Annotated in this window: 43 protein-coding genes and 3 pseudogenes (2 of these 46 running past the window's edge); 35 read left to right on the top strand and 11 right to left on the bottom strand. The window is 60.5% G+C overall.

Annotated elements, in window-relative coordinates:
- Nucleotides 1–2,722, bottom strand: the 5' portion of a protein-coding gene (gene glnE, locus KGA98_RS06135) for a bifunctional [glutamate--ammonia ligase]-adenylyl-L-tyrosine phosphorylase/[glutamate--ammonia-ligase] adenylyltransferase (protein WP_223501861.1). Its footprint begins 218 nt before the window's first position; only the first 2,722 of its 2,940 coding nucleotides appear in the window; it begins with the start codon at nt 2,720–2,722; the stop codon falls past the left edge of the window.
- A 383-nt stretch (nt 2,723–3,105) separates the two neighbouring features.
- Here glnE and aceE point away from each other — a divergent pair, with 383 nt between their 5' ends.
- The 5 genes from aceE to msrA all read left to right on the top strand — a co-directional run bounded on the left by aceE (nt 3,106) and on the right by msrA (nt 13,198).
- Nucleotides 3,106–5,751, top strand: a complete 2,646-nt coding sequence (gene aceE, locus KGA98_RS06130; protein ID WP_057712293.1) for a pyruvate dehydrogenase (acetyl-transferring), homodimeric type — start codon at nt 3,106–3,108, stop codon at nt 5,749–5,751.
- Between the two features lie 11 nt (nt 5,752–5,762).
- Nucleotides 5,763–7,730 carry a dihydrolipoyllysine-residue acetyltransferase gene (gene aceF / locus KGA98_RS06125; protein ID WP_223501860.1) on the top strand — a complete coding sequence of 656 codons (1,968 nt, stop codon included), beginning with the start codon at nt 5,763–5,765 and terminating at the stop codon, nt 7,728–7,730.
- A 275-nt stretch (nt 7,731–8,005) separates the two neighbouring features.
- Nucleotides 8,006–9,400, top strand: coding sequence for an alkaline phosphatase D family protein (locus KGA98_RS06120; RefSeq protein WP_223501859.1), 1,395 nt, complete (start codon nt 8,006–8,008; stop codon nt 9,398–9,400).
- 234 nt (nt 9,401–9,634) lie between these two features.
- A complete protein-coding gene (locus KGA98_RS06115) occupies nt 9,635–12,328 on the top strand; it encodes a putative bifunctional diguanylate cyclase/phosphodiesterase (RefSeq protein WP_223501858.1) in 2,694 nt (897 codons plus the stop codon).
- A gap of 219 nt (nt 12,329–12,547) precedes the next feature.
- Nucleotides 12,548–13,198, top strand: coding sequence for a peptide-methionine (S)-S-oxide reductase MsrA (gene msrA / locus KGA98_RS06110; protein WP_090452759.1), 651 nt, complete (start codon nt 12,548–12,550; stop codon nt 13,196–13,198).
- 110 nt (nt 13,199–13,308) lie between these two features.
- On the opposite strand, the gene KGA98_RS06105 is transcribed toward msrA, so the two are convergent.
- Entirely contained in the window at nt 13,309–14,148 is an 840-nt protein-coding gene (locus KGA98_RS06105; protein ID WP_057712298.1) for a 23S rRNA (adenine(2030)-N(6))-methyltransferase RlmJ, read from the bottom strand.
- 179 nt (nt 14,149–14,327) lie between these two features.
- A complete protein-coding gene (gene putP, locus KGA98_RS06100) occupies nt 14,328–15,812 on the bottom strand; it encodes a sodium/proline symporter PutP (RefSeq protein ID WP_057712300.1) in 1,485 nt (494 codons plus the stop codon).
- 461 nt (nt 15,813–16,273) lie between these two features.
- On the opposite strand from putP, the gene putA reads away from it, so the two are divergent.
- Both putA and KGA98_RS06090 read left to right on the top strand, forming a co-directional pair.
- Nucleotides 16,274–20,224 carry a trifunctional transcriptional regulator/proline dehydrogenase/L-glutamate gamma-semialdehyde dehydrogenase gene (gene putA, locus KGA98_RS06095; RefSeq protein WP_223501857.1) on the top strand — a complete coding sequence of 1,317 codons (3,951 nt, stop codon included), beginning with the start codon at nt 16,274–16,276 and terminating at the stop codon, nt 20,222–20,224.
- A gap of 256 nt (nt 20,225–20,480) precedes the next feature.
- Nucleotides 20,481–22,283: an acyl-CoA dehydrogenase gene (locus KGA98_RS06090; RefSeq protein ID WP_223501856.1), complete on the top strand. Its 1,803-nt coding sequence runs from the start codon at nt 20,481–20,483 to the stop codon at nt 22,281–22,283.
- Nucleotides 22,284–22,423: 140 nt separating this feature from the next.
- On the opposite strand, the gene KGA98_RS28645 is transcribed toward KGA98_RS06090, so the two are convergent.
- The 3 genes and pseudogenes from KGA98_RS28645 to zapA all read right to left on the bottom strand — a co-directional run.
- Complete coding sequence (locus KGA98_RS28645; protein ID WP_411736656.1) at nt 22,424–23,155, bottom strand: methyl-accepting chemotaxis protein; 732 nt, start codon at nt 23,153–23,155, stop codon at nt 22,424–22,426.
- A gap of 132 nt (nt 23,156–23,287) precedes the next feature.
- Nucleotides 23,288–24,316: pseudogene (locus KGA98_RS28640) on the bottom strand (cache domain-containing protein); the annotation flags it as partial.
- A 199-nt stretch (nt 24,317–24,515) separates the two neighbouring features.
- Nucleotides 24,516–24,689: pseudogene (gene zapA, locus KGA98_RS06080) on the bottom strand (cell division protein ZapA); the annotation flags it as partial.
- 210 nt (nt 24,690–24,899) lie between these two features.
- On the opposite strand from zapA, the gene KGA98_RS06075 reads away from it, so the two are divergent.
- Nucleotides 24,900–25,685 carry a hypothetical protein gene (locus KGA98_RS06075; RefSeq protein WP_223501854.1) on the top strand — a complete coding sequence of 262 codons (786 nt, stop codon included), beginning with the start codon at nt 24,900–24,902 and terminating at the stop codon, nt 25,683–25,685.
- 124 nt (nt 25,686–25,809) lie between these two features.
- Here KGA98_RS06075 and KGA98_RS06070 read toward each other — a convergent pair whose 3' ends face one another.
- Nucleotides 25,810–26,112, bottom strand: coding sequence for a cell division protein ZapA (locus tag KGA98_RS06070; protein WP_223501853.1), 303 nt, complete (start codon nt 26,110–26,112; stop codon nt 25,810–25,812).
- On the bottom strand, nt 26,109–26,339 hold the full coding sequence (locus KGA98_RS06065; protein ID WP_090452750.1) for a hypothetical protein: 231 nt from the start codon (nt 26,337–26,339) through the stop codon (nt 26,109–26,111). The genes KGA98_RS06070 and KGA98_RS06065 overlap by 4 nt, the downstream gene beginning before the upstream one ends.
- A gap of 369 nt (nt 26,340–26,708) precedes the next feature.
- Here KGA98_RS06065 and KGA98_RS28635 point away from each other — a divergent pair.
- From KGA98_RS28635 to trxC, 6 genes and pseudogenes are all read left to right on the top strand, one after another.
- Nucleotides 26,709–27,479, top strand: a pseudogene (locus tag KGA98_RS28635) (MCP four helix bundle domain-containing protein); the annotation flags it as partial.
- The gene (locus tag KGA98_RS28630) at nt 27,462–28,334 is read left to right on the top strand and encodes a methyl-accepting chemotaxis protein (RefSeq protein ID WP_371319461.1); all 873 of its coding nucleotides are present in this window, start codon (nt 27,462–27,464) and stop codon (nt 28,332–28,334) included. The pseudogene KGA98_RS28635 and the gene KGA98_RS28630, both read left to right, overlap by 18 nt.
- Nucleotides 28,335–28,552: 218 nt before the next feature.
- Nucleotides 28,553–30,295, top strand: coding sequence for a potassium/proton antiporter (locus tag KGA98_RS06055; protein WP_223501851.1), 1,743 nt, complete (start codon nt 28,553–28,555; stop codon nt 30,293–30,295).
- A gap of 34 nt (nt 30,296–30,329) precedes the next feature.
- Nucleotides 30,330–33,698: a mechanosensitive channel MscK gene (gene mscK / locus KGA98_RS06050; protein WP_223501850.1), complete on the top strand. Its 3,369-nt coding sequence runs from the start codon at nt 30,330–30,332 to the stop codon at nt 33,696–33,698.
- A gap of 48 nt (nt 33,699–33,746) precedes the next feature.
- The gene (gene selO / locus KGA98_RS06045; RefSeq protein WP_223501849.1) at nt 33,747–35,210 is read left to right on the top strand and encodes a protein adenylyltransferase SelO; all 1,464 of its coding nucleotides are present in this window, start codon (nt 33,747–33,749) and stop codon (nt 35,208–35,210) included.
- 73 nt (nt 35,211–35,283) lie between these two features.
- Entirely contained in the window at nt 35,284–35,718 is a 435-nt protein-coding gene (trxC, locus tag KGA98_RS06040; protein WP_223501848.1) for a thioredoxin TrxC, read from the top strand.
- A gap of 129 nt (nt 35,719–35,847) precedes the next feature.
- On the opposite strand, the gene KGA98_RS06035 is transcribed toward trxC, so the two are convergent.
- A complete protein-coding gene (locus KGA98_RS06035) occupies nt 35,848–36,618 on the bottom strand; it encodes a ParA family protein (RefSeq protein WP_015093167.1) in 771 nt (256 codons plus the stop codon).
- A gap of 355 nt (nt 36,619–36,973) precedes the next feature.
- Between KGA98_RS06035 and KGA98_RS06030 the strand changes: the two genes are divergently transcribed.
- The 20 genes from KGA98_RS06030 to KGA98_RS05935 all read left to right on the top strand — a co-directional run bounded on the left by KGA98_RS06030 (nt 36,974) and on the right by KGA98_RS05935 (nt 55,340).
- On the top strand, nt 36,974–37,699 hold the full coding sequence (locus KGA98_RS06030) for a beta-ketoacyl synthase chain length factor (protein WP_223501847.1): 726 nt from the start codon (nt 36,974–36,976) through the stop codon (nt 37,697–37,699).
- Complete coding sequence (locus tag KGA98_RS06025; RefSeq protein WP_223501846.1) at nt 37,675–38,487, top strand: lysophospholipid acyltransferase family protein; 813 nt, start codon at nt 37,675–37,677, stop codon at nt 38,485–38,487. Before KGA98_RS06030 ends, KGA98_RS06025 begins: the two co-directional genes overlap by 25 nt.
- The gene (locus KGA98_RS06020; protein ID WP_090452740.1) at nt 38,465–38,740 is read left to right on the top strand and encodes a phosphopantetheine-binding protein; all 276 of its coding nucleotides are present in this window, start codon (nt 38,465–38,467) and stop codon (nt 38,738–38,740) included. Before KGA98_RS06025 ends, KGA98_RS06020 begins: the two co-directional genes overlap by 23 nt.
- Nucleotides 38,741–38,749: 9 nt before the next feature.
- Nucleotides 38,750–39,004 carry an acyl carrier protein gene (locus KGA98_RS06015; RefSeq protein WP_007992314.1) on the top strand — a complete coding sequence of 85 codons (255 nt, stop codon included), beginning with the start codon at nt 38,750–38,752 and terminating at the stop codon, nt 39,002–39,004.
- A complete protein-coding gene (locus KGA98_RS06010) occupies nt 39,001–39,546 on the top strand; it encodes a hypothetical protein (RefSeq protein WP_090452738.1) in 546 nt (181 codons plus the stop codon). The genes KGA98_RS06015 and KGA98_RS06010 overlap by 4 nt, the downstream gene beginning before the upstream one ends.
- Nucleotides 39,543–41,222 carry an acyl-CoA synthetase family protein gene (locus KGA98_RS06005; protein ID WP_223501845.1) on the top strand — a complete coding sequence of 560 codons (1,680 nt, stop codon included), beginning with the start codon at nt 39,543–39,545 and terminating at the stop codon, nt 41,220–41,222. The genes KGA98_RS06010 and KGA98_RS06005 overlap by 4 nt, the downstream gene beginning before the upstream one ends.
- A gap of 146 nt (nt 41,223–41,368) precedes the next feature.
- On the top strand, nt 41,369–42,103 hold the full coding sequence (locus KGA98_RS06000) for a glycosyltransferase family 2 protein (RefSeq protein ID WP_223501844.1): 735 nt from the start codon (nt 41,369–41,371) through the stop codon (nt 42,101–42,103).
- Nucleotides 42,100–43,041, top strand: coding sequence for a glycosyl transferase (locus tag KGA98_RS05995; protein WP_223501843.1), 942 nt, complete (start codon nt 42,100–42,102; stop codon nt 43,039–43,041). Before KGA98_RS06000 ends, KGA98_RS05995 begins: the two co-directional genes overlap by 4 nt.
- Entirely contained in the window at nt 43,022–44,566 is a 1,545-nt protein-coding gene (hutH, locus tag KGA98_RS05990; protein WP_223501842.1) for a histidine ammonia-lyase, read from the top strand. Before KGA98_RS05995 ends, hutH begins: the two co-directional genes overlap by 20 nt.
- Nucleotides 44,559–44,984 carry an acyl-CoA thioesterase gene (locus KGA98_RS05985; RefSeq protein WP_057712319.1) on the top strand — a complete coding sequence of 142 codons (426 nt, stop codon included), beginning with the start codon at nt 44,559–44,561 and terminating at the stop codon, nt 44,982–44,984. The genes hutH and KGA98_RS05985 overlap by 8 nt, the downstream gene beginning before the upstream one ends.
- Nucleotides 44,981–45,685, top strand: coding sequence for an outer membrane lipoprotein carrier protein LolA (locus tag KGA98_RS05980; RefSeq protein WP_223501841.1), 705 nt, complete (start codon nt 44,981–44,983; stop codon nt 45,683–45,685). The genes KGA98_RS05985 and KGA98_RS05980 overlap by 4 nt, the downstream gene beginning before the upstream one ends.
- Complete coding sequence (locus tag KGA98_RS05975) at nt 45,669–48,008, top strand: MMPL family transporter (protein WP_223501840.1); 2,340 nt, start codon at nt 45,669–45,671, stop codon at nt 48,006–48,008. The genes KGA98_RS05980 and KGA98_RS05975 overlap by 17 nt, the downstream gene beginning before the upstream one ends.
- Nucleotides 48,005–49,165 (top strand): sodium:proton antiporter, encoded by a 1,161-nt coding sequence (locus KGA98_RS05970; RefSeq protein ID WP_223501839.1) that lies wholly within the window; start codon nt 48,005–48,007, stop codon nt 49,163–49,165. The genes KGA98_RS05975 and KGA98_RS05970 overlap by 4 nt, the downstream gene beginning before the upstream one ends.
- Nucleotides 49,152–50,399 (top strand): NAD(P)/FAD-dependent oxidoreductase, encoded by a 1,248-nt coding sequence (locus KGA98_RS05965; RefSeq protein WP_223501838.1) that lies wholly within the window; start codon nt 49,152–49,154, stop codon nt 50,397–50,399. The genes KGA98_RS05970 and KGA98_RS05965 overlap by 14 nt, the downstream gene beginning before the upstream one ends.
- Nucleotides 50,396–51,121, top strand: coding sequence for a class I SAM-dependent methyltransferase (locus tag KGA98_RS05960; protein ID WP_090452726.1), 726 nt, complete (start codon nt 50,396–50,398; stop codon nt 51,119–51,121). The genes KGA98_RS05965 and KGA98_RS05960 overlap by 4 nt, the downstream gene beginning before the upstream one ends.
- Nucleotides 51,121–51,738 carry a hypothetical protein gene (locus KGA98_RS05955; RefSeq protein ID WP_223501837.1) on the top strand — a complete coding sequence of 206 codons (618 nt, stop codon included), beginning with the start codon at nt 51,121–51,123 and terminating at the stop codon, nt 51,736–51,738. The genes KGA98_RS05960 and KGA98_RS05955 overlap by 1 nt, the downstream gene beginning before the upstream one ends.
- Nucleotides 51,735–52,931, top strand: a complete 1,197-nt coding sequence (locus KGA98_RS05950) for a beta-ketoacyl-[acyl-carrier-protein] synthase family protein (RefSeq protein WP_223501836.1) — start codon at nt 51,735–51,737, stop codon at nt 52,929–52,931. Before KGA98_RS05955 ends, KGA98_RS05950 begins: the two co-directional genes overlap by 4 nt.
- Nucleotides 52,928–53,386: a hotdog family protein gene (locus KGA98_RS05945; RefSeq protein ID WP_057712326.1), complete on the top strand. Its 459-nt coding sequence runs from the start codon at nt 52,928–52,930 to the stop codon at nt 53,384–53,386. Before KGA98_RS05950 ends, KGA98_RS05945 begins: the two co-directional genes overlap by 4 nt.
- A complete protein-coding gene (gene fabG, locus KGA98_RS05940) occupies nt 53,386–54,114 on the top strand; it encodes a 3-oxoacyl-ACP reductase FabG (protein WP_102671137.1) in 729 nt (242 codons plus the stop codon). Before KGA98_RS05945 ends, fabG begins: the two co-directional genes overlap by 1 nt.
- Nucleotides 54,114–55,340, top strand: coding sequence for a beta-ketoacyl-ACP synthase (locus KGA98_RS05935; RefSeq protein WP_223501835.1), 1,227 nt, complete (start codon nt 54,114–54,116; stop codon nt 55,338–55,340). The genes fabG and KGA98_RS05935 overlap by 1 nt, the downstream gene beginning before the upstream one ends.
- Nucleotides 55,341–55,479: 139 nt before the next feature.
- Here KGA98_RS05935 and KGA98_RS05930 read toward each other — a convergent pair whose 3' ends face one another.
- Together KGA98_RS05930 and KGA98_RS05925 are read right to left on the bottom strand one after the other, a co-directional pair.
- The gene (locus KGA98_RS05930; protein WP_223501834.1) at nt 55,480–55,743 is read right to left on the bottom strand and encodes a DUF6124 family protein; all 264 of its coding nucleotides are present in this window, start codon (nt 55,741–55,743) and stop codon (nt 55,480–55,482) included.
- Between the two features lie 646 nt (nt 55,744–56,389).
- Nucleotides 56,390–56,677: an addiction module antidote protein gene (locus KGA98_RS05925; RefSeq protein WP_007943750.1), complete on the bottom strand. Its 288-nt coding sequence runs from the start codon at nt 56,675–56,677 to the stop codon at nt 56,390–56,392.
- A gap of 607 nt (nt 56,678–57,284) precedes the next feature.
- Between KGA98_RS05925 and KGA98_RS05915 the strand changes: the two genes are divergently transcribed.
- A protein-coding gene (locus tag KGA98_RS05915; protein ID WP_223501833.1) for a lipid II-degrading bacteriocin crosses the window boundary here: on the top strand, nt 57,285–57,671 show its beginning. 555 nt of this gene lie beyond the right edge of the window; the window shows 387 of its 942 coding nt (coding positions 1–387); it begins with the start codon at nt 57,285–57,287; its stop codon lies beyond the right edge, outside the window.

The raw sequence follows: 57,671 nt of genomic DNA, 5'->3' as shown, positions 1-57,671 counted from the left end.
GCAATGGCGGGTGTGTTTCGGACCACGCCAGGGCCGCGTATTGCACCATAAATTCAATATCGACGATACCTCCGGCGTCCTGCTTGATATCGAACGGCGCCGTGGCTTCGAAGGCATTTGCCCCGGTGCCGGCCGCGGTGCTCTTGCTGCCGAGGTTATCGCGCATCTTGGCACGCATCTCGCTGACTTCCTGGCGCAGGGTCGGCAGATCACGTGTTTTGCCCAATATCGTGGCACGGACTTTCTCGAAGGCCTGGCCGACATCCTGACTGCCCACCAACACCCGCGCGCGCACCAATGCCTGATGCTCCCAGGTCCAGGCCTCGTTTTCCTGATAGCGGGCAAACGCACCCAGGGAACTCACCAGCAAGCCCGACACGCCGGACGGTCGCAGACGCATGTCCACTTCATACAACTGCCCGGAGTTGGTCTGCGCCGTCAGCAAGTGAATGATCCGCTGCCCCAGTCGGGTGAAAAATTGCGCGCCATCGATGGGTTTGGCTCCATCGGTTTCAGCCTGTGGATCGCCATCGTGGATGAACACCAGGTCCAGGTCCGAACCATGCCCGAGTTCCAGGCCGCCGACTTTCCCATAACCGACAATGATGAAGCCGGGATCGCACAAGGTGCCATCGGTGCGCAGCGGCGTGCCGTACTTGGCCACGGTTTGCCGCCAGGCCAGTGCCAGCACTTGTTCCAGGATCGCCTCGGCGAGCCAGGTCAGGTAATCGCTGACTTTCATCAGCGGCAGGCTGCCGGCGATTTCCGAGGCGGCCACTCGCAAGCGGTGCGCCAGCTTGAAATGGCGCAGAGCTTCCATTTGCTGTTCGAGGTCGTCCTCGGGAATCCGTGTCAGGCGCTCGCGCAACTCTGCCGCCAGTTCTGGCGCCAGTGGCGGCTTGAACAGCCGGCCTTCGTTGAGCAATTCGTCGAGCAGCAGCGGGAAGCGGGTGATTTGCTCGGCGATCCACGGGCTCGCCGCGCACAGCGTCAGCAAACGCCGCAACGCACTGGGGTTTTCGGTCAACAGCACCAGGTACGCGGAACGACGGGCCACGGCTTCGACCAGCGGCAGCACCCGTTCCAGTACCAGGTCCGGATTGTCATGTTCCACGGCCTGTGCCAGCAAACGCGGAATAAAAGCATCGAGACGTTCGCGACCCAGACGCTGCATCGCCCTCAATTGCGGGCTGCCGCGCAAGCCAGCCAGGGCTTTCAAGGCTTTTGGGGCATCCTTGAAACCACCCTCTTCCAGTTGACGGCAGGCGGCCTCATCGTCCTGGGCCTCTTCCCACAGCGGCAACCACTCACCGCCGACCACTACTTCGCTTTCGGCGCCCTGTTCTTCATCGGGATCGGCGATCACCTGCCCGAAGTGCCAGGCCACACGGCCGCGCCAATACATCAGTTGTTCGTGGAACGCCGTCCAGTTCGCGAAGCCCAGCATAAAGGCAATGCGCGCCTGATCCTGCTCGCCATCGGGCAACATTTGCGTCTGGCGATCGGCAATCGCCTGAATCGCGTGTTCGGTGTAACGCAGGAATTCGTAACCTTCACGCAGCTCGCTGATCACGTTCGGCGGCAGGTACCCCTGACCTTCCAGCGTGCTCAATACCTTTAATAGTGGGCGCTGCTGCAAGCTCAGATCGCGGCCGCCGTGGATCAACTGGAACGCCTGGGCAATAAACTCGACTTCGCGAATACCGCCGGAACCGAGCTTGATGTTGTCGGCCATGCCCTTGCGCCGCACTTCCTGCTGGATCAGCTGCTTCATGGTGCGCAGCGCTTCGATGGCGGAAAAGTCGAGGTAACGCCGGTAAACGAATGGCCGCAGCATCTCTTGCAGTTGCGCGCCGGCTACTTGATCCCCGGCCACCACCCGCGACTTGATCATCGCGTAGCGTTCCCAGTCGCGCCCCTGGTCCTGGTAATACTGCTCCAGCGCGTTGAAGCTCAGCACCAGCGCGCCCGCCGAACCGTAGGGACGCAAACGCATGTCGACGCGAAATACAAAGCCGTCGACGGTCATCGGGTCCAGAGCCTTGATCAGCCGCTGGCCCAGACGGATGAAGAACTCCTGGTTATCCAGCGGGCGTTTGACGCCAACTGTTTCGCCACCCTCGGGATAGGCAAAAATCAGGTCGATGTCCGATGACAGGTTCAGCTCCACGGCACCGAGCTTGCCCATGCCGAGAATGACCATCTGCTGCGGCTCGCCGCTGCGCCGCCCGGTCGGCACGCCGAACTGCTGGCAATGCCGCACGTACAACCATTGATAGGCCTGATCGATGCTGGCATCGGCCATGTCCGAAAGGTCGCGGCAGGTCTGGATCAAATCGGCCTGGCGGGTCAGGTCGCGCCAGATGATCCGCACCTGATGGCGTGCACGCTGGCGGCGCAAGGCGCGGCCAAGCTGATCATCGGTCTCGGCCACGTTCGCGGCGGCCGCGATTTGCCCGCACAACTCACCGGGAGCGAAGCCGCGGTCCAGTTCGCCGGACTGCACCAGCCCCAGCAACATCAAAGGGTCACGAACACACTGTTCAATCACGAAATCGCTGGCGGCGGTGACGCGGGCAAATTGCGCCCAGCGTTCCGGCGTCCAGGCGGACAGCCCGTGGTCATCGTCCAGAGCGGCGACGGCAGCGCGGAACGACTGCTCGGCACGGGTGACAAACGGCAGGAGAATGGCGGGCAGTTCGGCAAGCGAGGGGAGGCTCATGGTCTATCCTTGATCGGCGTGCAACGGGCTGCATGTAGTGGTTTTCGAAAACCCACTACCTGAGGGAGTGTCGAACAAAAGTTAGAAATAGCTGAAATTTCTTTTATTTTGGCAGCCAGCATCAAGCTTTTACCTTTTGTAGTTGGAAAAAGACCAACCTTAACGATTATTCTCACAACGCAGCCGGGGGCCACAAGCCGCTCTTCTGTAGTTTTACTACTCGTATATACATTAGACGGGCTGAAATGCCGGATGATTTGTAGTAAAACTACACGCCGCCGGAACAACCTGTCGGCAATCCAAGAATTCATAACGTCTGCCCACAAGGCCAGTCGCTAACTCAGGCAACCGATTCTGGTAGCCTTTCCGCCCTGGAGCAAGCCATGCAAGACCTCGATCCCGTCGAAACCCAGGAATGGCTGGACGCCCTGGAATCGGTTCTCGACAAAGAAGGCGAAGACCGTGCTCACTATTTGATGACCCGTATGGGTGAACTGGCGACCCGCAGCGGTTCGCAGTTGCCTTACGCCATCACCACGCCTTACCGCAACACCATCCCGGTAACCCACGAAGCACGCATGCCTGGCGACCTGTTCATGGAACGCCGCATTCGCTCGCTGGTACGCTGGAACGCGATGGCCATGGTAATGCGTACGAACCTGAAGGATTCTGACCTCGGCGGTCACATCTCCAGCTTCGCCTCCAGTGCGACCCTGTATGACATCGGCTTCAACTACTTCTTCCAGGCCCCGACCGAAGAACACGGCGGCGACCTGATCTACTTCCAGGGCCACACCTCGCCAGGCGTTTACGCCCGCGCATTCATGGAAGGCCGCATCACCGAAGACCAGATGAACAACTTCCGCCAGGAAGTCGACGGTCAGGGCCTGTCGTCCTACCCGCACCCTTGGCTGATGCCTGACTTCTGGCAGTTCCCGACCGTATCCATGGGTCTGGGCCCGATCCAGGCGATCTACCAGGCACGCTTCATGAAGTACCTGGAACACCGTGGTTTCATCCAGCCAGGCAAACAGAAAGTCTGGTGCTTCCTGGGTGACGGCGAGTGCGACGAGCCGGAATCCCTGGGCGCTATCTCCCTGGCCGGCCGCGAGAAGCTGGACAACCTGATCTTCGTCATCAACTGCAACCTGCAGCGCCTCGACGGCCCGGTTCGCGGCAACGGCAAGATCATCCAGGAACTCGAAGGCGTGTTCCGCGGTGCTCAGTGGAACGTGACCAAAGTCATCTGGGGCCGTTTCTGGGACCCACTGCTGGCCAAGGACGTCGACGGCATCCTGCAACGCCGCATGGACGAAGTCATCGACGGCGAGTACCAGAACTACAAAGCCAAAGACGGCGCGTTCGTACGTGAACACTTCTTCAACACGCCAGAACTCAAGGCGATGGTCGAAGATCTGTCCGACGACGAGATCTGGAAACTCAACCGTGGCGGCCACGACCCGTACAAGGTCTACGCGGCGTACCACGAAGCGGTCAACCACAAAGAACAACCGACCGTCATCCTGGCCAAGACCATCAAGGGTTATGGCACCGGTGCCGGCGAAGCGAAGAACACTGCGCACAACACCAAGAAAGTCGACGTCGACAGCCTGAAGTTGTTCCGCGACCGCTTCGACATCCCGGTCAAGGACGATGAACTGGAAAACCTGCCATTCTTCAAACCGGAAGAAGGCAGCGCCGAAGCCCGTTACCTGAGCGAGCGCCGTACCGCACTGGGCGGCTTCGTACCTCAGCGTCGCGCCAAGAGCTTCAACATCCCGACCCCGCCACTGGAAACCCTCAAGGCGATCCTGGACGGCTCGGGCGACCGCGAAATCTCCACCACCATGGCCTTCGTGCGGATCCTCGCGCAACTGGTCAAGGACAAGGAAATCGGTCCTCGCATCGTACCGATCATCCCGGACGAAGCCCGTACCTTCGGTATGGAAGGCATGTTCCGTCAGTTGGGCATCTACTCCTCCGTCGGCCAGCTCTACGAGCCAGTCGATAAAGACCAGGTGATGTTCTACAAGGAAGACCAGAAGGGCCAGATCCTCGAAGAAGGCATCAACGAAGCGGGCGCCATGAGCTCCTTCATCGCTGCCGGTACTTCGTACTCCAGCCACAACCAGCCGATGCTGCCGTTCTACATCTTCTACTCGATGTTCGGCTTCCAGCGTATCGGCGACCTGGCCTGGGCCGCTGGCGACAGCCGCACCCGTGGCTTCCTGATCGGTGGCACCGCCGGCCGTACCACCCTGAACGGTGAAGGCCTGCAACACGAAGACGGTCACAGCCACCTGCTGGCCGCGACCATCCCGAACTGCCGCACCTACGATCCAACCTACGGCTACGAGCTGGCGGTGATCATTCAGGACGGCATGAAGAAGATGACCGAAGAGCAACAGGACGTCTTCTACTACATCACCGTGATGAACGAGTCGTACCAGCAGCCAGCCATGCCGGCCGGTGCCGAAGAAGGCATCAAGAAAGGCATGTACCTGCTCGAGGAAGACAACCGCGAAGCGGCGCACCACGTTCAGCTGATGGGCTCCGGCACCATCCTGCGTGAAGTCCGTGAAGCGGCGAAGATCCTGCGTGAACAGTTCAACGTCGGCGCCGACGTGTGGAGCGTTACCAGCTTCAACGAACTGCGTCGCGACGGCCTGGCCGTTGAGCGCACCAACCGTCTGCACCCTGGCCAGAAGCCTAAGCTGAGCTATGTGGAAGAGTGCCTGAACGGCCGTCAAGGTCCGGTCATTGCCTCTACCGACTACATGAAACTGTTCGCCGAGCAGATCCGTCAGTGGGTACCGTCCAAGGAATTCAAAGTCCTGGGCACCGACGGTTTCGGCCGCAGCGACAGCCGCAAGAAACTGCGTCATTTCTTCGAAGTCGACCGTCATTTCGTGGTGTTGGCAGCCCTGGAAGCACTGGCTGACCGTGGCGATATCGAACCTAAAGTGGTGGCTGAAGCCATCGCCAAGTTCGGGATCGACCCGGAAAAACGCAACCCACTGGACTGCTGAGGAGAGATTCTGTGAGCGAACTCATTCGCGTACCTGACATCGGCAGCGGTGAAGGTGAAGTAATTGAACTGTTTGTGAAGGTCGGCGACCGTATCGAAGCCGACCAGAGCATCCTGACACTTGAGTCGGACAAGGCGAGCATGGAAGTGCCTGCGCCGAAGGCCGGTATCATCAAGAGCCTGAAAGTGAAGCTGGGCGATCGCCTGAAAGAAGGCGACGAACTGCTGGAGCTGGAAGTCGAAGGTGCCGCTGCTGCGGCTCCTGCGGCTGCCGCACCGGCGGCCAAGGCTGAAGCCAAACCGGCTGCTGCACCTGCCGCCGCTCCTGCTCCTGCTCCTGCTGCGCCGGCTGCTGCCAGCGTTCAGCAAGTGCACGTGCCGGACATCGGTTCGTCGGGCAAGGCCCAGATCATCGAGATCCAGGTCAAGGTCGGCGACACCGTCGCGGCTGATCAGTCGCTGATCACCCTGGAGTCCGACAAGGCGAGCATGGAAATCCCGTCGCCTGCCGCTGGCGTGGTCAAGGCCATCAGCGTCAAGCTCAACGACGAAGTCGGCACCGGCGACCTGATCCTGGATCTGGAAGTGGCGGGTGCTGCTGCACCGGCTGCTGCTCCGGCCCAGGCTGCCGCTCCGGCACCCGCCGCTGCACCTGCTGCTGCCGCAGCCCCGGCCGCTCCAGTGGCCGACAGCGTTCAGGACATCCATGTTCCGGACATCGGTTCGGCGGGCAAGGCCAAGATCATCGAAGTCCTGGTCAAGGCCGGCGACACCGTTGTGGCCGACCAGTCGCTGATCACCCTGGAATCCGACAAGGCGAGCATGGAAATCCCGTCGCCAGCCGCTGGCGTGGTGGAAAGCGTTTCCATCAAGCTCGACGACGAAGTCGGAACCGGCGACCTGATCCTGAAACTGAAAGTCAAAGGCGCCGCTCCTGCTGCACCTGTTGCTGCGACCGCACCTGCCGCTGCTGCTCCGAGCGCTCCGGCTCCAGTCGCTGCTGCTCCGGCTGCCGCTGCTCCTGCTGCTGCCCCGGTTGCTGCTCCAGCCAAGCCAGGCGCCAAAGTTCACGCCGGCCCTGCCGTGCGTCAACTGGCCCGCGAATTCGGCGTCGAGCTGAGCGCCGTTGGCGCCAGCGGCCCGCACGGTCGCATCCTGAAGGAAGACGTGCAGGTTTACGTCAAAGCCATGATGCAGAAGGCCAAGGAAGCACCGGCCGCTGCTGCTGGCGCAACCGGTGGCGCGGGCATCCCGCCGATTCCGGTCGTGGACTTCAGCCGCTTCGGTGAAATCGAAGAAGTGCCGATGACCCGTCTGATGCAGGTCGGCGCCGCCAACCTGCACCGCAGCTGGCTGAACGTACCGCACGTGACGCAATTCGACTCGGCGGATATCACCGAGCTCGAAGCGTTCCGTGTTGCCCAGAAAGCCGTTGCAGAGAAGGCCGGCGTCAAGCTGACCGTCCTGCCGTTGCTGCTCAAGACCTGCGCGCACCTGCTCAAGGAACTGCCGGACTTCAACAGCTCGCTGGCGCCAAGCGGCAAAGCGATCATCCGCAAGAAATACGTGAACATCGGCTTCGCCGTCGACACCCCGGATGGCCTGCTGGTACCGGTCATCAAGAACGTCGACCAGAAGAGCCTGCTGCAATTGGCCGCCGAGGCTGCTTCCCTGGCTGAAAAAGCCCGGACCAAGAAGCTCTCGTCGGACGAGATGCAAGGCGCCTGCTTCACCATTTCCAGCCTCGGCCACATTGGCGGCACCGGCTTCACGCCGATCGTCAACGCGCCGGAAGTGGCGATCCTCGGTGTTTCCAAGGCAACCATCCAGCCAGTCTGGGACGGCAAAGCCTTCCAGCCGAAACTGATGCTGCCGCTGTCGCTGTCCTACGATCACCGTGTGATCAACGGCGCCGCTGCTGCACGCTTCACCAAGCGTCTGAGCGATCTGCTGGGCGACATCCGCACCATGCTCCTGTAACACCGACCGGCCCTCCTTCTCCGGAGGGCCTGTTGCGTTCCACGTTTCCGAGCGCCACGCTCGTACCTCAACCCCGCCAATTTGGCGGGGCTTTTTTTTGCCTGAAGTTATTACTTAAAACGTCTTCCTACATTTGTGGCTGATACCGCCCACAACTCGAGTCCATTTCTGCCAGATATTTTTTCGGGCCAAATAACTAGTCTTGGCTGGAAGACTACTTATTACATCCGAAACAACCATCTGACTAATTCATTAGCAGCCGAATGGACTCAAACATGTTCAAACCCACTGTCGGCCCGATTATTGGCCACACCACAACTAGTCACGCCCGTATTTTCTTACGCGGCGAACACAACAAAGACACCTTGGCATTTGCTGGCATTCGCTATAGACGACAAGGTGAAGATCACTGGTCAAAAGGTAACTTTGCGAAACTCGAACCCGAGCACGACATGTGCGAAGTTATCGTGCTGAACAACCTGTCCGCCGACTCCGACTATGAATATCAGGCCGGGTGGTTCAGCCTGACCAGCCCGTCGCACACCGTCGACACGGTGAAGGAACTGCCGCTGCAATGGTCGCGGCAGGTTTATCACTTGCGTACCCGTTCCAGCCAGGCCAACCAGCCAAGGGCCTACATTGTCGGCTCTTGCCGATACCTGCGCATGACCGCAGGCATAGCATCCGCCCCTCACCTGGGCGACAGAGTCTTTGCTTCGATTTCACGTTTGGTGGAGCAAGCCAGTCCTCCCGTGAGCGCGCTGGTGATGACGGGAGACCAAATCTATGTCGATGACTTGAACATTATCGCCCCTGATCGGGAACTCAAGGAAATCCTCCATAAATATCGCGTGGCGTTTTCGCAGATAAATATCGCCAGATTAATGTCCAATCTGCCCACTTACATGATCCTTGACGACCATGAAATAGAGGACAACTGGCCCGCCAACAAGAGCAAGTCCGATGAGTACTTATATGCAAACGCAATCAGGGCCTATGAGTTGTATCAGGTCAGTCATAGTCCAGCCCACGCACTAACTGATGATGGACTGACAAATAAACGACTGGACAAATACTGGTATCAATTTACTGAAGGTGATATCGAATGGTTTGTTACCGACAGTCGGACCCGACGCAATCTGTCGGCCACTGACCGACGCATTCTCGACGCAGCCCAGGAACAAGCCTTGTGCGACTGGCTGATCCACAGCCCGGCACGGGTCAAATTCGTGGTCACCAGTGTCATGTTCTACCCTGACCGCAAACGCACGGATGATGACGCCTGGCAGGCCTTTCCAGAACAACGGCTACGGTTGCTGGAGACCATTCGCACACACCGCATCAAGAATGTCTTCTTCATTTCCGGCGATGTCCACGGCTCGCTGACCAGTCGACTGAGCCACAGCGAGGATCCGGACTTCGAGGTCCACACCATCGTCTCGTCACCGCTGTGCAACAGCAAAATGCTGCCCTATGCCACGACCGCCACATTCGTCCTCGATCACCCCCTGGTCCGCACCGCCGCAGGCGACTATCGACATGAACTGACCAGCAAGGTGATCAGCCAGGATAATTTTGCACACCTGGTCGTCGATGCCGGGCAGCTTCAGGTGAATTTCCACGACCGGGAGGGCAAGCATTTGCAGTCCATTGGCATCCCGATTCGCTGACCCGGAAACAGATCGCAGTCACTGGCAATACTTGCAAAACTGCGATTTTTCAGCGAATGGCAATACTTTTTGCCACCGACTGAAGAAAACTTGTCGTCTGCCGACATATTCTTATAGCACTTGGCCTTCATCTCTCTTGTCAGTCGGTGTCGCAATGATGCAACCTTGCCGCAGGCAACAGTAAAGAGGGCGAGAGCCCAGCGCGTTCAGCATATTCGAAGCGAGTTTCCCTCCATGAAAAGCCAGCCCGATGCCGCCAGCCGTATGGTGGCCGAGGTAGTGACGCAGTTGCCTGTGCCCTCGCGGCTCGGCATGCTGCGTTTCGAACGGCTTAATGAACCCAGCTGGGCGCTGCTGTTTCTCGATCCCAATTGCGAACGCCAGTTCGGCCTGCCAGCCGTGGAACTGTGTGCGCTGGTGGGCTCGCCCTACGCCAGCCTGATGGAGCCGCTAGCGCGCTATCAACTGCACGATGCAGTCCAGCAACAGCTGACTGAAAGCCCGCACTACCTGATCCGCTATACCCTGCACACCGCCGCTGGCTCCCTGACTCTGCTGGAGCTGGGCGAAGCCTACAAACAACACAATCGACACCTGTTGCGCGGCTACCTGCTGGTCATCGACGGCCTGTTCGAGGATGACCCGCTGCAACCGGCCATGGACCTTGAAACCCAGAACTCGCGCCTGCAAATCGCCCTGGAACTCAATCAGCGCACCCAGCAGGAGCAACTGCTGCATCTGGAGCGGGTGCGAGCCCAGCAGGATCTGATCCTGCTGCTCACCCGTCAACGCTACAGCAGCAACAACTCCTTGCGCGAAGCCGCCGAGCTGATCACCCGCAGCGCCTGCGACATCTACGAAATCGACAGTGCCAGCCTGTGGCACCTTGAAGGCTCGATGCTGGTGCCGATCTCGGCCTATCACCGCACGAATCAGGAATACCTGCTGCCGCAACCGATCGACGTCAGTCTTTTCCCCGATTACCTCGACGCCCTGCACACCGGCCGAGCCATCGACGCCCATAACGCCATGCGCGACCCACGCACCCGGGAGATGGCCGAAAGCCTGCGCCCGCGGGACGTCAACGCAATGCTCGACGCCAGTATCCGCGTCGATGGCCAGGTGGTCGGCGTTTTGTGCCTGGAGCAAACCGGGGCAACCCGCGCTTGGCAGTCGGATGAAATCGCGTTCGCCGGAGAACTGGCGGACCAGTTTGCCCAGGTCATCAGCAACCACAACCGGCGAACCGCCACCAGCGCCCTGCACCTGTTCCAGCGCGCGGTCGAACAAAGTGCCAACGCCTTTTTGCTGGTCAACTGCGATGGCGTGGTGGAATACGTCAACCCGAGCTTCACCGCGATCACCCAATATTCCACCGAAGAAGTGCACGGTCAGCGGCTGTCAGAACTACCGGCCCTGGAGAACCTCAGCGAACTGCTGTTCGATGCACCTTCGGCGCTGGCCAAGAGCAACAGTTGGCAAGGTGAATTCAAGAGCCGCCGGAAAAACCTCGAACCCTACTGGGGCCAATTGTCGATCTCCAAGGTTTACGGCGACAACCGCGAGCTGACCCACTACATCGGCATCTACGAAGACATCACCCAGACCAAGCTCGCCCAACAACGCATCGAGCGCCTGGCCTACACCGACAACCTGACCAATCTCGGCAACCGCCCGGCGTTCATCCGCAACCTCGATGAACGCTTCGCCCGGGACAGCGACGCGCCGATCAGCCTGTTGCTGGTGGACATCGACAACTTCAAGCGGATCAACGACAGCCTCGGCCACCAGACCGGCGACAAACTGCTGATCAGCCTGGCCCGGCGCCTGCGCAACAGCCTGATCCCGAGCGGCAGCCTGGCACGCTTCGCCAGTAACGAATTCGCCGTGTTGCTGGACAACAGCGACCTCACGACGGGCCAGCAAGTGGCCAACCAGTTGCTGGCGACCCTCGACAAACCGATGTTCGTCGACAACCAGTTGATCAGCGTCACCGGCTCCGTGGGCCTGGCCTGCGCGCCACTGCACGGGCGCGACCCGCAAACCCTGATGCGCAATGCCGGGCTGGCGCTGCACAAGGCCAAGGCCAACGGCAAACATCAGGTGCAGGTGTTCACCGAAGCGCTGAACGCCGAGGCCAGCTACAAGCTGTTCGTCGAAAACAACCTGCGCCGCGCCCTGACCCAGAACGAACTCGACGTGTTCTACCAGCCCAAGCTGTGCCTGCGCAGCGGTCGCCTGCTGGGGATGGAAGCCCTGCTGCGCTGGGACCATCCGGAAAAAGGCATGATCCGCCCGGATCAGTTCATCAGCGTCGCCGAGGAAACCGGGCTGATCATTCCGATCGGCAAATGGATCGCCCGCCAGGCCTGCCGCATGAGCAAAGCGCTGACCGCCGTCGGCCTGGGCAACCTGCAAGTGGCGATCAACCTGTCGCCCAAGCAGTTTTCCGACCCGGACCTGGTGGCCTCCATTGCCAACATCCTCAAGGAAGAAGCCCTGCCGGCTCATTTGCTGGAGCTGGAGCTGACCGAAGGCCTGCTGCTGGAGGCTACCGAAGACACCCACTTGCAGCTCGACCAGCTCAAGCGCCTGGGCCTGACCCTGGCCATGGACGACTTCGGCACCGGTTACTCGTCGCTCAGTTACTTGAAAAAATTCCCCATCGACATCATCAAGATCGATCGAAGCTTTATCCACGAAATCCCGGACAACCAGGACGACATGGAAATCACCTCCGCGGTGATCGCCATGGCCCACAACCTGAAACTCAAGGTCGTGGCTGAAGGCATCGAAACCGCCGAGCAGTTGTCGTTCCTGCGCCGTCACCGCTGCGACGTCGGCCAGGGCTACCTGTTCGACCGTCCGATCCCGGGCAATGAGCTGATCGACAAGCTCAAACGCTACCCGCGTGGCCCAATCGCCTGACAGACACAGAACCTGTGGCAGACATAAACTCTGTGGCAGGCAAAAAACCTGTGGGAGCGAGCTTGCTCGCGATAGCGGTGGACCAGTCAGCCCCCCATGACACCGACACACCGCTATCGCGAGCAGGCTCACCCCTACAGGGGTAGTGCGTATCGGGCAGGTATTGGGCACACTGACAGTCTGTTTATTTACAACCCAACCTGACTGAGAGGACTGATCATGGTTCTGCGCTCGGAAATTCTGGTGAACAAAAACGTGCTCCCTACTAAAGAACAAGCTCTGCCTGGCCGCGAAACCGCGATGACCCTGCCTGAAAAGCACTTTGTGTTTAAAGACACCCCCTTGCTCGGCCCGTTCTTCGAAGATGTCGACTTCGCGATCTTCGGCCTCGGCTGCTTCTGGGGCGCGGAACGCCGCTTCTGGCAGCGTGAAGGCGTGGTCAGCACCGTGGTCGGCTACGCCGGCGGTTTCACGCCGAACCCGACCTACGAAGAAGTCTGCTCGGGCCTGACCGGTCACGCCGAAGTGGTGCTGGTGGTGTATGACAAGGCCAAGGTCAGCTACGAAGGACTGCTGGCGATGTTCTGGGAACTGCACAACCCGACGCAGGGCATGCGCCAGGGCAATGACATCGGCACCCAATACCGTTCGGTGATCTACGCCACTAGCCCGGAACAACTGGACGCGGCGCTCAAGAGCAAGGAAACCTACCAGGCCGAGCTGTCCAAGGCCGGTCTCGGTGAAATCAGCACCGAAATCGACCAGGCCCCGACCGTCTACTTTGCCGAGACGTATCACCAGCAATACCTGGCGAAAAATCCGGAAGGCTACTGCGGAATTGGCGGCACAGGCGTGACCTGCCCGATCTGACAACTGACTGTAGAAGCGAGCCCGCTCGCGAAAAACCAAAGGACGCCGCTGGGCATCCGGTTTTACGCGTTAACGTTCACGACCTTCGCGAGCAAGCTCGCTCCTACAGATCAACTCTCGGCAATCAACCAATCCATCCGCCACCCACCCTGGGTCTGCCCAAGCTTCTCGGACAACCACGGCAGCAGCTCACGCAATTCTTCCTCCAGCCCCCACGGCGGATTGGCGATCGCCAGCCCGGAACCGTTCAGGCTGTTGGGCGTATCCAGCGGATGCACCAGCAACTCCACCCGCAACAACTTCGGCGCACCGGTACCGGCCAGGTCCTGATAGAAGCGGCGCAACGCGCGCTGATCCTTCACCGGGTACCAGATTGCCGCCACTGTCTGACGCATCCGGCCAATCGCTTCCTTCAACGACGCGGCACAGCGCTGCATCTCATCGAGCTTCTCGAACGGCGGATCGATCAACATCACCGCACGCTTCTCCGGCACCGGCAGCAAGGCCCGCGACACATGCCAGCCCTCACCCAAGTGAACCTTGACTCGGCGATCACCGGCCATGTTGTCCTTGAGCAGCACACCATCTTCCGGGTGCTTCTCATTGAGCAACACGCGATCCTGCGGACGGGTCAGGCGCCGCGCCAACTCCGGCGACCCCGGGTAATAGCGCAACTGGCCATCCGGGTTCATCTCGTGCAGCACCTGCATGTAATCAGCGGTCAGGATCGGCAGATCCGGCTGATCCCACAAACGCGCAATACCTTCCAGGTACTCACCGGTACGATTGGCCTGATCACCCTGAAGGTCATACAGACCGATGCCGGCGTGGGTATCGAGATAGGCAAACGGCTGCTCCTTGCGCGACATCAGGGCGATGAGGCGGGTCAAGGTCAGGTGTTTGAACACATCGGCGTGATTGCCGGCATGGAAGGCGTGACGATAATTCATGGCTGCTCCTGCGAAGGCCGGGAAGTTTACCTTTTACCGGCCGGCAAGTCAGGGGTTGGCGGCTGAGCGGGTCAGCCGCGGAGAACACTGCAGTGAAAATGCAAAAAAAATGGCCCGCGTCCAAAAGGACGCGGGCCATTTTTTTCAAGTCATCGGGTCAGCGCATGCACTCATCCCGATCACTTGTTCAAGCGATAATCGGCCTCAGCAGCAGCAAAACGCTGGAACATGCCGGCAGTCGGCGTGCCCATCTTGCTGACGAAGTAGATCGCCAGGCTGGCGAAGATGAAACCAGGGATGATTTCGTACAGGCCCAGCAGTTCGAAGTGTTTCCAGACGATCACGGTGATCGCGCCGACCAGAATACCGGCCAGTGCGCCGTTGCGGGTCATGTCTTTCCAGATCACGGAGATCAGCACGACCGGACCGAATGCGGCACCGAAACCGGCCCAGGCGTAGCTCACCAGACCCAGTACACGGTTTTCCGGATTGGACGCCAGGGCGATCGCCACCAGGGCAACCAACAACACCATGGCACGGCCGACCCACACCAGTTCCAGCTGCGAAGCGGATTTACGCAGGAAGGTCTTGTAGAAGTCTTCGGTCAGGGCGCTCGAACACACCAGCAACTGGCAGCTCAGGGTGCTCATGACGGCAGCCAGAATGGCCGACAGCAGGATACCCGCGATCCATGGGTTGAACAGGATCTTGGCCAGTTCGATGAACACACGCTCGTGGTTCTCGGTGACTGCGCCAGCCACGTCCGGGTGCGCCGAGAAGTAGGCGATACCGAAGAAGCCGACTGCCACGGTGCCGCCCAGGCACAGGATCATCCAGGTCATGGAAATGCGACGGGCGTTGGCGATCGATTTAACCGAATCGGCAGCCATGAAACGCGCCAGGATATGCGGCTGGCCGAAGTAGCCCAGACCCCAGCCCATCAGCGAGATGATGCCGATGAAAGTGGTGCCCTTGAGCATGTCGAAGTTGCTTGGATCTTGCGCTTCGATGGCCAGGAAAGTGGTGTCGACGCCGCCGGTGGCCAGCAACACGATAACCGGCGTCAGGATCAACGCGAAGATCATCAGGGTGGCTTGTACGGTATCGGTCCAGCTCACGGCCAGGAAACCACCGATAAAGGTGTAGGCAATCGTCGCCGCAGCACCGGCCCACAGCGCAGTCTCGTAGGACATGCCGAAGGTGCTTTCGAACAGACGGGCGCCGGCCACGATGCCGGAAGCGCAGTAGATGGTGAAGAACACCAGGATCACGACCGCGGAGATGATCCGCAGCAGGCCGCTTTTGTCTTCGAAACGGCTGGCGAAGTAGTCCGGCAGGGTCAGTGCATCACCGTTGTGCTCGGTCTGCACACGCAGACGGCCGGCGACGAACAGCCAGTTCAGGTAGGCGCCGACGATCAGGCCGATGGCGATCCAGCTTTCGGACAGACCGGACATGTAGATCGCGCCGGGCAAGCCCATCAACAACCAGCCGCTCATGTCGGAGGCACCGGCGGACAGTGCGGTCACGACGCTGCCCAGGCTACGACCGCCCAGAATGTAGTCGGAAAGGTTGTTGGTGGAGCGATAGGCCATCAAGCCGATCAGTACCATTGCTGCGATGTAGATCACGAACGTGATCAGGGTTGGATTGCTTACGCTCATTAAGTTACGCCCTGGCTTTGTTTTTATGTAGCTGCGGCTGGTGAACCGCTCGCAAACGCATACGTTTGACAGACGATCCGGGTTCCCGCGCATTTATGACTGATGTTTCCCCAGGAAAGCCATCAGCCGGAGCACCCGGGTTTCGACCGGGTTGCACCTTGGGCGCGAATGCTATTCAACAAAGCAAATAAGGTGCAACCAGTTTCTTGAGAATAAGTTGCACCCAGTCGGAAATAAATTTCAAACCCGGTTTTTTGCTCCTTTTCGGAGTAAGAACGCGGGCCAACCACCCTAAAAAGCACCAAGCAAAGGCAGCACCGCCGTACCAGAATTTATTTCCTGACGAGCTGCGTAATATTCCGACAAAAAAAGGGTTGCACCCGGTTGCACCTCAACAGTCGCACGGCTAATCTTGCCGCCAGCTGATGCCACGCAGTCGTGGCAAACATGAGGATAAAAACATGGCTACCACCACCCTTGGGGTCAAACTTGACGACCCGACCCGCGAACGCCTCAAGGCCGCCGCGACCTCGATTGATCGCACGCCGCACTGGCTGATCAAGCAGGCAATCTTCAATTACCTGGAAAAACTCGAGGGTGGTGCAACCCTGTCCGAGCTGAACGGTTCGACCAAGGATTCCGACGACTCCGTCGACTCGCCTCTGGATCACGCCCACCAGTGCTTCCTTGAATTCGCCGAAAGCATCCTGCCGCAATCGGTACTGCGCGCGTCGATCACCGCCGCCTACCGTCGCCCCGAGCCGGAAGTCGTGCCGATGCTGATCGAGCAGGCTCGCCTGCCGGCACCGATGGCCGAAGCCACCAACAAACTCGCCGCCTCGATTGCTGAAAAACTGCGCAACCAGAAGAGCGCCGGCGGCCGTGCCGGCATCGTCCAGGGCCTGCTGCAGGAATTCTCCCTGTCGTCCCAGGAAGGCGTGGCGCTGATGTGCCTGGCCGAAGCGCTGCTGCGCATCCCGGACAAAGGCACCCGCGACGCCCTGATCCGCGACAAGATCAGCACCGGCAACTGGCAGCCGCACCTGGGCAACAGCCCGTCGCTGTTCGTCAACGCCGCCACCTGGGGCTTGCTGCTGACCGGCAAACTGGTGTCGACCCACAACGAAGCCGGCCTGACTTCGTCCCTGAGCCGCATCATCGGCAAGAGCGGCGAGCCGATGATCCGCAAGGGCGTCGACATGGCCATGCGCCTGATGGGCGAGCAGTTCGTGACCGGCGAAACCATCGCCGAAGCCCTGGCCAACGCCAGCAAGTTCGAAACCAAAGGTTTCCGCTATTCCTACGACATGCTGGGTGAAGCCGCACTCACCGAGCACGACGCGCAGAAGTACCTGGCCTCGTACGAACAAGCCATCCACTCGATCGGCAAAGCCTCCCACGGTCGCGGGATTTATGAAGGCCCGGGCATCTCGATCAAGCTGTCCGCCCTGCACCCGCGTTACAGCCGCGCCCAATACGAGCGCGTGATGGACGAGCTGTACCCGCGCCTGCTGTCGCTGACCCTGCTGGCCAAGCAATATGACATCGGCCTGAACATCGACGCCGAAGAGGCCGATCGCCTGGAGCTGTCACTGGATCTGCTCGAGCGCCTGTGCTTCGAGCCCCAACTGACTGGCTGGAACGGCATCGGTTTCGTGATCCAGGCTTACCAGAAGCGTTGCCCGTACGTGATCGACTACGTGATCGACCTGGCTCGCCGCAGCCGTCATCGCCTGATGATCCGCCTGGTAAAAGGCGCGTACTGGGACAGCGAAATCAAGCGCGCCCAGGTCGAAGGCCTGGAAGGCTACCCGGTCTACACCCGCAAGGTGTACACCGACGTGTCCTACATCGCTTGCGCCCGCAAGTTGCTGTCGGTGCCGGAAGTCATCTACCCGCAGTTCGCCACGCACAACGCCCACACCCTGTCGGCCATTTATCACATCGCCGGTCAGAACTATTACCCGGGCCAGTACGAGTTCCAGTGCCTGCACGGCATGGGTGAACCGCTGTACGAACAGGTTGTAGGCAAAGTTTCCGAAGGCAAGCTGAACCGTCCGTGCCGCGTGTACGCTCCAGTCGGCACTCACGAAACCCTGCTGGCCTACCTGGTGCGTCGCCTGCTGGAAAACGGCGCGAACACTTCGTTCGTCAACCGTATTGCCGACCAGTCGATTTCGATCCAGGAACTGGTGGCCGATCCGGTAGCCAGCATCGAGCAAATGGCGACCGTGGAAGGTGGTTTCGGCCTGCCGCACCCGCGCATTCCGCTGCCGCGTGACCTGTATGGTTCCGAGCGCGCCAACTCCAGCGGCATCGACATGGCCAACGAACATCGTTTGGCATCCCTGTCCTGCGCGCTTCTCGCTACCGCACACAACCACTGGAAAGCGGCGCCGATGCTCGGTTGCGCTTCCAGCAGCGAAGCCCCGGCACCGGTCTTGAACCCGTCCGATCTGCGTGACGTGGTCGGCCATGTGCAGGAAGCGACCGTCGAAGATGTCGACAACGCGATCCAGTGCGCCCTCAACGCTGCACCGATCTGGCAGGCCACACCGCCCGCCGAGCGCGCCGCGATCCTGGAACGTGCCGCCGATCTGATGGAAGCCGAGATCCAGCCGCTGATGGGCCTGCTGGCCCGCGAAGCCGGCAAGACTTTCGCCAACGCCATCGCCGAAGTGCGTGAAGCCGTGGATTTCCTGCGTTATTACGCAGTGCAGGCACGCAACGATTTCACCAATGACGCTCACCGTCCGTTGGGCCCAGTCGTATGCATCAGCCCGTGGAACTTCCCGTTGGCGATCTTTAGTGGCCAGGTGGCTGCTGCATTGGCCGCTGGTAACCCGGTATTGGCCAAGCCTGCGGAACAAACGCCGCTGGTCGCCGCTCAGGCCGTGCGCCTGATGCTCGAAGCCGGCATCCCGGAAGGCGTGTTGCAACTGCTGCCGGGCCGTGGCGAAACCGTCGGTGCCGGCCTGGTCGGCGACGATCGCGTCAAAGGCGTGATGTTCACCGGCTCCACCGAAGTCGCGCGCTTGCTGCAACGCAACATCGCCGGCCGCCTGGACAGCCAGGGTCGTCCGATTCCGCTGATCGCCGAAACCGGTGGCCAGAACGCGATGATCGTCGACTCCTCGGCACTGACCGAACAGGTTGTGATCGACGTGGTGTCCTCGGCGTTCGACAGCGCCGGCCAGCGTTGCTCGGCTCTGCGTGTACTGTGCTTGCAGGAAGATTCCGCCGACCGCGTCATCGAAATGCTCAAAGGTGCCATGGCTGAAAGCCGTCTCGGCAACCCTGAGCGTCTGTCCGTGGACATCGGCCCGGTGATCGACGCTGAAGCCAAGGCTGGCATCGAGAAGCACATCCAGGCCATGCGCGACAAAGGTCGCAGCGTGTACCAGGTGGCCATCGCCGACGCCGAAGAAGTCAAACGCGGCACCTTCGTGATGCCGACACTGATCGAACTGGAAAGCTTCGACGAACTGCAACGGGAGATCTTCGGCCCGGTGCTGCACGTGGTTCGCTACAAGCGCAAGGACATCGATCAACTGATCGGTCAGATCAACGCTTCCGGCTACGGCCTGACCCTGGGCGTGCACACCCGCATCGACGAGACCATTGCCAAGGTGATCGACAACGTCAACGCCGGTAACGTCTACGTCAACCGCAACATTGTTGGCGCAGTAGTAGGCGTGCAGCCATTCGGCGGCGAAGGCCTGTCGGGTACCGGCCCGAAAGCCGGCGGCCCGCTGTACCTGTACCGCCTGTTGTCGACCCGCCCTGCGGATGCGATCGAACAATCCTTCGCTCGCGGCGATGCTGCCGCAGCACCGGACCTTCGTCTGCGCGACGCCATGAGCAAGCCGCTGACCGCCCTGAAAGCCTGGGCCGACAACCACAAGTTCGCCGACCTGAGCACCCTGTGCGTGCAGTTCGCCGCACAATCGCAAAGCGGTATCACCCGCCTCCTGGCCGGCCCGACCGGCGAACGCAACAGCTATGCGATCCTGCCACGGGAACACGTGCTGTGCCTGGCGGAAGTCGAAGGCGATCTGCTGACGCAACTGGCGGCGGTATTGGCTGTCGGCGGTTCGGCGGTATGGCCGGAAGCTGACATGACCAAGGCATTGTTCGCACGCCTGCCGAAGGACATTCAGGCGCGCATCAAGCTGGTTTCCGACTGGAACAAGGACGAAGTGGTGTTTGATGCGGTTCTGCATCACGGCCATTCCGACCAGTTGCGTGCGGTGTGCCAGCAGGTAGCCAAGCGTGCCGGCGCCATCGTTGGGGTTCAGGGCCTGTCGCAGGGCGAAACCAACATTGCGCTGGAGCGTCTGGTGATCGAGCGTGCGTTGAGCGTCAACACCGCTGCGGCAGGTGGTAATGCCAGCCTGATGACCATCGGTTAACACCGATACGCCAGGCAGCCGCAATGGCTGCCTGGCAATCAAATCCCTGTGGGAGCGGGCTTGCTCGCGATAGCGGTCTGTCAGTCAACTTAAATGTTGAATGTGGCGACCTCTTCGCGAGCAAGCCCGCTCCCACATTGGCTTTGTGGCGCCTGCAAAGCCTCTGCTCTGCCCAATTATCACGCTCATCAATCATGCTATTCAGCATAAATTCACAAGCCTAGACTCGGTCCACTCCAATAAAAGGTAGGCCGCCATGTCCGAGACGTTGCTCAGTTCCCGTAATCTGGCTTTCGAGCTGTATGAAGTCCTTGATGCCGAGGGCCTGACCCAGCGTGAGCGTTTCGCCGAGCACAACCGCGAAACCTTCGATGCCGCCATTGGCACCGCCCGCAACATCGCCGAGAAGTTCTTCGCCCCGCACAACCGCAAGGGCGACGAGAACGAGCCACGCTACGAGAACGGTCAGGCGATTCTGATTCCGGAAGTGAAACCGGCGGTAGATGCCTTCCTCGAAGCCGGTTTCCTCAACGCCGCACGCAGTTTCGACGCTGGCGGCATGCAGCTTCCTACGCTGCTGTCCCAGGCCTGCTTCGCGCACTTTCAATCGGCCAACGCGGCTTCGACGTCGTATCCGTTCCTGACCATGGGCGCGGCGAACCTGATCGAGAGCTTCGGCACCGATGAGCAGAAGCGCCGCTTCCTGCAACCGATGATCGATGGCCGCTTCTTCGGCACCATGGCCCTGACCGAACCCCACGCGGGTTCGTCACTGTCGGATATTCGTACACGCGCAGAACCTGCATCTGACGGCACCTATCGCCTCAAGGGCAACAAGATTTTCATCTCTGGCGGCGATCATCCGCTGTCGGAAAACATCGTGCACATGGTGCTGGCCAAGCTGCCGGACGCACCGGCCGGGGTGAAGGGCATTTCGCTGTTTATCGTGCCCAAGTTCCTGGTCAACGACGATGGCAGCCTCGGCCAACGCAACGACGTGTTGCTGGCCGGGCTGTTCCACAAGATGGGCTGGCGCGGCACCACCTCCACCGCATTGAATTTCGGCGATAACGGCGAGTGCGTCGGCTATCTGGTGGGCAAGCCGCACCATGGCTTGAGTTACATGTTCCAGATGATGAACGAGGCCCGGATCGGCGTCGGCATGGGCGCGGTGATGCTTGGCTACGCCGGTTATCTGTACTCGCTGGAATACGCCCGCGAGCGTCCGCAGGGACGCGTGCCAGACAGCAAGGACCCGAACACTGCACCAGTGGCGATCATTCAGCATGCCGACGTGAAACGCATGCTGTTGACGCAAAAGGCTTACGTCGAAGGCTCGTTTGACTTGGGTCTTTATGCGGCGCGACTGTTCGATGACACCACCACGCTTGCGACCGAAGCCGAACGCAAACAGGCCCATGAACTGCTGGATTTACTGACGCCGATCGTCAAATCCTGGCCGTCGGAGTTCTGTCTGAAGGCCAACGAACTGGCGATCCAGATCCTCGGCGGCCACGGCTATACCCGTGAGTACCCGGTGGAGCAGTACTACCGCGACAACCGCCTGAACCCGATCCACGAAGGCACCCACGGTATTCAGTCGCTGGACCTTTTGGGCCGCAAACTGGCGCAGAACGGCGGCGCGGGGCTCAAGCAACTGATCCGCCTGATCGCCGACACTGGCGAGCGAGCACAGGCGTTTGATTCATTGACGCCGCTGCGCGAGCCGCTGGAAAAACTGGTGACACGCCTCCAAGCCGTGACCATCGGTCTGCTGACTGATCTGGCCCAAGGCAAGGTCAACAGCAGCCTGGCGAACTCGGCGCTGTACCTGAAAGTGTTTGGTCACACGGTGATCGGCTGGCGCTGGCTGGAACAGGCGATCCGCGCAGAAGAAGGCCTGGTGAAGGGGAATGCGGCGGATGTCGGCTTCTATAAAGGCAAGCTGCAGGCGGCGCGCTACTTCCTGACGTGGGAAGTGCCGGGCTGCCATCATGAGCTGGCAATTCTTGAGGCCCGGGATGATGTGTGCCTGGGCATGCAGGATGAGTGGTTCTGATCAAAGTTTTGTGGTGCTGCTGAAATCCATTCGCGAGCAAGCCCGCTCCCACAGTTGCCGGTGTGAAAAATCAATTTTGTGTACACCAGAAAACCTGTGGGAGCGGGCTTGCTCGCGAAGAGGCCCGCACAGGCGAAACATCAGCTCAGCTTGAACCCACCCATCTGCCGCGCCAGATCATCCGCCAACCGCTGCAACGTCTGGCAATCCTCCCGACAGGCCCTGACCTCCCCCGCCGTCGCCCGCGCCAGGTCAGAAATCCCCTGTACGTTCCGGTTGATCTCCTCGGTCACCACCGATTGCTCTTCCGTCGCCGTCGCCACCTGATGATTCATGTCGCTGATGCGCTCCACTTGCCCGGTAATCGCGGTCAACGAAGCCCCGGTACGCTGACTGGACTCGACACCCGTGCCGGTCGCGGCTTGCCCGGAATGCATCGACGACACCGCATTCTCCGCACCCTGCTTGAGGCTGCCGATCATCTGCTGGATTTCATCGGTAGATGCCTGCGTACGCCGCGCCAAAGTCCGCACTTCATCGGCCACCACGGCAAACCCGCGCCCCATGTCCCCGGCTCGCGCCGCTTCGATAGCGGCGTTGAGCGCCAGCAGGTTGGTCTGCTCGGAAATCCCCCGAATCACCGCCAGCACCTGGTCGATCGACGCCACTTGATGGGCCAGTTCACCCACCGCTGTGGCCGCGACGCCGATTTCCCGGGACATGCTTTCAATGTGGCGGATCGAACCACCCACCACCTCCCGCGCCTGCAGCGCTTCGTCACGGGCGGTTTGTGAAGCGAATGCCGCGTTGCCGGCGTTCTGCGCGATGTCCTGCACAGTCAGGCCCATTTCATGCACCGCGGTGGCGACCATGTCGGTCATTTCCTGCTGGCGCCCGGAGCGTTCGGCGGTGTTGTCCACCACCCGCGCCACCTGCCCGACAGCAGCGCGCAACTGTTCGCTGGTGGTAAGCACTTCACCGATCATGTCGCGCTGACTGTCGAGGAACCGATTGAAGCCACGCGCCAGATCGCCCAGCTCATCGGCGCGACTGGAATCTAACCGCTGGGTCAAATCTCCACCACCGCTACCAATGGCAACCAGTGCCGCTGTTACCTGACGAATCGGCCGCACCAACCCACGGGCCAGCAGCACCACCAGCAACAGACACACAATCGCCACCGCCAGGCCGATACCGCTGCTCATCCACATGGCGCGCCGGGCTTCGGCGTAGATCTGCGATTGCGGCACTTCGGCCACCAGCGTCCAGCCGAGATCGCGCAAAGGCAGACTCAACGCGAGAAAGTCTTCGCCATCACGCTGGAAGCTGCTGTTGGTGGCAGTTTTTTGACCCATGACCGCTTGCGCGGCTGACTCGCCAATCTGTTCGGCCAAGGTGCGCTTACCGCTGAATTGCGTCTCTGGGTGAACCTGGATCAAACCGTCGGAACGCACGAGATAGACCTTGCCGCGCTCACCGAAGCTGAAGTTGTGAATCAGCTCCGACAGCTCTTTCATGCTCAGGCCAAGCCCGGCAACGCCCACTACCTTGCCGGCCTGCTCGACCTTGAGGTCGATGAACAGCGCCAATTCTCCGGTGGCCGTGTCGATGTCGATATTGAGGGTGCGAGGCTGGTTGCTGTCGAGGAACGAGTAGAACCAGGCGTCTTTGGGATTGGAACGACTGAGGGTGCGGTCCAGGCCTTTTTCGGTAATGTAATGGCTGGACGCGGTGCCGATGATCAGCGCGGTAAAGGCTTTGTGCTCGGCGCGAATGCCTTCCAGATACTGCGCGAAGCTGGCGGTCCTGGCGCTGTCCTCACCCCCGGCCAGCCAGTCGCGCACCATGCTGTTGCTGGCGATGTCCTTGGCGGCGGTAAGGGGTTGGACGAGGATCCGCTCGATGTCGTTGCGCATCGCTTCGATGCTCGACGGCAAGGCTTGCTCGACCAGATAGCTCTGGGCGAGGCGGTTGACCACCAGGGTATAAATGCCAACCACGATCAGGATACTGACCAGCAGGGCGGTGCCCATGCTCAGGATCAACTGCCATTGAATACTGCGTCGCCAGAACTGCATGGAGCACCCCCAAAGAATAAGAGGCTGAAACACTGCAACAGCCGTGCCGATTGTATACAAACCAACCGACAATCTATTCTTTGGTTGTGCGCAAAGCCGATCAGGCCTGATTGATCGTCTTGGAAATCACTTCAACCGTGGCGCTGACTTGCTCTTAGTAACGGTCAAGGTCGAGCTTGTGCTGCTTCTGCATTTCGATCTGCTGGGAACACAGATTCATCGCCGCCAGCACCAGCAGTCGGTCACCGATCAGCGTCGGGTACTTCCTCTTGGTTTCGGCCAGGGCTGCCTTCAACATCATCGCGGCGTCCAGCAGGGTCTGGCTCTGCGGTACCAAACTGAGCGGCTGCTAATTTGGCAAAGGAAGCCCGAGATAACTTTCGGAAAGGAAAGCTGAAACGATTCACTGATAACTGTGACAGGTTACAGATGTTTTTCTTCGGCGCAACCTGTACCCCGTGAAGAACTTAACACCACGACATGCAGGCATTAACGTATTAACACTTGAAGAACTAGCACATACAGTAGGAAAAATACCATGACTACTATGACTGAAACCTTTTTCGCAGAGAATGTTCCAGAGCTCTATGCCGTCCAACTTGCCGATGTCGGGGACCGCTTCGAGCTTGATGGAAGGGGAGGCTTCCTTGTGGCCTCCAAAGTTTTTTCAGCAGCTGAACATCCGCTCCCGGATGAAATAATGCACATACAAACCAAATTATTCCTAACACGCGAATCCGACTCACACGTACTGTCAACACCCGCAGGTGCCACTTCAAGGCACTTTATGAGAAAAGGTGATACTGTCTCAACCCCAAACGGCATGTTCTACGTCTCCTACAAATCTTCTGGTTATCGAGATCATAACGGTCTTTATTTCACCAGCGTAGATCTGCGGGCCTTAACCGCATATTTGGACACCTCCGTCAAAGCGACGCCAAACAACCTCACAGAAGAAGAGATTCCTCCTTCATCGCCTGAAAACAGCACTAGTTTTGAACCCACGGCCTGGCCGTGGCTATATTGGTCAGAAGTGATGAAGCTTTGTCGCCCTGGAGATATTTATTACACGGAACCGGGAAATTCAACTCCCGTGGCTCACAAAACCTTTATAGCGCGCGAAAACCAATGGGACTTAAGAGTTTCCACAACAGCAACTGAACTCGAACTTCTAACTGAGACCGCCCAAACATTGGCACCATATGCAGCATCCGGAGACAACCTTATTCTGTCTGGCTTAAGCTACAAAGTAAAAGGCAAGGTATTCAAGCTAAACCCCACGACGCAACTGTATTCAGTTGGACTTATATACCAACAACTTTAATACTCAAAAACGCCTATATATAAAAGCGGGAAGTAAGACACCTCCCGCTTCACTATTATAATTGATAGAGAACGCCAACTTTGGTCATCCCACGATTGAATGTTTTGAAGACCAACTCATCCAATCAGCCTTGCCCAATAGTCCTGGTAATCGTCTCAACCGTGGCGCTGACTTGCTCTTGGTAACGGTCAAGGTCGAGCTTGTGCTGTTTCTGCATTTCGATCTGCTGGGAGCACAGATTCATCGCCGCCAGCACCAGCAATCGGTCACCGATCAGCGTCGGGTACTTCCTCTTGGTTTCGGCCAGGGCTGCCTTCAACATCATCGCGGCGTCCAGCAGGGTCTGTTCTTCCCCGGCCGGTGCCTTGATCGAATAGTCCTCCCCCAGGATCGAGACGACTTTTACCCCTGCGGCGTTGTAACTCATGCGCTGACAGGGCCTGCGCTGACGCGCTCAACCAGGGCCTGGATGCGAGCCGCCGTGGCGCCTTGCTTCTCTTCCTGCTCCATCAGGTTCAGTTGCAGGCTTTCGTTTTCATCCTTGGCCTGGGCCAGTTCTGCGGTCAGGGTCTGGTTGGTGCCGAGCAACGTCTGGTTCTGTTGCACCAGGTCACTGACCAGTTGTTCCAATTGGCTTAGGGATGCTTCCAACATTTTGATTTTCCGGGCTTTTTCAAAGGGCGCGTACGATAAAGAAAAGTCACCCTGGATGCCAGGGTTATACAGGCGCAAAGCCTTGATTTTGCTGACGAGTGACCTTTCTCGCGAACTGTAGAGACTGTGATACCCCGATCTGGTTCCTGCACTTCGTCGCCCGCCTATGCAGGAGCGAGCTTGCTCGCGATGGACGTGAACGATATCGCGCCCTGTCTGAATGATTGCGTTGTCCATGCGTTTTTCGCGAGCGGGCTCGCCCGGTCGCAGTAAAAACGCGCAAGGACTCAAGACTTCAGCCAGGCGACCGATAAGCCATCCATACAGCAGCCTCAGCCCCGCGCGGATGCGCTCTTTTCGGTGATTGCCATGTCCCTTCGTAATATGAATATCGCCCCTCGGGCGTTCCTCAGCTTTGCCCTGATTGGCGGCTTGATGATGGTTCTGGGGGTGTTTGCCTTGAATCAGATGAGCAAAATCCGCGGCGCGGCCGAGAACATCACCAACAACAGTGTGCCGAGCATCAAGAGCCTGGACGACTTCACCCAGCTCACCTTGCGCCTGCGGGTGTTGTCCTATCGCTTACTGGTGAACCGCGAGCCAGAAGTGCAGCAGAAAACCATGGAACTGCTGGAGACGCGCAACCAGCAGATTCGCACGGCCCAGGCAACCTACGAAAAGCTGATCGCCAGCCCGCAGGAACGTGCGGCCTACGATCAATACGTACAGCTGCTGGGTCAATACCGCCAGATCGAAGACCGGATGAAGACTCTGTCGCGCAACAATCAGGTCGATGAATTGCGCAGCCTGCTCAACACCGATTTGCTCAACAACTCCGAAGCGGTCAACACCGTGTTGAACCGCCTGCTGGAGATCAACACCCAGCAGAGCCACGACACCAACCAGCAGTCGGCGGATCAATACGATTCGGCGTTCAACCTGGTAATCACCCTGTTGGTGATCGCCACCGCCTTGACGCTGCTGCTCGCCTGGTTGCTGACCAACAGCATCACCCAACCGATCGCCAATGCCCTGGGCGCCGCCGAACAGATTGCCGAAGGCAACCTGACGCGCCCGATCACCGTTGACGGCCAGGATGAAGCCGGCCGTTTACTGCTGGCCATGTCGAAGATGCAGGAAAAACTGCGCGACACACTGCAGCGCATTTCCGGCTCGGCCACGCAACTTGCGTCTGCCGCAGAAGAACTCAACAGCGTCACCGACGAAAGCGCCCGCGGCCTGACCCGGCAGAACAACGAAATCGAACAGGCTGCCACCGCAGTCAACGAAATGACCAGCGCCGTGGAAGAAGTCGCGCGTAACGCGGTCAGCACGTCCGAGGCCTCGAAGAACGCCACCACATCTGCTGGTGACGGCCGTGATCTGGTGCAGGAAACCGTCAGCGCCATCGAACGCATGAGCGCCGACGTGCAGAGCACCGCGACCCTGATCGGCGACCTGGCCAACGAGTCCCGTGACATCGGCAAGGTACTGGATGTGATCCGTGGCCTGGCCGACCAGACCAACCTGCTGGCCTTGAACGCCGCCATCGAGGCCGCGCGCGCCGGTGAGGCCGGTCGTGGTTTTGCGGTGGTGGCCGACGAGGTACGAGCCCTGGCTCACCGCACCCAGCAGTCGACCAGCGAGATCGAACGCATGATCGGCAGCATCCAGAGCGGCACCGAGCACGCGGTGGATTCGATGCGCAACAGCACCGAACGCGCCGAATCGACCCTGAACATCGCCCGCGGCGCCGGGATGTCGCTGGACACCATCAACAGCGCCATCGTCGAAATCAACGAGCGCAACCTGGTGATCGCCAGCGCCGCTGAAGAACAGGCACAGGTGGCCCGTGAAGTGGATCGCAACCTGGTTAACATCCGTGACCTGTCGGTGCAGTCGGCCACCGGGGCGAATCAGACGAGTGCGGCGAGCAATGAACTGTCGCGCCTGGCGGTGGACCTGAACACCCTGGTTGGGCGGTTTAGCCTGTAATCCGCCAACACCGCCCCCTGTAGGAGCGAGCTTGCTCGCGAAGGCATCAAGGACAACGCGCTGATCCAGACAGTACGCGTTATCGTTGACGTCCATCGCGAGCAGGCTCGCTCCTACAAAGCTTTTTGACAGCATCACATTTCAACAGGTTAGAATCGCTGGCACGCAGACTGCATGGTCAGTTTGCGCCCGCCTTTCAGCTTTCTGGAGTACTGCCTTTGAATGCGACGACCATCAACAGCCTGTTCTTGATCGGCGCGTTGCTGGTAGGTGCGAGCATTCTGGTGAGCTCACTTTCGTCCCGTCTCGGCATCCCGATTCTGGTGATCATCCTGGCCGTCGGCATGGCGGCCGGTGTCGATGGCGCCGGCATTCTTTTTGATAACTACCCCACGGCATATCTGGTCGGCAACCTCGCACTGGCGGTGATCCTGCTCGACGGCGGCCTGCGCACCCGGGTATCGAGCTTTCGCGTGGCGTTATGGCCGGCGCTGTCGCTGGCGACGGTCGGGGTGTTGATTACCACCGGGCTGACCGGCATGGCGGCCGCGTGGCTGTTCGACTTGAACCTGATTCAAGGCCTACTGATCGGCGCCATCGTCGGTTCTACCGACGCCGCCGCGGTGTTCTCGCTGCTGGGCGGCAAGGGCCTGAACGAACGGGTAACCGCCAGTCTCGAGATCGAATCCGGCAGCAACGACCCGATGGCAGTGTTTCTCACCGTCACCCTGATCGACATGCTCGCCAGCGGCCAGACCGGCCTGCACTGGAGCCTGCTGACCCACTTGCTGCGCGAGTTCGGCATCGGCGGAGTCATCGGCCTGGGCGGTGGCTGGCTCATGCTGCAACTGGTCAATCGCATCAACCTGGCCACCGGCCTGTATCCGATCCTGGTGATAGCCGGCGGCCTGGTGGTGTTTGCGCTGACCAACGCCCTGCACGGCAGTGGCTTCCTGGCGGTATACATCTGCGGCCTGGTGATCGGCAACCGTCCGGTGCGCAGCCGCCACGGCATCCTGCACATGCTCGACGGCATGGCCTGGCTGGCGCAGATCGGCATGTTCCTGGTGCTGGGGCTGCTGGTGACACCTCACGACCTGCTGCCTATCGCCTTGCCGGCACTGGCCCTGGCGCTGTGGATGATTCTGTTTGCCCGGCCACTGTCGGTGATGGTTGGCCTGCTGCCGTTCAAGGCGTTCCATGGTCGCGAGAAGGCGTTCATCTCCTGGGTCGGCCTGCGCGGCGCGGTCCCGATCATTCTCGCGGTGTTCCCGCTGATGGCCGGCCTGCCCAACGCTCAGCTCTACTTCAACCTCGCGTTCTTTATCGTGCTGGTGTCGCTGCTGGTTCAGGGCACGAGCCTGCCGTGGGTCGCCAAGCTGCTGAAGGTGACGGTACCCCCGGAGCCTGCACCCATCTCCCGCTCGGCCCTGGAAGTGCACGTCACCAGCGAGTGGGAACTGTTCGTCTATCGCCTGGGCGCGGAAAAATGGTGCATCGGTTCGCCCCTTCGCGAGCTGAATATGCCCGAAGGCACCCGTATCGCCGCCCTGTTTCGTGGCCAGCAATTGCTCCATCCGTCGGGTAGTACAGTGCTGGAAGTCGATGATTTGTTGTGTGTTATCGGCCATGAACACAACCTGCCGGCCCTCGGAAAACTCTTCAGCCAGGCGCCACAACGGGGCCTCGATCTGCGCTTCTTCGGCGACTTCGTACTCGAAGGAGACGCCCAGCTGGCCGCGGTTGCGGCCCTTTATGGCCTGAAGGTCGAAGGCATCGATCCGGACATGTCCCTGGGCCACTTCATTGCCCAGAAGGTTGGCGGTGCGCCGGTGGTGGGTGACCAGGTGGAATGGAACAACACCATCTGGACCGTGGCCGTCATGGACGGGAACAAGATCGGTAAAGTGGGCGTCAGATTCCCCGAAGGAAGTCGCCCGGGTCCCGGACTCTTCCTCTAAACTGCTTCCACTATCACTTGCTTGACCGGTCTTTATGCCTAATCTGCGCTCCATTTTCGCCGTCGCCCTGCTGGGCTTGAGTCTCTCTGTCAGCACCCTTGGTTTATCGCAAGCGGCGCAAGCGGCCGAACCGCCTTCCAGCGAAGCCGTGCAAGCGAGCCTGGACAAGATCGCCGACCGCAAACTGCCGGAAGCCGATCTGAAGGCCCTGCAATCGGTCCTGCAAGGCACGCTGAGCCAGCTCAACAACAAGCGTGACTACGAGCAGAAGCTGGTCGCGCTCAAGCAGCAATTGAGCAATGCGCCCAAACAGACCATCGAGAACCAGCGTGAACTGACCCGCCTCAAGGCCAGTGCCGTGGTGCCGGTGGCGCAGCGTTTCGCCAAGGAACCGATCCAGCAGCTTGAACAATTGCTCACCGAGCGCTCCACCCAGCAAAGCGACCTGCAAAAGGCCCTGGCCGATGCCAACAGCCTGATCATCACCGCCCAGACCCGCCCCGAACGCGCCCAGGCGGAGATATCCAGCAGCCAGACGCGCATTCAGCAGATCAACACCATCCTCAAGAACGGCAAGGACGCCGGCAAGACCCTGAGCGCCGAGCAGCGCGACCAGCTCAATGCAGAGTTGGCGGCGCTGAACGCCCTGATCCCGTTGCGGCGCCAGGAACTGGCCGGCAATACCCAATTGCAAGACCTCGGCAACAGCCAGCATGACCTGTTGTCGGAGCGATCCGACCGCCTGGATAAGGAAATCCAGGAACTGCAAACCCTGATCAACCAGAAGCGTCTGGCGCTGTCCCAGGAAACGGTCACCCAGCAATCCATCGAAGCGCAGAAGGCCGGCGGCAGCAGCCTTTTGGCCACCGAAAGCGCGGCCAACCTGAAGCTCTCGGACTACCTGCTCAAGAGCACCGACCGCCTCAACGAAGTCACCCAGCAGAACCTGCAGACCAAGCAGCAGCTGGACAGCCTGACCCAGAGCGATGCGGCCCTGGACGAGCAAATCAACGTGCTCAAAGGTAGCCTGCTGCTCTCGAAGATTCTCTACAAACAGAAACAGGCGCTGCCGCGCCTGCGGCTCGACCGCAACCTGGCCGATCAGATCGCCGACATTCGCCTTTATCAGTTCGAAGTCAGCCAGCAACGGGAATTGCTGAGCAATCCGACCACCTACGTCGAAAACCTGCTGTCGACCCAACCCCCCGAGCAAGTCACGGCGCAGCTGCGCAAAAGCCTGATGGAACTGGCCACCACCCGCGCCGACCTGCTGGAGCGACTGAACCGCGAACTGAGCGCGGTGCTCAATGAATCCATCACCCTGCAACTGAACCAGAAGCAATTGCTCAGCACCGCGCAAAGCCTGCGGGCGACCCTCGATGAACAGATGTTCTGGATTCCCAGCAACAAGCCGCTGGACCTGGAGTGGATTCACAGTGTGCCGGATCGCCTCCAGCGGCAAGTCGATACGCTGCCGGTACTTTCAAGCCTGAGCGAACTGACCGACGGCCTGACCCAGCGCCCGCTGCTGTTCCTGCCACTGGCCTTGCTGATCGGCGCACTGCTGTGGCGGCGCAAGAGTCTATACGCGCGTTTGAACAAGGTTCACCAGGACATCGGTCACTTCAAACGCGATAGCCAGTGGCATACGCCACAGGCAATTCTGATCAACATTCTGCTGGCGATGCCGGTTTCACTGGGCCTCGCATTGTGCGGGCTGGCCCTGCAAATCGACGCCCGTGGGCAAAACGCCAATATGGGCGCGGCGCTGCTGCAAATGGCCGGGGCCTGGCTGGTGTTCTACACCGCCTACCGGATCCTCGCGCCGGGTGGCGTGGCAGAACTGCATTTCCGCTGGGAAAAGCCCCAGGTGGAATTCCTGCGCAGATGGATCCGCCGCCTCGGCATCGTGGTCATGGCACTGGTGACCGTAGTCGCCGTTGCCGAACTGCAACCGGCGGCACTGGCCGATGACGTGCTCGGCATGCCGGTGGTGCTGATCTGCTACGCCTTGATGACCTTGCTGCTCAGCCGCCTGCTCATCAGCAGCCCGACCCACGAAAACGCTTCGCTGTTCCGCAAACTGGTGGGGATCCTGTTCACCGCCCTGCCCGTCGCGTTGTTCGTGGCGGTGTGCTTCGGCTACTACTACACCGCGCTGAAACTCAGCGACCGTTTGATCAACACCCTGTACCTGCTGATGTTCTGGCTGGTGATCGAAGCCACCTTCGTGCGCGGCCTCAGTGTGGCGGCCCGGCGCCTGGCCTACCAGCGCGCCCTGGCCAAGCGGCTGGCCGCCAAAGAGGCCGGCGATGGCGAAGTCGTGATCGAAGAGCCGAGCATGGACATCGAGAAGGTCAACGAACAGTCCTTGCGACTGATCCGCCTGGCGCTGCTCGGCGGCTTCATGGCGGCACTGTATTGGGTCTGGGCCGACCTGATCACGGTGTTCTCGTATCTGGACAACGTCACCCTCTACGAATACACCAGCGGTACCGGCGCCAACATGAGCATGGTGCCGATCAGCATCGGCGACATGCTCGGCGCACTGATCATCATCGGCATCACCTTCGCCCTGGCGCGCAACCTGCCGGGCTTGCTCGAAGTGTTCGTGCTGTCGAAGCTCAACCTTGCCCAGGGCAGCGCCTACGCGACCACCACGTTGCTGTCCTACGTGATCGCCGGCGTCGGTTTCGTCTCGACGCTGTCGACCCTCGGCGTGAGCTGGGACAAGTTGCAATGGCTGGTGGCGGCGCTGTCGGTCGGCCTCGGTTTCGGCATGCAGGAGATCTTCGCCAACTTCATTTCCGGCATCATGATCCTGTTCGAACGTCCGGTGCGGATCGGTGACACCATCACCATCGGCAATCTGTCGGGCACCGTGAGCAAGATCCGCATCCGCGCCACGACCATCACCGACTTCGATCGCAAGGACATCATTGTCCCGAACAAGACGTTCATTACCGGGCAACTGATCAACTGGTCGCTGACCGACACCATCACCCGGGTGACCCTCAAGCTCGGCGTCGACTACGGCTCGGACCTGGACCTGGTGAAAGAGCTGTTGCTCAAGGCCGCGCGCGAAAACCCGCGCGTGCTGAAAGACCCGGAGCCCCACGTGTACTTCCTGAATTTCGGCGAAAGCACCCTCGACCACGAGTTGCGCATGCACGTGCGCGACCTCGGCGACCGCAACCCGGTGCTCGACGAGGTCAACCGCTTCATCAACCGCGAGTTCAAGAAGCAGCACATCAACATCTCGTTCCGGCAGATGGAGGTCTACCTCAAGAACCTGCACGGCCAGGAATACAAGATGGTGCCGATCGAGCCGGAAGCGAAAACCATCGTGCCGATCGTCGACGGCAGGCCCGCGCAAGAACCGCCCGCCGCCAAACTCGACTAACCGGCCTTTCCCCAGCAGAATGCTCGGACATTCTGCTGGAGCCGGCCCTTGAAAGCCCTCGACGAACTCACCTTCGATAACCGCTTCGACCGCCTGGGCGATGCGTTTTCCGCCCATGTGCTGCCCGAGCCCATCGATAATCCACGCTTGGTCGTGGCCAGCCCCGCCGCCATGGCGCTGCTGGACCTCGACCCGGCCGTGGCCGAAACACCGGAGTTCGCCGAACTGTTCAGCGGCCACAAGCTCTGGGCCGACGCAATCCCAAGGGCGATGGTCTATTCCGGACATCAGTTCGGTTCCTACAACCCGCAATTGGGCGACGGTCGCGGCCTGTTGCTCGGCGAGGTGTACAACGAGGCCGGCGAACACTGGGACCTGCACCTCAAGGGCGCCGGCCAGACGCCATTTTCACGCATGGGTGATGGCCGGGCGGTACTGCGCTCGTCGATCCGCGAATTCCTCGCCTCCGAAGCCCTGAACGCACTGAATATCCCGACCACCCGCGCCTTGTGCGTAATCGGCTCCGACACCCCGGTGTGGCGCGAAAAGCAGGAACGCGCAGCCATGGTCCTGCGCCTGGCGCCGAGCCATGTGCGCTTCGGCCACTTCGAATATTTCTACTACACCAAGCGCCCCGAGCAACAGAAAGAGCTGGGTGATCACGTGCTGGCCATGCACTTCCCGCAGTGCCTGGAACAACCGGAGCCGTACCTGGCGATGTTCCGCGAAGTGGTGGAGCGCAACGCCGAACTGATCGCCAAATGGCAGGCCTATGGCTTCTGCCACGGGGTGATGAACACCGACAACATGTCGATCCTGGGCATCACCTTCGATTTCGGCCCATTCGCGTTCCTCGATGACTTCGACGCCAATTTCATCTGCAATCACTCAGATGACCAAGGCCGTTACTCCTTCAGCAACCAGGTGCCGATTGGCCAGTGGAACCTCAGCGCCCTGGCCCAGGCCCTGACGCCGTTCATCAGCGTCGAAGCCTTGCGCGAAACCCTCGGCTTGTACCTGCCACTGTTCCAGGCCCATTACCTGGACCTGATGCGCCGCCGCCTCGGCCTGACCACCGCCGAGGATGACGACCAGAAACTGCTGGAGAACCTGCTACAACTGATGCAAAACAGCGGCGTCGACTACAGCCTGTTTTTCCGCCGTTTGGGTGATCAAACGCCGGAACAGGCCATCACCCGCTTGCGTGATGACTTCGTCGACCTCAAGGGCTTTGACGCCTGGGGCGAGCTCTACGTCGCCAGGGTTTCCCGTGAAGGCACGCTTGATCAAGAGCAGCGCCGCCAACGAATGCACGCGGTCAACCCGCTGTACATCCTGCGCAACTACCTGGCGCAAAAGGCCATCGAGGCAGCGCAGAACGGCGACTACTCGGAAGTCCGTCGACTGCACTCGGTGCTGAGCAATCCGTTCGAGGAACAACCGGGGATGGAAAGCTACGCTGAGCGGCCGCCGGAATGGGGCAAGCATCTGGAGATCAGTTGTTCGTCGTGAGGCACTGCACGATTGAAAATCTGGAGTCATGTCTCCAGATATGGATCATTCGCTTTCGATTGGACGATTTGTCATGACCGCCCCGCTCCTCATCCCCTGCCCTCACTGCAACGGCCTCAACCGCATCCCGGCCGAGCGCCTCAACGACCACCCGAAATGCGGGCGCTGCAAGGACGAAGTCCTGTTGAGCAAACCGTTTGAATTGAAGCAAGGCGACTACGCCAGCCAGATCAAGGGCGATCTGCCGCTGCTGGTGGATGTGTGGGCGGACTGGTGCGGACCGTGCAAGTCGTTCGCACCGGTGTTCGAGCAGGCAGCCGGGCAACTGGCGGGCAAGTGTCGCCTGGCCAAGCTGGACAGCGAGGCGAACCAGCAGTTGTCGGCGCAGTTGGGGATTCGCTCGATTCCGAGCCTGATCCTGTTCAAGAACGGCCGGGAAGTCGCCCGGCAGAGCGGGGCGTTCCCGTTACCGCAATTGATGAGCTGGTTGCGTAGCCAAGGGATCTGAAGCAACACAGCCCCATGTGGGAGCGGGCTTGCTCGCGAAAGCGTCGTGTCAGTCAACTTGGATGTTGAATGTAACAACCTATTCGCGAGCAAGCCCGCTCCCACAGAGGTTCTGTGTTAGCAGCCAGAATCAGGCGTTTTCCAGCAGGTTGTGCAGCTCGACAAACTGCTGGGTCAGCTTGTGCCGCGGGTCGAGATGGATCAGCGGCGTATTGGCCTGATGGGATTCACGCATGCGTACCGAGCTGGCCAGGTACACCGGCAGCACCGGCAGGCCTTCGGCGATCAGCTCATCGAGAATTTGCTGGGGCAGGCTGGCGCGGGCCTGGAACTGGTTGACGACGATGCCTTCGACTTCCAGGCCTTCGTTATGGTCGTCCTTCAACTCTTCGATTTCCGCCATCAGGCCGTACAGTGCCTGGCGTGAAAAACTGTCGCAATCGAAGGGGATCAACACACGATCGGCGGCAATCAACGCTGAAACCGCATAAAAATTCAGTGCTGGCGGGGTATCGAGGTAAATCCGGTCGTAGTCTTCGCTCAGCTCTTCAAGCAACTTACGCAGCTTGTTGATCTTGTGCTTGGCTTCAAGCTTTGGCTGCAAGTCCGCCAGCTCGGCGGTGGCGGTAATGACATGGAGGTTATCGAACGGGGTTTCGTAGATGTCGACCTGATTCTTTTTGGAGAACGGCCCGGAAGACAGCGTCTGCTTGAAGAAATCGGCGATGCCCATCGGGATATCGCTACCGGTGAGCCCCGTCAGGTACTGAGTGGAGTTGGCCTGGGCATCGAGGTCCACCAACAAGGTGCGAAAACCCTCGCTGGCACTGACTGCCGCCAGATTGCAGGCAATGCTGGATTTGCCAACGCCACCTTTCTGATTGAACACCACGCGCCGCATGTCAAAACCTCCGTGTATCAAAGAATGACCGAGTGTAGTGGTCCACGGTATGGCTACGCTACCTCACCAGTGCAAGGACTACACAGTCAGTTGCCTTCTCTTGCATGAAAAGCCCTGAGCGGCCCGGCGGTTCGACGCCAGAACCGACAGACGGGGTAATAATTCTGTGAATAATTGCCAATCATTCAATTTTTGCGAACCAGCTGCTTCATCTTCTGAGCAAAATGTAACCAGCATTTGCTACACGTTCCCGGCACCGGGATAATGCGCGCCACTCGGCGCCAAACGCCACGCAGGGTAAGTCTCGGCCCTCGGCCACTCCCCCGCGTCAAGTAAGCCCGTGAGGGTGGGATGAATGTCTGTGATCAACTTCAACATCGCCCAATGGCGCGCCTGGGCCCCGGGGCTTGATAGCGTGTCCGATTGGCAGGCCTGGTGCCGACAACCGGTCGTGCTGCCGGACAGCGATGCCGCTCCCGACGTTTCCTTTCTGCCGGCCATGCAGCGTCGACGGCTCAGCCGTCTGGCGCGCATGGCATTCAGTGTTGGCTGGCCTTTGGCCGAAGGTCGGCAGGATCTGCCATTGGTCCTTGTTTCCCGTCACGGCGAAACGCCCCGCACCGTCGATATTCTCAGTGATCTGGCCGCCGACCAGCCGCTGTCGCCGACCCGGTTCAGCTTGTCGGTGCATAACGCGATCATTGGCTTGTGGTCGATCATGCGGGGTGAAACCAGCGAAATGACCGCCCTGGCCGCCGCAGGCGATGGCCTGGAACACGGCATGCTTGAAGCTGCCGCGCTGCTGGCTGAAGGCGCTCGCGCGGTACTGCTGGTGGTCACCGAAGAGAAGCCACCCGAGGCTTACTCGACCTGGATCGACGACGTGCCGTTCCCTTATGCCGTCGGCTTGCTGATCACACCAGGTACCGACTGGCAGTTGTCCCTGAACAGCCCCTCGGATGCGTTGTCCAAACCCCGCTGGCCTCACGCGCTGAATCTGCTGTGTGCGCTGCTCGGCCAGCAAACCACCTGCCAACATGCCTGGAAAAATCGTGTATGGACCTGGCAACGCAACCCATGACCGAGAAAAACCGCGACGCCTATTACTGGCGTTTGCTGGCCACCGCCGCGAGCTTCGCCCTGTTCGGGCTGGGCGGGCTGTGCCTGCGCCTGGTGATTTTCCCTGTGCTGAACTGCCTGCCGGGCGACGCCCGGACCCATCGGCTGCGGGCCCGGCAAACGGTCAGCCGCTGTTTCTGGATTTTTGTGCGTTTCATGGCCCGTACCGGGGTACTGACCTATAACATTGAGGGTGCGGAAAAACTCGGTCGCCCCGGGCAAATGATCATTGCCAATCACCCATCGCTGATCGACGTGGTGTTTCTGATCGGTCTGGTGCGTCACACCAACTGCGTGGTCAAGCAAAGCCTCTGGGAAAACCCTTTCACCCGCGGGCCGCTGGGTTGCACCGAATACATCAGCAACGACGGCAGCATGGACATGCTCGACGCGGCTGCCGACGCGCTGAAAGACGGTCAGACCCTGATCATTTTCCCGGAAGGTACGCGCACCCAGCCCGGCCAGCCGCCGGCCTTTCATCGGGGCGGCGCGGCAATCGCCCTGCGTGGTGCGAAAATCCTCACCCCGGTCATTATCAAGGTCAGCCCGACCACATTGACCAAGGCCGAACCCTGGTATCGCATCCCCAAGCGGCGCGTGCACTTCAGTTTCCGGGTCGGGGCCGATATAGACCCACAGACCTTCGCCACGCAGGGGCCGGCTCCGCAGGCCTCGCGCAAGCTCAACGATTATTTGCATTCTTACTTCATCAAGGAGCTCGCCGAAGATGAGCGATCTGAACACCCCTAGCCTGGTGCTGGAAATCAAAGAACTGATCATCGACGCCCTGGGCCTCGAAGACATCAGCGCCCAAGACATCGGCAACGAGCAGACGCTGTTCGGCGAAGGCCTGGGCCTGGACTCGGTGGACGCCCTGGAACTGGGCCTGGCCATCCAGAAAAAGTACGGCATCAAAATCGACGCCGATGCCAAGGACACACGCAACCACTTCAGTAACGTGGCGAGCCTTGCGGCGTTCGTCACCGCAAAACAGGCAGCTTGAGACCGGACCATGCAAACTCGTGACGACATTTTCAACACCCTGCGCGATGCCTTGGTCGAGCTTTTCGAACTGGACCCTGAGCGTGTGAGCCTGGAATCCAACCTGTATCAGGACCTGGAAATCGACAGCATCGACGCGGTCGACTTGATTGATCACATCAAACGTCAGACCGGCAAGAAAATCGCCGCCGAAGAATTCAAATCGGTGCGTACCGTCAGTGACGTGGTCGAGGCGGTCTACCGTCTGGTTCAACCCGCCGCATGAATCGACTGATTGGCCTCGGCCTGCTGCTGGCAGGCCTTTTGTATCCCTTTGCGGTGTATTTCGGCATGGAGCATTTCGCCCCGTGGCAGTTCGGGCTGCTGCTGGGCGGGCTGTGGCTGGCCCGGGCGCTGACCGGCAAACGACGGCCTGGCAGCCTGTGGATGGCCACGGTGGCCATTGTGTTCTGCCTGTTGCTGGCACTGTTCGACAGCCCGGCGTTGTTGCGCTGGTATCCGGTGTTGATCAGCAGCTTCATGCTGGTGCTGTTCGGATCGAGCCTGACATTCGGCCCACCGATCGTTGAACGCCTGGCCCGGGTACGCGAGCCGCAATTGCCGGCCGAGGGCATTCGCTATACCCGTCAGGTGACCATCGCCTGGAGCGTTTTTTTTCTTTGCAACGGTTTGTGTGCCGCCGCCCTGACCCTCTGGGCGCCGCTGAGCTGGTGGACGCTGTACACCGGTCTGATTTCCTACGGATTGATAGGCCTGATGTTTGCCATTGAATGGCTCATACGAATAAGGGTACGAGGCCACCCATGAATTGGATAAAACTTGAGCACCTGCTGCTCAAGGCTCAGCCGGAGCGCGCCGTAACCACTGCTCCGGCACTGGATCACGCCCGACTGTGCGAACAGGCGCTGCGCCTGGCCGCCGGCCTGCAAGCCCGGGGTGTCCGGCAGATGGCCGTGCACCTTGAGGATGCCGCCGACCTGGCGATTGCCCTGTTCGGCGCCTGGCGTGCCGGGGTCAGTGTGCTGCTGCCGTCCGACCTGCAACCGCAGACCCGCCAACGCTGGTCAGGTGATGTTGATCTGTGGCTGAGCGATCAGCCCGACGATGCGCACCTTGGCGACCTCCAACAGCCGCCGCTTAGTGCCGCCGCGCTGGACCTGGATAACTGCCGACTCAGCCTGTGCACATCCGGCTCCAGCGGCGAACCCAAGCGCATCGAAAAAAACCTGCGCCAACTGGCCAATGAAGTCGAAGCGCTGGAACAGCTGTGGGGCGCCGACCTGGGCCCGGCGTGCATCATTGGCAGCGTCGCCACCCAGCACATCTACGGCCTGCTGTTTCGGGTGCTTTGGCCACTGTGCGCCGGGCGCCCGTTCCTGCGTCGGCAGTTGGCCTTTCCGGAAGACCTGCAACGCGCCAGCCGCGAATACCCGGCCTTCACCTGGGTGGCCAGCCCGGCGCTGCTCAAGCGCATGGGCGACAACCTCGACTGGCCGGCCTTGAGCGCCGTACGCCGGGTGTTTTCCTCCGGCGGCGCATTGCCGGTAGAGGCCGCACAGAGCCTGCATGAGCGTCTGGGGCAATGGCCAACGGAAATCTTCGGCAGCTCGGAAACCGGCGGCATCGCCTGGCGTCAGGGCGCGGAACTGTGGCGCCCCTTTGCCGATGTCACGCTGACACAAGACAGTGATGGTGCGCTGCTGATCGCTTCGCCCTACTTACCCGTCGGTCAAATCGAACACACGGCCGATTCAGCGCGCATCGCCATCGATGGTCGCTTCGAGTTGCTCGGGCGACTGGACCGGATTGTCAAACTGGAAGAAAAACGCATCTCGCTGCCGATGCTGGAACAGGCGCTGACGGCCCATGAATGGGTCATCGAAGCTCGGCTCGGCGTCGTTCAGGAAAACCGCGCCTCCCTGGGGGCGTTGCTGGTGCTGAGCGAGGCCGGTATGCATGTGCTGCGCAATCACGGTCGACGCAGCCTCACCGAGCAATTGCGCCAGCACCTGAGCCAACACTGCGAAGCCCTGGCCCTGCCAAGACGCTGGCGCCTGCTGCGACAACTGCCACTGAACGCTCAGGGCAAACTGCCCCAGGCCGACGTCGATGCCCTGCTGTTGGCGCCACGCCCCAAAGCGCCCGAGGTGCTGCAGCAAGTCGAAAGCAATGGCGAGTGGAGCCTGCAACTGGCCGTGCCACCGGACCTGGCCTATTTCAGCGGTCATTTCCCCAAGGCGCCGGTGTTGCCTGGCGTGGTGCAGGTGGACTGGGCGCTGAGCCTGGGCCAGCAACTGATGAACCTGCCGAAAAAATTCGCCGGCATGGAAGTCTTGAAGTTCCAGCAACTGGTACGCCCGGGAGACGAAATCCAGCTGCACCTACGCTACGACCCGGCGCGCGGCAAATTGTATTTCGCCTATCGCAACGAAACCGCCACGTGTTCCAGCGGACGGATCTTGCTGGAGGCAGCGCATGCATAAGTTTGGAGAGTGCTGCGCACTCCTTCGCGAGCAAGTCGAATCGTCGCACCGCCGCTCCCACACTGGATTTGTGAACGCCGCGAACCCCATGTGGGAGCGGGCTTGCTCGCGAAGCAGACGCCTCGGTCTTTCAGGTGTACACCAACATGCATAGCCCCTGCGCCGTCGTCCCCGTGTACAACCACGAAAGCGCCATCACCACGGTGGTCGATGCCCTGATCGCCAGCAACCTGCCGTGCATTCTGGTGGACGATGCCAGCAGCCCGAGCTGCGCCCGGGTGCTGGATCGCCTGGCCCAGCGTGAAATGGTTTACCTGATCCGGCTGGCCGAAAACCAGGGCAAGGGTGGCGCGGTCATGACCGGTTTGCGCGAAGCTTCGCGCCTGGGTTTCAGCCATGCCTTGCAGGTGGATGCCGATGGCCAGCACGATTTGCAGGACGTCAGACGCTTCATCGAACAATCACGCCGCCACCCACAGGCGGTGATTTGCGGTTATCCGCAATATGACGCCAGCGTGCCGAAAGGCCGTTTGTATGCGCGCTACCTGACTCACGTCATGGTCTGGATCAACACCCTGTCATTGCAGATTCGCGACTCCATGTGCGGTTTCCGGGTTTACCCATTGCCGCCGGTCCTGGCGGTGATCGAGTCAGTGAAAATCGGCAAGCGCATGGACTTCGACTCGGACATCCTGGTGCGCCTGGCCTGGCGCAATCAGCCGATGCAATGGCTGCAAACCAAAGTCCATTACCCGCTGGACGGCGTTTCGCATTTTCGGATGTTCCACGACAACGTCCTGATTTCCAGCATGCACACGCGGCTGTTCTTCGGCATGTTGCTGCGCGCGCCAGTGATCCTCTGGCGACGGTGGCGGGCATGAGTTCAGACAAGCAGCATTGGGCCGACCGCGAAGAACGGGGCAGTTTCTGGCTGATGAAGCTCACCGCGTTCGGTGCCAGAGTGCTGGGCCGTCGAGTACTGAGCCCAGTGTTGTACGGCATCGTGTTGTACTTTTTCCTGTTCGGCCGCAGCGCCCGACACAGCGCCTGGCAATACCAGCAACGCCTGGCCGACTGGAGCGGTCGCAGCGAACTGCGCCCGAGCCACTGGCGGGTGTTCGGCCAGTTCATGGCTTTCGCCGATTCCATGCTCGACAAACTCGACGTATGGAACGGCAAGCTGAGCATCGAACAAATCGAGATCATCGACCCGGCGCTGCTGCGCGACCAGTTGCGCGGCGCCCGCGGGCAAATGCTGGTGGGCGCGCATCTGGGTAATCTGGAAGTCTGCCGCGCACTGGCGGAGCTCGGCGAGAAAGTCACGATGAACGTTCTGGTGCACACCAAGCACGCCGAACAGTTCAACCGTTTGCTGGGCGAAGCCGGGGCGACCAATTTGCGCCTGATCCAGGTCAGCGAACTGGACCCCGGGATCATGCTGCAACTGAGCGAGCGCCTGGAACGCGGCGAGTGGCTGGCGATTGCCGGCGACCGAGTGCCGCTGCATGGCGGGCGCTGCGTGACCGTGGACTTTCTCGGTCATCCGGCCAGGTTCCCCCAGGGCCCGTGGCTGCTGGCCGGCCTGCTGAAATGCCCGGTCAACCTGCTGCTGTGCCTGAAAAAGCCCGACGACGACTATCGACTGACCATTGAACCCTTCGCTGACGCAATCACCTGGAAGCGCAGCGACCGTGAACAGGTCATTCATCAGTGGGCCTCCCGCTACGCCGAACGCTTGGGTCACTATTGCCTCGAAGCGCCCCAACAATGGTTCAACTTTTACCCTTTCTGGAAGACCGATGACGACGCCAACGCTTGAGCCGGTAACCTTCGGCGAACGCCCTTTGCACATTGAAGATGTGCTGGCACTGGCCAACCGCAAGGTGCCGACGCAATTGCAAAGCGACCCTGCCTACCGCGAGCGCATCGCCAAGGGCGCGCGTTTTCTGGACTCTCTGCTGGACAAGGAAGGCGTGATCTACGGCGTAACCACCGGTTATGGCGATTCCTGCGTGGTCGCGGTGCCGCTGCATCACGTTGAGGCGCTGCCCCGTCACCTGTACACCTTCCACGGCTGCGGCCTGGGCAAACTGCTCGACGCCCAAGCCACCCGCGCGGTACTGGCGGCGCGCTTGCAGTCGTTGTGCCACGGTGTTTCCGGGGTGCGCGTGGAGCTGCTGGAGCGCCTGCAGGCGTTCCTTGAACACGACATCCTGCCGCTGATTCCGGAGGAAGGTTCGGTGGGCGCCAGTGGTGACCTGACGCCGCTTTCGTACGTTGCCGCCACGCTGTCCGGCGAACGCGAAGTGATGTTCCGCGGCGAGCGCCGGCAGGCTGCCGATGTGCACCGCGAACTCGGCTGGCAGCCACTGGTGTTGCGTCCAAAAGAAGCCCTGGCGCTGATGAACGGCACCGCGGTGATGACCGGTCTGGCCTGCCTGGCGTACGCCCGCGCCGATTACCTGCTGCATCTGGCCACGCGCATCACCGCGCTGAACGTGGTCGCCCTGCAAGGCAACCCGGAGCACTTCGACGAGCGCCTGTTCGCGACCAAGCCACACCCGGGGCAGATGCAGGTCGCCGCGTGGTTGCGCAAAGACCTGGCTATCGACGCGCCGACCGCACCACTGCATCGCCTGCAAGACCGTTATTCCCTGCGCTGCGCACCCCATGTGCTGGGCGTACTGGCCGACAGCCTGAACTGGCTGCGCTCGTTCATCGAGATCGAGCTCAACAGCGCCAACGACAACCCGATCATCGACGCCGAGGCCGAGCGCGTGCTGCACGGTGGGCACTTCTACGGCGGGCACATCGCGTTCGCCATGGACAGCCTGAAAAACCTCGTGGCCAACGTCGCCGACCTGCTGGATCGGCAACTCGCGCTGCTGGTGGACGAGCGCTACAACCATGGCTTGCCGAGCAACCTGTCGGGCGCCACGGCCGACCGCGCCATGCTCAACCACGGCTTCAAGGCGGTGCAGATCGGCACCAGCGCCTGGACTGCCGAAGCGCTGAAGAACACCATGCCGGCCAGCGTCTTCTCGCGCTCCACCGAATGCCACAACCAGGACAAAGTGAGCATGGGCACCATCGCCGCCCGGGATGCGATCCGCGTGCTGGAACTCACCGAACAGGTGGCGGCCGCTACGCTGCTGGCGGCCAATCAGGGCGTCTGGCTGCGCGGCCAGGCCGAAGATGCACGCCCCCTGCCACCCGCGTTGGCCGCCATGCATGAAGCCTTGGCCAAGGACTTCCCACCGGTCATCGAAGACCGCGCGCTGGAAGGCGAATTGCGCCTGTGCCTGCAACGCATCGCCGAACAACACTGGAGGCTGCATGCGTAGCAAGGGATTTCTCTACACCGACACGGAAATCGTCGTACCGTTCTTTGACGTCGACAGCATGCACGTGGTCTGGCACGGCCATTACGTCAAATACCTGGAAGTCGCCCGCTGTGCGCTGCTGGACAAGATCGGCCACAACTACACGGCGATGAACGAATCCGGCTATGCGTGGCCGGTGATCGACCTGCAATTGCGCTACGTGCGCGGGGCGGTGTTCGGTCAGAAACTCAACGTGCGCGCCAACCTGGTGGAGTGGGAGAACCGCTTGAAGATCAACTACCTGATCAGCGACCTGCAAACCGGTGAGCGCCTGACCCGGGCCATGTCGGTACAGGTCGCCGTCGACATTGCCAGCCGCGAGATGCAACTGGCCTCGCCGAAGGTCTTTACCGATGCTGTCGAGAAGGCCCTGCCATGATGCTCTGCCATCCCCGTTCCCCTGTAGGAGCGAGCCTGCTCGCGATGGTCGTTAACGATAACGCTGGGTATCTGACACCCCGTGGCGCTCTCAGGTTTTTCGCGAGCAAGCTCGCTCCTACAGTGTTCTGCGTGCTACTGGGTATTCCTGGACTGGCCCATGCCTTCGATCTGCAACAGCTCAGCGATCAACTGGCCAGACCCGAGGTGATCCACGGCAATTTCATCCAGGAAAAACACCTGCGCGCCCTGCCCCAGCCGCTGACCAGCAAGGGCACGTTCGTGCTGGCAAAAAACCACGGCCTGTTATGGCTATTGAAAACGCCCTTGCAACAGGACTACCGCATCACCGCCAAAGGCATTGCCCGACGTGACGGCAGTGTTTGGCAAATGCTGCCGGGCAAAAGCGCCGGTGCCGAGCAGAACCGTTTGTTCCTCGCCGTGCTGCAAGGCGATAGCAGTGGCCTGCAACGGGATTTCGAGCTGTCTCTGAGCGGCGACGCGCAGAACTGGAAGCTCACGCTGCTGCCACGCTCGATGCTGCTCAAGCAGGTGTTCAACCAGATCAACATTACCGGCGCGGAACTGGTACACAGCATCGAACTGCTCGAGACCCAGGGCGACAGCACGTTGTTGCGCATGCAGGACAGCACCAGCACCCAACCGTTAAGCGACGCGGAGCAGCATGACTTTGCCGAGTGAAAGGTGGTTGCCACGGCTGTTTCTGATCCTGCTGCTGGCAGTACTGGCGCTCGCCGGTTGGCAATGGCGTGACGGCGCGCCGCTGTCGGCCAACCTGATGGATCTGGTGCCCGGCACAGCGCCCGATGCCCTGGAACTGCGCGCCGAACAACGCATGCAAGAACCGCTGAACCGCGAAATGCTGGTGCTGGTCGGCCACAGCGATCGCCAGCAGGCCGTCGCCATGGCGCAGACACTCGGCGAGCAATGGCAGGCCAGCGGCTTGTTCGAAAAGGTCCAGTGGACCCTGCAAGCCGACTTGCCGGCGCTGCGCACGCAGTTGCTGCAAGGTCGCCTGGCGATGCTCCAGGCGGCGGACCGACAACTTCTGATCGAGCACCCCGACACCTTTATCCAGCAGCGGGTGCAGGCGTTGTTCGACCCGTTCAACGGTTACAGCCTGGTGCCGAGCCAGGACGACTGGCTGGGCCTGACCGGGCGCATCCAGAACAGCCAGCCGCAACGTGGTTCGGTGCAACTGGACATCGGCAGCGGCGCCCTGGTCGCCGATGCCGATGGCAAGAGCTGGGTGCTGCTGCGCGCGCGCACCACCGGCAACGCCTTCGACATGAACCTGCCGCTGCAAGTGGCCGACCTGCTCAAGCACAGCCGCGAAGAAGCCGCCCGGCACGACGTGCAACTGCTCGCCGCCAGCGGCCTGTTGTACGCAGCCAGCGGGCAGCAGCAGGCCGCCCGGGAGATGACCTGGGTCGGCGGCGGTGCCACCGTGGGGATTTTGTTGCTGCTGCTGTTGGCCTTCCGGCGCTGGCGCGTTTTGCTGGCCTTCGTGCCGGTGCTGGTGGGCATGCTCTTCGGTGCGGTGGCCTGCGTTGCGTTGTTCGGCCATATGCACGTGATGACCCTGGTGCTGGGTTCGAGCCTGATTGGTGTCGCGGTCGACTACCCCCTGCATTACCTGTCCAAGAGCTGGAGCCTCAAACCCTGGCGCAGCTGGCCAGCCCTGCGCCTGACCCTGCCGGGCTTGACCCTGAGCCTGATCACCAGCGGCATCGGTTACCTGGCCCTGGCCTGGACACCCTTCCCGGCGCTGACCCAGATTGCCGTGTTCTCTGCCGCAGGGTTGCTCGGCGCCTATTTGTCCGCCGTGTGCCTGCTGCCGGCATTGCTCAAGGGCGTAGACCTGCGCCCGGCGAACTGGCCATTGCGCGTTTGCGAGTTTTTGCTGGGTTGTCGTGAAGCGCTGCTCAAACAGCTGAAAACGCCAGTCTTGCTGGCGCTGCTGGTCGCCTTTTGCGTGGGCGGCCTGTTGCAGCTGAGCAGCAAAAACGACATCCGCCAGTGGATCAGCGCACCGCAACAATTGACCGACGAAGCCCAGGCCATTGCCCGAATCACCGGCTATCAACCCACCAGCCAGTTCTTCCTGATACGCGCCGCCAATCAGCAGCAACTGCTCGAACGCCAGACCGCTCTGAGAGAACGACTGGATCAATTGACAGGCCTGGAAAAGCTCCAGGGTTATCTGTCGCTCAATCAACTGGTCAGCCCGCCGAACGAACAGCAACAGGTGCGCGCAGCGTTGAGCAAACTGTCTTCGTTCTGGCAACCCTTGCTCGAAATCGGCGTACCGGTCGAGGCGCTGCAAGCCGAGCTGACAAAGCTTCAGGCATTGCCGACCGTGGACATCGAAGCAGCGCTCAGCGGCCCGTTGGCAGAACCCTACCGGGCCCTGTGGCTGGGGCCGACCGAAGACGGCGTGGCGGCAATGGTCAGCCTGCAAGGCATCAACAACACGGCCCTGCTGCGGCTCCAGGGCGAGGATTTACCCGGCGTGACACTGGTGGATCGACTGGGTGAATTGAACAACGTCTTCGCGGCCACCCAAATCAGTGCCGCGGAACTGAAACTCGCTTCCTGTGTGTTGATCGTGCTGGTGCTGATCCTGCCATTCGGCCTGGGCGGTGCGTTGCGCATCGTGTCCCTGCCCCTGCTGGCGGCGTTGTGCAGCCTGGCCAGTCTCGGCTGGCTGGGGCAGCCGTTGACCCTGTTCAGCCTGTTCGGCCTGCTGCTGGTGACGGCGATCAGCGTCGATTACGCGATCCTGATGCGCGAACAGGTCGGCGGCGCAGCCGTGAGCCTGCTGGGCACCCTGCTGGCGGCGTTGACCACCTGGCTGTCGTTCGGCCTGCTGGCGGTATCGAGCACCCCGGCGGTGAGCAACTTCGGACTGTCGGTGAGTCTGGGCCTGATCTTCAGCTTCCTGCTCGCACCGTGGGCCGGTCGCCAGGTGCACGAGCCCACGGCCGTGGAGCGGGCAACATGATGGTCGTTCTGTTCTGGGCGATGACACTGGTGTTGTTCGCCTTGGCGACCCGTGTCGGCCGGCATTTCGGCCTGATTCCCATCGTCAGCCAGTTGTTGCTGGCGACCCTCGGCTTGCCGCTGTTGATGTATTTCTGGATCGAGCCCCAATGGCAATTGAGCGGTGCGCAGCTGGTGTCGCCGGGCTGGCTGAAGAACCTCTACAGCCTGAGCTTTGCCCTGTTGCTGGGCTACATCCTCAGCGATGTGATCGACCTGCAACTGGATCGCCAAAGCCTGAAAATCGCCCTGCCCAGCTTTTGCATTCCGTTTGCCTGCGGCCTGGCCACGGCCATCTGGCTGTTGCCGCCGCAACCGTGGATCAGCTCGCTGGCCGTCGGCCTGTTGTTCGCCATCACCGCGATTCCGGTGTTGTACTTGTACCTGCGGCACATCGATTACCCGCCCGCCGCCACCCGGCGACTGGTGCAAACCGCGATCCTCATCGACCTCGCCTGCTGGACCCTGTTCGGTATCGCCCAGGGCAGCCTGCACCTGAGCAGCCTGTTGCTGCCCCTGGCCGGCGCGTGCCTCCCGGTGCTGCTGCGGCTGCTGGGCCTGCGCCAGACGTGGCTTTACAGCCTGAGCTTTTTCGCCCTGCTGGTCGTCGCCGAACACTTCAAGCTCAATGCGCTGATTTTCGGCATCGGCTATGTGTTGATCATGGCCGCGCTGAAAGCCCCACTGGTCCTGCCGTTGCCGGCCATCTGGATGAGCCGCTTGCAGACGTACATCGCCATCCCGCTGATCCTCACGTTCGGCATCGTGCAGATCAACGTGCACAGCGCGATGGACAGCCTCGGCTGGATGCAACTGGTCGCCCTGCTGCTGTTGCCGATGCTGAGCAAACTGCTGGGCAACTGGCTCGGCCTCGGCTGGGCCGGGGCCTCGTTCCAGGGTGCCAGCCGCTGGCGGGAAAGTGTGCTGCTGAACATCCGTGGCTTGAGCGAGATCGTTTTTCTCAACCTGCTGCTGCAACAGCAACTCATCAGCCCGCCGCTGTACTTTGCCCTGATGCTGATGGGCCTGATCGCTACACTGCTGCCAGCCCTGACCGGCATGCACCGTATCCCCCTGAAAGCCGCTGTCCCCGCAAGGAGCCCCCATGCCAACCGTTGAGATGGAATGCCGCCAGGTCGTGATCATCGGCGCCGGACCTTCCGGCGCCATCGCCGCCGCGTTGCTCAAGCGCAAGGGACACGATGTGCTGGTGATCGAGCGGCAGCATTTTCCACGGTTTTCCATCGGCGAAAGCCTGTTGGCCCATTGCCTGGATTTCGTCGAAGAAGCGGGCATGCTCGACGCCGTCAACGCCGCCGGCTTCCAGCTGAAAACCGGTGCCGCGTTTGCCTGGGGCGAGCGCTACAGCGCCTTCGATTTCGGCGAGACGTTCAGCCACGGCAAATCGACGACCTTTCAGGTCCAGCGCGCCGATTTCGATAAGCTGCTGGCCGATCAGGCCGCGCTGCAAGGCGTGGAGATCCGCTATGGCGAAACCATCGTCAGCGTCGACATTGCCCCGGGGAAACCGCAGCTCGGTGTGCGCCGCGAAGACGGTAGCGAGTACCGCATCGAGGCTGACTTCCTGCTCGATGCCAGTGGATACGGCCGCGTGCTGCCGCGCTTGCTCGACCTCGAGGCGCCGTCGAACTTCCCGGTGCGCCGGGCCGTGTTCACTCACGTCGAAGACCGTATCGACCTCCCGGCCTTCGACCGCGGCAAGATCCTGGTGACCACTCATCCGACCCAGCGCGACGTGTGGTTCTGGACCATCCCGTTCAGCAACGGGCGCTGCTCGGTTGGCGTGGTCGCCGCAGAGGAGCGTTTCGCAGGCCGCAGCGACAATCTGGACGAGTGCCTGCGTGGCTTTATCGCCGAGACGCCAAGCCTGGCCCGCGTGTTGCAAAATGCGCAGTGGGACACCGAGGCCCGAACCATCGGCGGTTACTCGGCCAACGTCAAAACCCTGCACGGCCCGGGCTTCGCGCTGCTGGGCAATGCCGCGGAATTCCTCGACCCGGTGTTTTCCTCCGGCGTGACCATCGCCATGCGTTCGGCGAGCATGGCCGCTGGGGTATTGCACCGTCAGCTGCAAGGCGAAGCCGTCGACTGGCAAACCGAGTTCGCCGAACCGCTCAAGCGCGGCGTCGACACGTTCCGCTGCTATGTCGAAGGCTGGTACGCGGGGACATTCCAGGACGTGATTTTCCATGAGAGCAGTTCACCGGAAATCCGCGGGATGATCAGCTCCATTCTTGCCGGATATGCCTGGGACCGACGCAATCCGTTCGTCAGCGAAGCCAGGCGCCGGTTGAAGGCGATTTCGGAGTTCTGTGCAAGGGATGCGTCATGAACTACTTGAGCGACAACTACGTCGAAGAAACCCGTTTCGGTTTGTGGTTCCTGCGCAGCCAGATCTGGCAACACTATGTGCTGCGGTTGGCGATCAACGACTTGCACAACCTGTTCAGCGAAGCGCTGCCTGTCAGCCCGGTGCTGCTGGATGCCGGTTGCGGCCAGGGCAAGTCATTCCCGCTGCTGCGCCAGGCCTTTGCGCCCGGTCGTCTGATTGGCGTCGATGCTGATCCACAAAGCCTGATCCAGAGCCGCGAAGAAGCGGCCCGCCAAGGCATGGAAGTGGAGTTGATCGGCGGCGACTGCGCCAGCCTGAACCTGCCGGACGCCAGTATCGACCTGCTGTTCTGTCACCAAACCTTCCATCACCTGGTGGAGCAGGAACAGGCACTGGCCGAGTTCTACCGCGTACTCAAACCCGGCGGTTATCTGCTGTTCGCCGAATCCACCGAGGCTTACATTGATACCTGGGTGATCCGCTGGTTGTTTCGCCACCCCATGCACGTGCAGAAAAGCGCTGCGCAGTACCTGCAAATGATTCGCCGGCAAGGTTTCGAATTTACCGCGCAAAACGTGTCTTATCCGTATCTGTGGTGGAGTCGCGCCAAGGATTTCGGCCTGCTCGAATATTTGGGTGTGTGCAAGCCAAAACCCTTTGGCCAACGGGAAGAAACCCTGGTCAATGTGGTGGCGCGCAAACCTTTTGAAGGAACTGTGTGATGTTCATTGCCAACCGCTTGAAACACCAAACCTGTGGGAGCGAGCTCGCTCGCGATAGCGGTGGGTCAGTCAATATCAATGTTGAATGTATCGTCGCCATCGCGAGCAAGCTCGCTCCCACAGGGGTAACCGGCGTTATGCGATTTCTGTTACTTGCCGTAGCCCTGCTTTTGGGTGCCTGCGCCGGCCGGGCGCCGCTGCCCGAGCAAAACCCGGATCTGCCGTTGCCGCTGCAACTGCACATCCAGCTCTTGCAGCCCGACGACCGTCAGGACTGGGTGCTGGTGATCCAGCGTGAAGAGACGGGTATTCGCTGGTCGATGATGGACCTGTTGGGCATTCCCCAGGCCCGCCAGAAATTGATCGATAAAACCTGGGAGTCCGATGGTTTCCTGCCGCCCAATCCGCAAGCCCGGGAACTGTTCGCGGCGCTGTTGTTTGCGCTGACGCCGCAAGAGGAACTGGCGGCCAACTATCCCGGCGCCTGGCAGCACGGCAGACAACGGTCCCTGCCCGAGCGCTGGGACATTCGCTACGCACAACCGCAGAATTTTGAATTGAAGCTACCGCATGGTCCGAGCTATCAAGTCACGCCCCTGAGCGGTGAAACACCATGACGGCTTACCTCAATGCCCTCGGACTGGTCTGCGCACTTGGCCGCGACAAGCAGGAAGTCGCCCGCAACCTGTTTGCCGGCGACTGCGGCGGCATGCGCGAACAAACCGGGTGGGTGCCGCAACGCACGCTGCCGGTCGGTGCGGTCCTGGGCAAACTGGCAAGCATTCCGGCCGACATGTCGCGCCATCACAGTCGCAACAATCAGTTGTTGCTGGAGGCCACGCTGCAAATCCGCCCGGACATCGACAGCGCGATCCAGACCTACGGCCGCGACCGCATCGGTGTCGTGCTGGGCACCAGCACCTCGGGTATCGACGAGGCCAGCCAGGGCCTCGCGCATTACCTGCGTGAAAAGCAGTTCCCTGCCGAGTACGACTATCAGCAACAGGAACTCGGGGCGCCGGCGAACTTCCTCGCCGAGTGGCTGCAATTGAGCGGGCCGACCTATGTCATTTCCACGGCCTGCACCTCCAGCGCCCGGGCCTTGATGAGCGCCCAGCGCCTGTTGGACCTGGGCATGTGCGACGCGGTGCTGTGTGGCGGTGTCGACACCTTGTGCAAGCTGACACTCAACGGTTTCTCGGCGCTCGAAGCGGTCTCGGAACAACGCTGCAATCCGTTTTCGGTGAACCGCAATGGCATCAACATTGGCGAAGCTGCGGTGCTGTTCCTGATGACCAGACGTGCAGCCGACAGCCAGGCGATTGCCTTGCTCGGCAGCGGCGCCAGTTCCGATGCGCATCACATCTCCGCCCCGGAGCCGACTGGTCGTGGCGCCCTGCAAGCGATGCGCAAAGCCCTGGGCCGCGCCAACCTGCAACCGGAGCAGATCGCTTATCTGAACCTGCACGGCACCGCCACCCAGCACAACGACGCCATGGAAAGCCAGGCCGTGGCGACCCTGTTCCCGGCTGGCGTACCCTGTTCGTCGAGCAAACCCATGACCGGTCACACCCTCGGTGCCGCCGGGGCGCTGGAGGCGGCGTTCTGCTGGTTGAGCCTGAGCCCGGACAATCGCGAGCATGCCCTGCCACCCCACGTCTGGGACGGACAGCCCGATCCCGAATTGCCGCCGCTGCAATGGGTGACCCCGGCCACTCGCCTGACGTCCATTGCACCCCGCTACCTGATGAGCAACTCCTTTGCCTTCGGTGGCAACAACGTCAGCCTGATTATCGGAGACGCCCCATGATTGACTGGCCGATCGCCGAACTGCTGCCCCACGCGGGTGACATGATTCTTATCGATCAGATCCTGGCGTTCGATGAAGAGCAGATTCACACGCGCCTGACCGTCAAGCCCGATGGCCTGTTCAATCTCCCCGACGGCAGCCTGCCGGCCTGGGTCGGCATCGAACTGATGGCCCAGAGCGTGGCCGCCTTCGCCGGTTGCCATGCGCGCCAGCGCGGGGATGAGGTGGAATTGGGCTTCCTGCTCGGCAGCCGAAAATTCGAATGCAACGTCGAAAGTTTTCCGGCCGGCACCGAGTTGACCATCCACGGTATTCGCTCCCTGGAAGACGATAACGGCATGGGCGTGTTCGAATGCCACATCAACGCCCCCGGCATTCACGTTACCGCCCGTCTGAATGTATTCCGCCCACCCCAGGCCGCTCAATATCTCCATGAACCCGAAGGAGTCCAGTGATGACTGAATCCGTACTGGTCACCGGTTCCAGCCGTGGCATCGGCCGCGCCATCGCCTTGCGCCTGGCCCAGGCCGGGCATGACATCGTGTTGCATTGCCGCAGCGGCCTGGCGGACGCCGAAGCCGTCAAGGCCGAAGTCGAGGCCTTGGGCCGTCGTGCGCGCATCCTGCAGTTCGACGTGGCCGACCGCGCCCGTTGCAAGGAAATTCTCGAAGCCGACGTGGAAACCCACGGCGCTTATTACGGCGTGGTGCTCAATGCCGGCCTGACCCGCGACGGTGCCTTTCCCGCCCTTAGCGAGGAGGATTGGGATGTGGTAATGCGCACCAACCTCGACGGTTTCTACAACGTGCTGCACCCGGTGATGATGCCGATGATCCGTCGTCGCGCCGCCGGGCGGATTGTCTGCATCACCTCGGTGTCGGGTTTGATCGGCAACCGTGGCCAGGTCAACTACAGTGCCTCCAAGGCCGGGTTGATCGGCGCGGCCAAGGCATTGGCGATCGAGTTGGGCAAGCGCAAAATCACCGTTAACTGTGTCGCACCCGGCCTGATCGACACAGCCATGCTCGACGAAAACGTGCCGGTGGAAGAACTGATGAAAATGATCCCCGCACAACGCATGGGCACCCCTGAAGAGGTAGCCGGCGCGGTGAATTTCCTGATGTCGGCGGAAGCCTCGTACATCACCCGGCAGGTTCTGGCCGTCAACGGAGGCCTGTGCTGATGAAGCGCGTCGTCGTCACCGGCATGGCCGGCATCACCTCACTGGGCAGCGACTGGGACACCATCGCTGGCAACTTCGCGGCCAACCGCAGCGGCATCCGCCGGATGGACGAGTGGGATCGTTTTACCGAACTCAACACGCGCCTGGCTGGCCCCATCGATGACTTCAAGGTGCCGAGCCACTGGACCCGCAAGCAACTGCGCAGCATGGGCCGGGTCTCGCGGCTTGCCGTGGGTGCGGCGGAGATGGCGCTGGCCGACGCCGGCCTGTTGGGCGACGAATCGATCAAGGACGGGCGCATGGGCGTCGCCTGCGGCTCCTCCACCGGCAGCACCGACGAGATCAAGGCGTTCGGCAACATGCTGCTCAACTCAGTGGCCGAAGGCCTGAACGCCAACTCCTACGTACGGATGATGCCGCACACCACCGCGGCCAATATCAGCATCTTCTTCGGCCTCACCGGTCGCTTGATCCCGACGTCCAGCGCCTGCACCAGTGGCAGCCAGGGCATCGGCTATGCCTACGAGGCGATCAAGTTCGGGCGCCTGCCGCTGATGCTCGCCGGCGGCGCCGAAGAACTGTGCCCGACCGAAGCCATGGTCTTCGACGCGCTCTACGCCACCAGCCTGAAAAACGACACCCCCCAACGCAGCCCACGCCCCTACGACACCGCGCGCGACGGCCTGGTGATCGGTGAAGGCGGCGGCATGCTGGTGCTCGAAGAACTGGAACACGCCCTGGCCCGTGGCGCCCGCATCCATGCCGAGATCGTCGGTTTCGGCAGCAACGCCGACGGCCAGCACACCACCCGTCCCGAACAAATCACCATGCGCCGGGCCATGGAACTGGCCCTGGAGGACGCTGGGCTGGAACCTTCGGACATCGGCTACGTCAACGGCCACGGCACCGCCACCGAACAGGGCGACATCGCCGAAACCCTGGCCACCAGCAGCTTGTTCGGCGAACACATGCCGATCAGTTCGCAAAAGAGCTTCCTCGGCCACACCCTCGGCGCCTGTGGTGCGCTGGAATCGTGGTTCAGCATCGAAATGATGAACCGCGACCTGTACGCCCACACCTTCAACCTCGACGAAGTCGACCCCCATTGCGGCAAGCTCGACTACCTGCGCGGCGAGTTTCGGCAGATGAGCAACCGGTACGTGATGAACAATAACTTTGCGTTTGGCGGGGTTAATACGTCGCTGATTTTCAAGCGCTGGCCGTAACCTGAAATATTTCCCCTGTAGGAGCGAGCCTGCTCGCGAAAAACGTCCGGGCAACGCGTTCATTCAGGCTGCCCGCGTTATCGTTGACGTCCATCGCGAGCAAGCTCGCTCCCACAAGGGTTCTCGCCGCCCCGGACGATCACGGTGGATCAAGGTTATCCAGCACCCGATTCACCGCCAGCTCCCCCAACATGATCGACTGCTGAATCCCCAACAATGTATTGCTCTGCGCTCCGTTCAGACTCCTCGCGAAATCACTCGCCATGACATTGGCTGATGCCAGCGATACGCAGGCGTATTCCAGCAGGGTGTGGTTGTCGATATCGGGGGCAATGAGGAAGATCGTGCCGGGTTGGCGTGGCGCGTCCGGATCGGTGTCCGGTGACTTTGGCGTATTGGTCATGATTCAGCGTCCTGAAAGTGGCGGCCACACCGAATCACGACTGATCAAAAGGGTGGCAGCTGTACGCAGGTTAGTAGACCGGGCAAACCGAAAACCGGCGCGCCCGAAGGCGCCCTGCGCACAGCCACCATCAAAGGCAGGTATGGACATACCTGCCTATCAGGAACGCATATGCGCTTCGGTTTACTACGGGCTACTAAACCCGATCACTGACCATCAGTGACGCGAATCAAGTTAGCGATAGCCCTCAAAGCGCACAAGCCGGCGGATTCTGGAGTAGTTGTAGGCAGAGCCGCAAGGCGCTGTAGCCTCTCTGGGATAGTTCAGAAATGTCCCACAAACAGTGGTAAAGCTTCTGATCCTCTGTAGGAGCGAGCTCGCTCGCGATGGTCGTTAACGATGAAGCGTGTTTCCTGGCTAACCGCGGTGCTCTTTAGTTCATCGCGAGCAGGCTCGCTCCTAAAGTGACTCACCTTCCTCGGATTCAACGTTTTCAGAAACACCAGAAACGACAAAGGGCGCCTTTCGGCGCCCCTTCACAAACAGGTCGGCTTGTCATCGCCCTGTACCTGCCTGGCTCTGCGATGGCTGGTTGCCCAGGATCCTCAGAGTCTCACAAGCCCCGTTCGGGGACATTGGCAGTATTTCAGGTGCTGGCGTGTAATTTCAAGCCCAATGCCTTAACGACTTTCAGGATGGTGCCGAACTCCGGATTCCCCTCACCTGACAATGCACGATAAAGACTTTCCCGAGAAAGCCCCGCATCCCGTGCGACCTGAGTCATGCCGCGAGCACGTGCAATAGTCCCTAGTGCTTTGGCGATGAACGCAGGGTCATCTCCCGCCTCTTCCATGCAAGCATCCAGGTAATTAGCCATGTCCTCTTCGGTCTTGAGGTACTCGGCAGAGTCCCAGCGAGTGAATTGTTCGGTCATGGGTTTTGCTCCTGCCAGGATTTCGCAATGAGCCTGGCTTGTTTGATGTCACGGGTTTGGCTGCTTTTGTCTCCGCCACAAAGGAGGATGACCAACTGGCTGCCTTGCTGCATGAAATAGATCCGATAACCGGGACCATACAAAGCGCACAAGCCGGCGGATTCTGGAGTAGTTGTAGACAGCGCCGCAAGGCGCTGTAGCCGTTGCGAGGGATTTCGGAAATGTCCTACCACAGGTGGTGAAGCATTCCGAAGGGGATGATACTGCTTCGTTCCAGATAGCTGGCTTTTTAGTGTTCTTACAGACGCTTTTTGCGAGCAGGCTCGATTACCTTCGCGGCGAGTTCCAGTAGATGAGTAACCGTTAAAAGAGGAACAGCAACTTTTCCTATGGTGGGATGAATATTTTCTGATTATTCGACCGTGGTCGTAGCTGCATTAATCAGAATCAAGAAAACACTAATCATCGGATCATTCCGAAATCGTTGTAATACACTTCCGAGCGTACATCCACCCCATTGAGCGCTTGTCTTGCTCATGCTTAATTACCGAGGAGTCCAAACAAAGAACTCGAACCCATAAATAAATACCGAACAAGGATGTAGGTAATGGCACAAAATGGAATCAACTTGCCCGCCACAGATATTATTGGAACTTGGAGAGGATCATCAGGTGGATACTGGTCTACTGATGGCATCATCATTGACGGCACTTACGTTCTTCCTCCACCTCAACCCGAGGTGATTACTGAAGAGAACAGATTTTACAGCATCGACATGATAAAACGTCAAACAGGGCTTGACGAATTTACTTTCAATTTGAAAATTTTAGATAAAGCATTAAACAAAAACGATGCATATGGCGCAATAAAAGATATTTGGCGTATTGTGGAAAGCGATCGTGGATGGGTAGATCCACACTGGAGAATCAACGATGACCTTTTCAAAAATAAAATCGTGAATTTTAGCTTGGCTGACGCTCTACAAAAAAGTGGT

The sequence above is a fragment of the Pseudomonas sp. BF-R-24 genome, from assembly GCF_019947335.1.
Classification (GTDB): domain Bacteria; phylum Pseudomonadota; class Gammaproteobacteria; order Pseudomonadales; family Pseudomonadaceae; genus Aquipseudomonas; species Aquipseudomonas jessenii.
Note: the sequence above shows the minus strand (reverse complement) of the source record. Positions and strands in the feature narration are given on the sequence as shown.

What these genes read in the sequence shown, in the direction of transcription:
- aceE (WP_057712293.1), top strand. Translation starts at nt 3,106, where the DNA reads ATGCAAGACCTCGATCCCGTCGAAACCCAGGAATGGCTGGACGCCCTG.
- KGA98_RS06120 (WP_223501859.1), top strand. Translation starts at nt 8,006, where the DNA reads ATGTTCAAACCCACTGTCGGCCCGATTATTGGCCACACCACAACTAGT.
- KGA98_RS06115 (WP_223501858.1), top strand. Translation starts at nt 9,635, where the DNA reads ATGAAAAGCCAGCCCGATGCCGCCAGCCGTATGGTGGCCGAGGTAGTG.
- msrA (WP_090452759.1), top strand. Translation starts at nt 12,548, where the DNA reads ATGGTTCTGCGCTCGGAAATTCTGGTGAACAAAAACGTGCTCCCTACT.
- KGA98_RS06105 (WP_057712298.1), bottom strand. Translation starts at nt 14,148, where the DNA reads ATGAATTATCGTCACGCCTTCCATGCCGGCAATCACGCCGATGTGTTC.
- putP (WP_057712300.1), bottom strand. Translation starts at nt 15,812, where the DNA reads ATGAGCGTAAGCAATCCAACCCTGATCACGTTCGTGATCTACATCGCA.
- putA (WP_223501857.1), top strand. Translation starts at nt 16,274, where the DNA reads ATGGCTACCACCACCCTTGGGGTCAAACTTGACGACCCGACCCGCGAA.
- KGA98_RS06090 (WP_223501856.1), top strand. Translation starts at nt 20,481, where the DNA reads ATGTCCGAGACGTTGCTCAGTTCCCGTAATCTGGCTTTCGAGCTGTAT.
- KGA98_RS28645 (WP_411736656.1), bottom strand. Translation starts at nt 23,155, where the DNA reads ATGGTCGCCACCGCGGTGCATGAAATGGGCCTGACTGTGCAGGACATC.
- KGA98_RS06075 (WP_223501854.1), top strand. Translation starts at nt 24,900, where the DNA reads ATGACTACTATGACTGAAACCTTTTTCGCAGAGAATGTTCCAGAGCTC.
- KGA98_RS06070 (WP_223501853.1), bottom strand. Translation starts at nt 26,112, where the DNA reads ATGAGTTACAACGCCGCAGGGGTAAAAGTCGTCTCGATCCTGGGGGAG.
- KGA98_RS06065 (WP_090452750.1), bottom strand. Translation starts at nt 26,339, where the DNA reads ATGTTGGAAGCATCCCTAAGCCAATTGGAACAACTGGTCAGTGACCTG.
- KGA98_RS28630 (WP_371319461.1), top strand. Translation starts at nt 27,462, where the DNA reads ATGTCGAAGATGCAGGAAAAACTGCGCGACACACTGCAGCGCATTTCC.
- mscK (WP_223501850.1), top strand. Translation starts at nt 30,330, where the DNA reads ATGCCTAATCTGCGCTCCATTTTCGCCGTCGCCCTGCTGGGCTTGAGT.
- trxC (WP_223501848.1), top strand. Translation starts at nt 35,284, where the DNA reads ATGACCGCCCCGCTCCTCATCCCCTGCCCTCACTGCAACGGCCTCAAC.
- KGA98_RS06035 (WP_015093167.1), bottom strand. Translation starts at nt 36,618, where the DNA reads ATGCGGCGCGTGGTGTTCAATCAGAAAGGTGGCGTTGGCAAATCCAGC.
- KGA98_RS06030 (WP_223501847.1), top strand. Translation starts at nt 36,974, where the DNA reads ATGTCTGTGATCAACTTCAACATCGCCCAATGGCGCGCCTGGGCCCCG.
- KGA98_RS06025 (WP_223501846.1), top strand. Translation starts at nt 37,675, where the DNA reads ATGGACCTGGCAACGCAACCCATGACCGAGAAAAACCGCGACGCCTAT.
- KGA98_RS06020 (WP_090452740.1), top strand. Translation starts at nt 38,465, where the DNA reads ATGAGCGATCTGAACACCCCTAGCCTGGTGCTGGAAATCAAAGAACTG.
- KGA98_RS06015 (WP_007992314.1), top strand. Translation starts at nt 38,750, where the DNA reads ATGCAAACTCGTGACGACATTTTCAACACCCTGCGCGATGCCTTGGTC.
- KGA98_RS06010 (WP_090452738.1), top strand. Translation starts at nt 39,001, where the DNA reads ATGAATCGACTGATTGGCCTCGGCCTGCTGCTGGCAGGCCTTTTGTAT.
- KGA98_RS06005 (WP_223501845.1), top strand. Translation starts at nt 39,543, where the DNA reads ATGAATTGGATAAAACTTGAGCACCTGCTGCTCAAGGCTCAGCCGGAG.
- KGA98_RS06000 (WP_223501844.1), top strand. Translation starts at nt 41,369, where the DNA reads ATGCATAGCCCCTGCGCCGTCGTCCCCGTGTACAACCACGAAAGCGCC.
- KGA98_RS05995 (WP_223501843.1), top strand. Translation starts at nt 42,100, where the DNA reads ATGAGTTCAGACAAGCAGCATTGGGCCGACCGCGAAGAACGGGGCAGT.
- hutH (WP_223501842.1), top strand. Translation starts at nt 43,022, where the DNA reads ATGACGACGCCAACGCTTGAGCCGGTAACCTTCGGCGAACGCCCTTTG.
- KGA98_RS05985 (WP_057712319.1), top strand. Translation starts at nt 44,559, where the DNA reads ATGCGTAGCAAGGGATTTCTCTACACCGACACGGAAATCGTCGTACCG.
- KGA98_RS05980 (WP_223501841.1), top strand. Translation starts at nt 44,981, where the DNA reads ATGATGCTCTGCCATCCCCGTTCCCCTGTAGGAGCGAGCCTGCTCGCG.
- KGA98_RS05975 (WP_223501840.1), top strand. Translation starts at nt 45,669, where the DNA reads ATGACTTTGCCGAGTGAAAGGTGGTTGCCACGGCTGTTTCTGATCCTG.
- KGA98_RS05970 (WP_223501839.1), top strand. Translation starts at nt 48,005, where the DNA reads ATGATGGTCGTTCTGTTCTGGGCGATGACACTGGTGTTGTTCGCCTTG.
- KGA98_RS05965 (WP_223501838.1), top strand. Translation starts at nt 49,152, where the DNA reads ATGCCAACCGTTGAGATGGAATGCCGCCAGGTCGTGATCATCGGCGCC.
- KGA98_RS05960 (WP_090452726.1), top strand. Translation starts at nt 50,396, where the DNA reads ATGAACTACTTGAGCGACAACTACGTCGAAGAAACCCGTTTCGGTTTG.
- KGA98_RS05955 (WP_223501837.1), top strand. Translation starts at nt 51,121, where the DNA reads ATGTTCATTGCCAACCGCTTGAAACACCAAACCTGTGGGAGCGAGCTC.
- KGA98_RS05950 (WP_223501836.1), top strand. Translation starts at nt 51,735, where the DNA reads ATGACGGCTTACCTCAATGCCCTCGGACTGGTCTGCGCACTTGGCCGC.
- KGA98_RS05945 (WP_057712326.1), top strand. Translation starts at nt 52,928, where the DNA reads ATGATTGACTGGCCGATCGCCGAACTGCTGCCCCACGCGGGTGACATG.
- fabG (WP_102671137.1), top strand. Translation starts at nt 53,386, where the DNA reads ATGACTGAATCCGTACTGGTCACCGGTTCCAGCCGTGGCATCGGCCGC.
- KGA98_RS05935 (WP_223501835.1), top strand. Translation starts at nt 54,114, where the DNA reads ATGAAGCGCGTCGTCGTCACCGGCATGGCCGGCATCACCTCACTGGGC.
- KGA98_RS05930 (WP_223501834.1), bottom strand. Translation starts at nt 55,743, where the DNA reads ATGACCAATACGCCAAAGTCACCGGACACCGATCCGGACGCGCCACGC.
- KGA98_RS05925 (WP_007943750.1), bottom strand. Translation starts at nt 56,677, where the DNA reads ATGACCGAACAATTCACTCGCTGGGACTCTGCCGAGTACCTCAAGACC.